Origin of the sequence: Rufibacter glacialis (assembly GCF_008271745.1) — a bacterium.
GTDB classification, from domain to species: domain Bacteria; phylum Bacteroidota; class Bacteroidia; order Cytophagales; family Hymenobacteraceae; genus Nibribacter; species Nibribacter glacialis.
In genome coordinates this window covers 806,620-864,290 of the sequence record NZ_VKKZ01000019.1, presented here as the reverse complement: position 1 = coordinate 864,290, position 57,671 = coordinate 806,620, and the positions used below count along the sequence as shown (strand labels likewise).

The window sequence follows — 57,671 nt, the reverse complement described above, 5'->3', positions numbered from 1 at the left end:
CTGGTCAGCGACAGCAGGCTGGAATCAGCGAAGTTAAGGCTGAACGGGTTGAAACGGCTGCGCAGGTCATCATCTGTGGTGCGTTTGTCCAGGGTGATGAAAGACAAGGCGGAGAATTTAGAGACAATCCGTTTCCAGCGGGCTTCAGAATTCTGCCACTCCCGCGGCAAACTGCTGTTGAGCCGGTACGTGAACTGGTTCGTGTAAGCCAGCACGTACTCATCTGTAGGGATGAACAACCGCACAAAATTGCGACGGTAGGGCGGGTCTGCGGGCTGGGACTCAAAAAACTCGTTCAGATCTTGGCGTCCATCCTGGTTCAGGTCTTCAAAAAAGTGGGTGCCCTGCCCCGGAATGGTTTCCACAAACAGGTATTCCCGCTTCAGTTCCCGGCCATTGCCTATGGCGTATGACAATTCAGAGCGCAGGTGCCGGTCCAGGAAATCGCCGCGCCAGTCAATCTTGGAAAGCACAGTGGTCTCGGTGAGGCTATCGCAGGCCTGCAGGTTGCGCAACGTGATGAGGGCCGTGAGCTGGTGGTTTTTCTTAATGACGGTGCTGGTGCTGAAGTTGAAGGTGTTGCTGGTCTGTTTATTGCCCAGTTCTCCGTTTTCAGGCCTGAAATCTACCCTTCGGCTGTATTCTGCGCGGTATTTGAAGGAGGCCGTGTCGCGGCTTTCCAGGTAGAACAGGTGGTCATCAAAGTAATTCGCTGATCCCAGCAAAGCCTCGCTTTGATTAGAGGTGATCCGGTTCTTGTCAAAGCGGTAGGTGTAGCCGGGCGTGAAGAAACGGGTGGGGTACTGCAAGTTCAGCTCGCCCCGCACCCAGTCTGAGGTGCTTTCTACCTGTTCGTTCTTGAGCAAAAACAGGTTTCCTCGCAGTTCCAACCCTTTCACTTGCTGCGTCATTTCCAGGAAATGTTGGGTGCCGTCTACCTCAGAGGGCCGGTACCGGCGGCTGATGCGGTAATTCACAAAATGCAGCGGGTCTTTCACCCCACCCACGGAGAACGTGAAAATATGGTCTTCCACCCGTGACTGCCGCGCCAGCGTGGTGTTGGTGGGGCTGCTCCAGTCCCGGTCAAACTCCACATCGCGGTAGCGGTCTATGGGCACGAAGTTAGGGTCTGTAAACTCATACGTCAGGGCGCTGCGCAGTTTGTAGTCCCCTAAGAACTTGACGGGGCGGTCGTTCACCTGATAGCCCACCCGTACGGCTTTGCCTTGGTCGTCTCCAGCATCTAAACTGGAGAAGCGGTTCAGGTCATTCTTAGACCCAGCCACCTCCACAAACACATTGCTTTTCTCATCCAGGGACCAAATGCCGCCCAGGGTCATCATCTGCTTCTGGATGGGCGTGGGCAGAATGCGCACTGGCTCATACCTGCCCTGCGGCACCCCGTTCACCGGTTCTACCCATTGGAAAACCCGCCCATTCACGGTATTGTTCTGCAAGACATAATTCCCGCCGGAGGGCAATTCCGTGAAACTCACGGCATAATGGGCTAGGGTAGAATCTGTGGAGTACTGGAAGATGGAAAAGGCGGCGCCGCTGGCCGTGACCGTGTCTTTTTTGAGGTACAGCACCTGGTTCCGGTCAAAGCGCACCGAGTCGCCGCTGGGCGCGGCCGCCAGGTCTAGCCGGTCGCCAATCTGCGAGAGCAGGCGCTTCTCTTCGTTGCTGAGGTTGAGGATAAGGGGGTTACCTGGGTTATCGGCTTCATTGTAGAAATTGCCGTACACGTTGAACTTGCCCATTTTCTGGTAATGGCTGGCGTGCACCACACTGCGGGTGTAATTCAGGTCTGAATACTCAAAATCAACCCTGATGCGGGAGTTTCGCGTAATAATCCATTTGGGGGTGAAGGTGATTTCGGCCTGGTTGTAGTCAATGACGTAATCATAGTCAAAGCCCCGCTGCAACAGTTTGCCATCCAGATACACCCGTTCAGAGTTCGCCAGCACAATAATGAACCGCTCGCCGTTTGGCCCGCGCAACCGGTATGGGCCCTGCACGCTTTCAATGGGCGTCACGTTCTCCGAGGCGAATTTCCCTTTGGCTACCGAGGCTGCCACGGAGGTAGCGCTTTCCCAGCCGGGTTTGCCGCGGTTCACTTCCAGCGCCCCGCCCTGCACGTTCTTGTAAAACCGCAGAAAATGAGAAGTAGGCCGGTTCCGCAGCACCACGTCGCCGCCGGTTAGGGTCCAGAGCCGGTGTTGCAAGGTAATGAATACCCGGTCAAACTCCTGTAGCTGTTGGGTATTTCCTTCGGGCTGAAACGGGATGTTCTGATCGGTGATAGAGGCCGTGATGCTGATTTCATCAGTGAGTTTGCCTTCCAACTGCAGGTTCAGGGCCGAATTCACGAAGACGTTTTGGGTGTTCCCTACGGAAACGCCCCGGGAAACGCTCCCGGTTTTGTTCAGGCCCGGGGTCTTGAAGATCTCCTCGCGTGGGGCCGGCGGATTATAGCCGTACGCCCGTTCAAAAGAAGTAGAGTCCCAGGTACGGATGTCGCGCTTGAAAGAAGGTTGGGCTACGTTGAGCGGCAGTACCCGGTAACACACCAACACCGAATCTATTTGGGGCTTGTTTTCACGGAAACGGGGTAAAAACGCGCCGGAGCTATCGCGGACAATGCTATCAGGGCGCTGGACCGGAATGGTTTCCGGCGCCGTTAAACCAATGAATTGGAAAAGGTTGGTAGTAGGGTCATAGTGAAAACTGAGCGGACGGCGGATCTGCCGGCGGTCCAGGATCTCAATGGTGTTTTCAGCTACAGTAAGGGAATCTAAGACAATAGCCCCCGCCTGCAGTTTCACCCACTGGCACCGGCGGTTTCCTAAGTTTTGTCCCTGGGCTTGCCCCGACCCCAGCAAGACCCCAGCTAGCAGGAATATGATCCCCCAGGCCCTCATGGCGCCACCACAGGCAATTTCAGGAAAAAGGTGGTGCCCTCATTTTCCCGGGTCTCAAACCAGATTGAACCGCCTATCGCCTCCACCCCTTTCTTCACCACGGCCAATCCTATGCCAGAGCCGGTATACTTGGTACTGAAATTCGGAATAAAAATCTTGGGCTGCACTTCTGCCGGAATACCCGTACCGTTGTCCTGCACCGCCACCAACACCCAAGCCGGGCTTTCCAGGCACACCGCCACCTTGATGTGAGGCGTGACCGAAGAAGGTACCGCCTGCAAGGCATTCAAAAGCAGGTTGTTGAAAATCCGGATAAGCTGGTTCTCGTCGGCGCGGATGTAGACAGGCTCCTGGGGCAAGGCCACTTCCACCTGGTGTTGCTGCGGGTCCAGGTGCAGGTCGGTGGCCCTCCTGATCAAGCCGTTCAATTCCAGGGTTTCCAGTTTAAGGTCTGGCATGGCCGTGAAATTGGAGAACGAGGTGGCTATGTCGCTGAGCACGTCAATCTGGGTGATCATGGTGTTGGAGATCTTCTCAATGAGCACCTCCAGATTGCCCCGCCCCTCCTGCATGGCTTTGCGCAGATATTGCAGCGACAGCTTCATGGGCGTGAGTGGGTTCTTGATCTCGTGCGCTACCTGCCGGGCCATTTCTTTCCAGGCCGCCTCTTTCTCCCGGAGGGCCAGTTCCTGCTTGCTTTCCTCTAGTTTCTGCAGCATCTGGTTGTACTCATGCACCAGAAGCCCAATCTCATCCCGTGACTTGTAGACCAGTTTCTCGTTGTTTCCCGTAAGGGAGGTCTTTTTCAGGCGCTCGGTCAGGAGTTGGAGCGGTACCGTGAGGGCGCGGGTGGCCATGTAACTCATGAGCACGAACAACAGGAACAACACTGTGAAGATGTTCAGGATGGTGGTGATCAACTGGATAAGCTTATTGCTCAGGTCTTTCTCGGAATCAAAGAATGGGATGGCCAGATACCCCTGGGGCGCTTGGGTAGGCGAGGTACGCAAGGGCACGTAGATGCTGCTGTAGGGCAAGCTCCCCGCTTTCTCCTCCAACAGAATCCGGTTGAGCCCCTGTTCCTTCAAGGCCTCCACCGCTTTGGGGTTCAACCTGGTTGAGAGCACCCCTGCTTCAAAGAGCGCAGGCTGGCTGGAGATGCGCAGTTCGCCGTTGGCGTTGTAGATGTTAAGTTCCGCCTGCGCGATCAAGGCCAAGCGGTTGATCCGCCGGGAAAGCGAATCGGCGCGGCCTTTAAACAGGTTGGCGCCCCAATTGCTGGTAACTATGCTCTGGCGTACAAAATCGCCTTGATCGGTATAGCCCCTCACCAGATCCTGCCGGTAGGAGTTGGTGACCAGACTGCCAATGGTAAGGCTCACCAAGACCAGCGGCACCAAAACCCCCAGGTTCAGGAAAAGCTGGATCTTGGTACTGAAGGTGGAGGTGAGTGCCTGAATCAACTGCCCTTTCAAAAGCATGAACAGCACCAGCAGCGAGAAAAGCGAAAACGTATGCAGCAGGAACAGGAACGAGAAGTTGGAGAGCCATGACCTGAGGCCATATTCCGGGGTACTCACAATGGCCACGGTCCCGTTGTTGCTCCGGGCCCCCAGGTGGTGGTAATGCGCCAGCGAAACGCCCTGCGAAAATAATTGCGGAATCCCGAAATACCGGGTAGGGAACTGCTGGCTGTACTCAAAGTAGCCTTCGGTCTTTAGCCACCGGTTATCTTTCCATAAGGCATAGCTGCTGGAGGGAATGGTAGCTACCTGGGTTCCTTTACGTTCTACCAGCAACTCCGGCAAGACACTGTTGGGTGCCGTGATCTTAGGGCTTACCTCCAGCACCACCGTGACCCAATGCTCAAACTCCACCGGCACCTTGATTTCCTGCAGATAGGTGAACCGTCCTGGGTCAGACTCTGAGCCCACCAGCAACTGGCCTTTCTGGTTCGTACTTCTGGCTTTGGGCGCCCACTTCTGCGCGTACACCTCCAGGTTACCCAGGCTGTCCAGGTCATTGAAGCTTTCACCGGTGAAATCAAACATGCGCACGGTCACGGCATAGTTCTCCGTGATGCCCCGCAGGTGATGGCGCCGGATTTTCTGTTCTATCACGTTCAGGCTGCCCCAGGGGGCGTTGAACACATGCCTGATGAGCGGGTCCTGGCTGATGTCATTGGCGGCCTGCGCCAACAGGTATTCAGTTAGATCATCGCGGTCTTTGAGCAGTTGGGCGGCAATGCGTTGTTTGTCTGCCCTGAGTTGCACCACGTACAGGTCATACAACGCCGCCGCTCCTAAACTGGCACTCAATATGTTCAGGATGAAGATACTGGAATAGATGCCCGCCCGCAGGCCGGCGTGGCGGTGCAATTGCTCCCACCCCACCAAAGCCGCACTGGCGAACAACACCACCCAATTGCCGCTGGGGGCATCACGCCAGAAGGCCCACCCCAGAGCCAAGAGCAAAACCGTGATCCAAGCGTAGACGAACGGCAGTTTCCCCTTCGGGGAAAGAGGCAGCCACCGCAACAGGACCCGCAGCATCCAGCTCATGGCCAAGGTGTGCAAAACCATGGCCACATACAGCAGGATCTTCTCCACCCCCATCTGGATGTTCTGGGTAAGGTCTAGACTGGGCTGTGAGTTGATGAAAAGGCTTCGGTAGGTTTCATACCAGCTGATGATGAGACACGTGATCAATACCCCCAGGGCCACGCACCACCAAAGCTGCTTTTGGGTTGATTTCTGAAAAACAGCCGTAAAAGGGAATGTTTTCGCCAGCCGGTACATAAGCCAGGCCATAACCAGGAAACATGCTTCATTCAGGAGCAGGTCCCCCAAAGAAGGCGACCACCAGGCGGCTGCGTACACCCGCGGACTGAACAACTCCACCTCATGCACACTGTTCGGGAACTGAGAGAGGAGCATCACGGTGCGCAATCCCAGCAAACCCAGGGTTACCGCCCAAAACGCCCCAAGCGAATTGCCTGCCTGACTCAATGCCCGGTACAAGGTCGCCAGAAAAAGAAGAGCGCAGCCTATGGCCAGCCCGTACAAGGCAAAAGTGAACTTGCCGGCGTGCAGCCATTGCCCCGGCTCCAGCACTTGCAGTGAAAACAAGTAATTACCCTGGGCATCCAGAATGGGAATGGCTCTGCGGGAGCGTTCCGCCTGCACAGAGGCCGCGTGGTCTTCAAAGATGGTGGGGTTGAGGCCGCTCCGCAGAAAGGAATTGCTGATGCCGTACTTCACCTCCAACGGAACCACCGCCAGGGCCGTGTACTCTGCGTTGACTACTTGCCGAAGCACCAGAAACTTCCCAAACCGGTTCTCTATCACCTGTTGCCGACGGCTCAGGTTTCTGGGATCAACCTCGGGGCGCAGGGAATGATCTGACCAGAACAGCAGTTTGTCTTTTCGGTACAGGAAAACCGGGTGCGTGGTTTTAGGCAGATTTGCAGAAAACAGGACTGAATCTGGGGGAATGTTCTGCGAAACGGAGACCAGGTCCTGCTGGGCCTCCTGCAACAAGCTGTACAGGCGCTCCTGCACTTCTGTGGCCATCTGTCTTTCAGGGGCTTCCAGCAAGTCGCGCTGAATGCTCACCTGTAAAAACGCCCCTGCCCCTCCAAACAGAAGAGCCGCCAACAAAAAGAGAAAGGAAAGAGTGAACCGGGACTTCAACGTTGCTTTTTTTCCGAATTTAGCCATAAAACGGGCAACTTGCCCCACCCTCCTCCTAAAAGAAAGACAGAAGCTGATTACGCATGTTTATGGGCTGTTTTTGGATAAACCCTCCTGAAACGGAAGTTTTCTACGGGTACGGGTAGTTGACCCAGGAAGTTGGGGAAGCGCCGCTACCTCCTTCGGAAGCTTGGGTCAAATGAAACGCTGCCGAAGAAATAGAGCATCATGACCCGGGCGTACCGGAACAGCACCGGCGTGAAAACCACAATGACGGAGGCCACTGCCGTCAGGTAAACCCAGGTGGGCGGATCATTGGCCAGGAAATAAAGGGAGATGCCCACCAGAAACACAATCACCACCGAAAGGCCGTAACTCATGTACATGGCGCCCCAGTAAAAGCCCAATTCAATCTCAAACCGGAACCCACACTCTGAGCACTTCTCAGGCATATGGTCAAACTTGTTCAGGTGGAGGGCAGAATACGTGAACATATTGCCCTGGTGGCACCGCGGGCATTTCAACCGGAGACCTGCCTTCAGGTGGTCCAAAGAACCCACTTACTTCCTGCGGCTGTACTTGTACCAGAAGAAGCCCACACACCCTGCTAACACATACGGGATCGCCATCAGGTACAGGATTCCTTTGTTCAGGCCATTGGCAATACTGTCTCCAGATTTGCTGGAAGACTCCACTGAGGCGGTACACATGGCACATTGTGCCTGGCTTGGCTCGGCCTGCAAGGTTAATAACACCACCAGCAGCAAAGCCCCTACCCAAAACATATATTTCTTAGTCATTTTACTAGCCGTTACACTCTTTTAAAGAACACTCTCTACCAGGTAAAGTTTCAACTGTAGTAGGGCGAGATCATCAAATATACCGCTACCCCCGTGATGGCCACATACAGCCACAGCGGAAAGGTCCATCTTGAAACTTTACGGTGCCGCGTAAACTGCCCAGAAATAGCAAAATACACTGAAAGCAACACTAATGGAACGATCACCGCCGCCAGGATAATGTGCGTGATCAGGATAAAATAATAGATAGTTTTGGCAATGCCCTCTCCCCCGAACGAGGTGGGGGCCGCCTGGTAATGGTAGGTGACGTAGGAGATGAGGAAAAAAGAGGATAGCACAAAGGCCGTTACCATGGCAAAGCGGTGCAACCGGGGGTTCTGGCGCTTGATCTGGTAATACCCCACCATGAGAGACAGGGCCGTGAGGGAGTTCAGCACGGCGTGCAGCTTGGGCAGAAAAGAGACATTCAAGTCACCCAGTTTCCCCGTTTGGGGCATGAACATTAAAAAAGCCACCAGAAGTGGCACTATGATAGAGAGAAGGGCAATGATGATAAGGTAACGGGTATCATTGGGGTTACCCAGCTTTTTATTTTCCATGATCCAAATTATACTCTGCTAGGAGCACGTTAATTTCTGTAATCAATCTATCCACCTCTGCCGCATCTGTGCCATCATAAATGCCACGCACCTGCTTTTCCTTGTCTACCAGTACCAGGCGGTTTGATTGCGCCTGGGGTGTTTGCTCGGGCAAGGCACTTTCTGGGAAGGTGAGGCGGTATCCCTGGCTGGCCAATTGGTCAATTTGATCTGATGGCCCGGTCAGGAACACCCATTTCTCAGGTTTGGCGTGGAAACTCTGGGCATACGCCCGAAGGACTTCCGGGGTATCTTCCTGGGGTTTGGTGGTATAGGAGACAATCTTTACATCCGGCTGCAGCCGAAACGCATCCTGGACCCGGCCCAGCTGTGTGCTCATTTGGGTGCAGGGTGCCTGGCAGGCCGTGTAAAAGAAATTGGCCACGTAGATCTTCCCTTCCAAGTTTTTCTGGGAGAATGTGGTGCCGGTGTGGGAGGTGAGCTTGAAATCTGGAACCGTATGATACACGGTATCATATTTCCATTGCCCCGCTACCATGGTAGAATCTACGGTAGCCGGAAAATAAGTTCGGAGTGAAAATCTATTCACTCCGAACATCTTAAGGAATAAAAAGGCCAGTACGGGTAACAATAACAGCGTACCCAGTACCAGCGCCTTTTTTGGACTCATTATTTAAAGTAATTGAAAACCGATTCACCGTAGAAGGTACCTTCTACCAGCAATGCCACCAGTAACCACACCAACAGAACGGTGGGTACCAGAACGGTCCAGATAAGAGACTTCACTTCATGCTTCAAGTGCATGAATTCCCCTACAATGTAGAAGGCTTTGAAAAGAGTCAGGATAATGAAGATGGAGTTCCGAAGGGTGCCTGGGTCCATCATGAAAGCGAAGGCAAATTCCACCGCGGTCAACGCGCAGAGAATGAAGAAAGTTTTCCAGATGCCTTTGGTCTGTGCCTTCGGGATTTCACCGGTGTGGCCAAACTCATCAGTATGGTGTGAATGCGATGCCATGTCTATTCAGTTAAATACTATGGAACAATTAAACAAGGTAGAAGAAGGTAAACACGAATACCCACACTAAGTCTACAAAGTGCCAGTAAAGACCTACTTTCTCCACCATTTCGTAATGCCCTCTTCTGTGGTACACGCCGTTTACGGTGTTAATGAAGATCATGATCAACAGCACTACCCCACTTAATACGTGCGTTCCGTGGAAACCGGTAATGAAGAAGAACAAGTCAGCGAACAAAGGCGGCCCGTATTGGTTTACAATCAAGTTGGCCCCATGCACCACGCTTCCGTCAGGCAGTTTCATGCCTTCCTCGGTTCCGGCAATAAAGTGGCTCCACTCCCATGCCTGGCAACCCAAGAACATAGCCCCAAACAGGATCGTCCACAACAACCACTTCTGAACATCGTTTTTATCCATTCTGTGGCCTGCTTCTACGGCTAATACCATGGTCACAGAAGAAAGGATAAGGATCATGGTCATTAATGCCACAAACGCCAGCGGCCAGTCTACTCCATGAAAACCAGGAAAGGCATTGAACACTTTATCTGGGATAGGCCACCACTCGGTAGAGAAGGTGAACGCATCATGCGTTCCTTCATATGCTTTGTGCCGATGACGAGCTAAACCATAGGTGGTAAGGAAGGCACCAAAGGTGAAGGCATCTGACAAGAGGAAGAACCACATCATCAGTTTACCATAACTAGCCTTCATGGGCTCGTTCCCGCCATCCCAAGTACCAGTATTAGGCTGCTCAAAGGTTGTTGTTTGCGACATATGTGTTAGAGAATTATTAATGATTCAAAACTAGGAATACGTACAAGTAAATCCAAAGGGCTCCTAAGAAGTGCCAGTAAATGTTGCACAATTCTATTCGGGCCAGGTTCTTGGAATGTACCCGGTAGCGGAACGCCGAAATTACTACAATAATTAGAAATATTAGCCCCGTGATTAAGTGAAATGCGTGTACGCCGGTTAAAACGTACAGAAAAGAGCCAGATGGGTTGGCGGTACTGCCCCCAAAGAAGACGTTGTTCTGCACCAGCTCTCCCCAACCTTGCCACTGCCCCGCCAGAAAAGCGAAACCGGCGGCAATGGTCAAGATCAAGGCTATCTTCAGGTTCTTCAGGTTGTCACGCTTGGCAGAAACATACGCCCATTGCATGAACACACTGCTCAGGAACAGCACCACCGTATTGATCAGCAGTACGTTTGGCAGGTCAAACTCCAGCCAGTTCCCTTCTTCCCGGCGCACAATGTAGGCACTGGTGAAGGCCGCAAACATCATCACAATGCTCACGATCATCAGGATAAGCATAAACTTAAGCGGGTTCACCCGCCTTTGCGTAGCTTGTATTTCAGGATTCATCATCATTTCCATCTTCTATTAAAGTCTGTCTACCACAAAAGCAATCTGCACAATAGGTAAGTAAAGAAACGAACCAAACATGATGTTCATGGCTGCCCGCTTAGAGCAGGTATGCATGAGGTAGAAAGTTTGCATTAAAAATAAAACCCCACATACCACGGCTATGAACGCCGAGGTTTTCCCTGCCATCCCGAACTGCATAGGAAGTAACCCTAATGGAATAAGCAGTAACGTATAGATCATGATTTGGATAGCCGTCTTCAAGTTTTTGCCGCCTGCCATGGGCAACATCCTGAACCCGGCTTTCTTGTAATCATCATCCAATACCCAGGCAATGGCCCAGAAATGCGGGAACTGCCAGATAAACTGGATGCCGAATAAAACCCAGGCCTCTACCCCAATGTACCCTGTGCCGGCTACCCAGCCAATGAGCGGTGGTAAACCGCCTGGTATAGCGCCTACAAAAACACAGATAGGCGAGAGTCGCTTTAACGGGGTATAGAAGAACCCATACAACAACAGCGAAAGGAAAGACAAGGCCGCTGCTAACCAGTTAAAATAGAAACCTAATAAGCTTACCCCAGCCAGGCAAAGCAAAACGCAGAAAATGATAGCCTCTTTGACTGAAACAGCACCGGTAGGCAAGGGGCGCTTGGCGGTCCGCTTCATCAATTTATCCAGGTCCTTTTCTAGCACCTGGTTGATAATATTTGCTGAACCAGTCACCAATAAACCGCCTAACATGACAAAAGCGGTATCTAGCCATGAAGCAGAAGGTCTACCCAGAAGGAATCCAATAGCACTGGAAAAAGCTACCGTGGCAGAAAGTCTGAACTTCAAAAGTTGAAAATAAGCAGTCGCTTTACTCATGGCCGATGATGTCTGGGCACTGGATGTTACGTCTTGTACGAACATAAACGTGTTTATGCCACCAATTCGGGTGTAGGTTGATGTGGTCTGTGAGCGTAAGAATAACTAATGAGCAGCAGAAACTGCAGCCCGAACAAAACTGTCCCGAAAAGCAAATGGAGTGGTTGCGCAAATGCCGGCAAGCCGAAATAGGACAACACAATCCCTAAAAGCACTTCTACCGCGATCACCGCCAGAGTAAGCTTTGCCATGATCAGCATCTGCAAATTCCCCAGCTTCTTTACCGCTGCGTAGAGCGCGATATTCAACAATACTAATAAAATAGAGAGCGACCGGTGCAGGTAGAAAGAGGTACCCAATTTCTCAATCCAGGTTTCGCGGTGCAGGTTGCCTAACTCATAGGCCACCAGATCCACATTCTCTCGTACCTGGGTTCCAATAATCACCTGCACAAAGGTAAGGAACAAAGCTCCTCCTACCAGCAGGTAAACCGTACCCGAGCTTTTGGCTATCAATCCATACCAGTTCTGCCGGTCAACCCGCACCACTATGTAAATGAGGAAGGCCACCAACACCAAGGCTAACGCCATGTGCAAGGTCACCATCTCGGGCAACAGGTTGGTAGAGACCACCAAAGATCCCAGCCAACCCTGAAAGCATACCAGAAGGAAAGAAGCGAGGGCACCCCAGAAGATTTTAGGGTCAGATTTGAAAAACGGGAAGGAATACAGAACCGTCAAAAAGATCAACAGTCCAATCACTACGCCCACTAACCTGTTCACGTATTCAATCCAGGTTTTGGTGGCATTGAATTCCGTTTCAATGTATTGAGACGGATGTGCAAAAATCTCCTTGGCCACCTTGGTGAATCCCATCCCTTCCAGGACCTTCCCAACACGCTCGTTTTTCTGAATGCGCTGTTCTTTGTAGACTTCCAGGTAATCTGGTGGCAACTGGCTTAAACTAGTGGGGGGGACCCACGATCCGAAACACTTCGGCCAGTCTGGACACCCCATACCGGAACCCGTGCTACGAACGATCCCCCCTACTAAGATTAAAATGTAAACAGAAGCAATGGTAAGTACTCCTATTCTTTTAAACCTTTTAGAACTAAAAGATTTAGTATTTCTCATTATTTATTCAAAATCTCTCTCGTGCGGCAAGTTAGAAGACTGCGTTTGAGAGAAAGGTACGTTTTGAGGGATAAAGTCTTCAGGGGCACCTGGCTTGCTATAGTCATATGGCCATCTGTACACCACTGGAAGCGGTCCTGGCCAGTTGCCGTGACCTGGGTTCACTGGAGTAGTCCACTCCAGGGTGTTTGACTTCCAAGGGTTCTCGGTGGCTCTTCTGCCTCTGAAAATGCTGTAGAAGAAGTTGAACAGGAAGAAGAACTGCGCCGCAAAAGCGATGATGGCTGCTACGGTGATAAACGTGTTCATGTCCATGAACTTGTTAAAGGTATCAAAGCCAGTCCAGGTGTAGTATCTTCTTGGGAAACCAGCTATACCAATGTAGTGCATCGGCATGAAGATCAGGTACACTCCAATAAAGGTGATCCAGAAGTGCAGGTACCCTAATTTCTCCTCCATCATGCGACCAAACATCTTAGGGAACCAATGGTATACCCCAGCAAACATCCCGAAGAAGGCGGCGCTACCCATTACCAAGTGGAAGTGGGCCACTACGAAGTAGGTATCATGTAATTGGATGTCTAGCGCAGAGTTACCCAGGATAATACCGGTTACCCCACCAGAGATGAACAATGAAACGAAGGCCACAGAGAAAAGCATAGCCGGGGTGAAGTTGATGTTCCCTCTCCACAGGGTGGCGATCCAGTTGAACACCTTTACCGCAGAAGGAACTGCAATGATCAAGGTAAGGAACATGAACACTGATCCAAGGAACGGGTTCATACCAGACACGAACATATGGTGCGCCCAAACCACGAAAGACAATAACGCGATTCCTAACATAGAACCAATCATAGCACGGTAACCAAAAATCGGCTTACGAGCGTTGGTGGCAATGATCTCTGATACAATACCAAAGGTTGGCAGAATCACGATGTATACCTCAGGGTGACCTAAGAACCAGAACAAGTGCTGGAACAAGACAGGGCTACCGCCGGTGTGGGTCAAGGCCTCTCCTGCTACATAGATATCAGAAAGGAAGAAGCTGGTACCAAAAGAACGGTCAAAGATCAACAGTAAAGCGGCAGATAAAAGAACCGGGAAGGCCAACAGACCCAATACGGCAGTCAGGAAGAACGACCAGATGGTCAAAGGCAGTTTGGTCATGGAGAGACCACGGGTTCTCATGTTGATCACGGTGGTGATGTAGTTCACCCCACCCAACAACTGAGACACAATGAACAAGGCCATACTCACCAACCACATGGTCATACCTGCACCGGAACCAGAGATGGCCTGGGGCAAGGCACTAAGCGGTGGATACACCGTCCAACCACCGGCAGCAGGGCCAGTTTCCAGGAAGATGGAATAGAACATGATCACACTGGCAATAAAGAAAAACCAGAAAGACAGCATGTTCATGAACCCAGAGGCCATATCACGGGCCCCAATCTGCAGAGGAATCAGGAAGTTACTGAAGGTACCGCTCAAACCAGCCGTTAACACGAAGAACACCATGATGGTACCGTGCATGGTTACCAAAGCCAGATAGAACTCTGGGTTCAGCTTCCCTCCTTCTACCCATTTGCCCAACAAAGGCTCCAGGAAAGTAAAGGTGGCCTCCGGAAAGCCTAACTGCAACCGGAACAAGCTGGACATGGTACCGCCAATGATTGCCCAGAAAATCCCGGCAAACAGGAACTGCTTCGCAATTATTTTGTGGTCTTGGCTGAAGATGTACTTCTCTATGAAACTCTGATCATGATCATGGTCATCATGATGATCATCGTGCCCTGAATGCACATCTTTATGTAATGAAATATCCGTACTAGACATACAATACTGTTAAGGGATTATTACTATTGTTTTGGAGCAGGTGTGGTAGCACCTGCGGCATCAGTGGTGGAATTCATTGCTACAGCAGCCGTGCTGTCAGCCGGGGCGCCTTGTTGCAACTGAGAAACGAAGGTCTTCTTCTGTTGGGCCTCTACCCACTTCTGATATTCTTCGGGCTCGTCTACAATCATGTTCAACTTCATGGCGAAGTGACCACGTCCGCAAACCTCGGTACAAGCCAACTCATATTGAAAGTTGGCATTGCCTGTCTCAGACTGCATTTCTGCCGTAGTTTTGGTAGGAATAAACCAAAACGTGGTAGGCATACCTGGCACCGCATCCATCTTCACCCGGAAGTGAGGAAGGAACACACTGTGGATCACGTCTCTTGATCTGATCTTCAACAGAACCGGCACTCCTTTTGGCACGTGGAAAGCACTCGGCTCACCAGCAAAGTCGTCCTGGGCGTTCTGGTCAGTCAGGTCCAACCCGAATTCATTGGTGGCGTCAATCAAAGTATGTTTTACCAGACCCAGTTTGTTATCTGCCCCAGGGTAGCGGGTTAGCCAGTTGAACTGCTTGCCCATTACCTCTACCACCACGGCATTGTCTGGCGCAGGGCTGGTGATTTTCGCCCAGGTTTTCCAACCAGAGAATACCAGCAAGGCCATTACCACCGCAGGTATCACGGTCCAGATAATCTCAATCTTGTTGTTGTGCGGGTAGTAGAACGCGCGTTTTCCTTCCTGGTGCTGGTATTTGTAAGAATACAGGAAAAGCAGGATGTGCGTCAATACAAACACAAACCCGATCACCGCCATGGTCAACCAGAACATGCTGTCAATGGCGATCCCGTGCTCAGAAGCAACCGGGAGGATCATGTCATCCTGGGCATCTAGGAAAGACCATACAAACAGGCCTCCCATGATCAGGAAGAAGGCAATAAAAAGAGCGGCATTCACCTTGTTGCTTTTACCAATGTCGGCTCTATAGCTTCCCTTGAAGATAGAAGCCAACACCTGGATTCTGAAGAGAAGGTAAAGGATGACCAGTAAAAGGATGATTGATAGTGCTACAGCAATCGTAATCATTATCCGTGTCTTTAAATGTATGTCTTAAACGTGATGGTGAACACTTTCCTCCACAAACGGATGGTTCACAGGAACCAAAGAGGCTTTGCTCAATTCAGCGGAGAATCTCCACAAGAACAAGCCCAGGAAGGTTAAAGCTGCACCAATTTCAATCAGTCCGAATCCACTCTCACCGCGCATAGTTCCAGGCATGATCATCATGTAGAAGTCAAACCAGTGACCGATCAAGATGGCGATACACACGATCTTCAGCATGATCATTTGTCTTTTCGCGTCTCTTGTCATTAGAACAAGGAAAGGGAAAGCAAAGTTTATTACCAGGTTAAAGAAGAAGATCCAAGTGTAATGGTTGTTGTTTCCTCCCAAACGCTCCTGGAAATAGATAACTTCTTCCGGAATGTTGGCATACCAATAGAGCATGAACTGAGAGAACCAGATATAGGTCCAGAAGATACTGAAACCGAACACGAACTTTCCTAAGTCATGCAAATGGTTTGACGTTACCATCTTCATGTAGCCATTCTGCTTCAGGATGATCACCGTCAAAGTGATGGCCGCTAAGCCAGAAACCCACCAGCTGGCGAACACATACCAACCAAACATGGTACTGAACCAGTGGGTATCAATAGAGAGTACCCAGTCCCAGGCAGACATAGAGGAAGTCACCCCGAAGATCACCAGGAAGGTAGCCCCTAACCTAATGCTTTTGTTGTAGTGGTTTAACCCACCGTTCAAATCCTCTGCCAGGGATTCTCTTCTCATCCACTTGAAGAAAAGGAACCACAGCACAAAGTAGGCAACCATTCTAATCACAAAGAAAGGTGTGTTCAGGTACCCACTTTTCCCTACAATGATAGGGTCATAGTTAGGGTTGCCAAGTTCATGAACAGAATGGTCTGTCCAGTGGAACAAAGTATTGTGGCCAGTAAACAGGATGGGGAGTAAGAACACCAGCAACATGATCACGCCGCCTATTAAGATGTAGCTTCCCATGGCTTCAGGAACGCGTTTGATCAACACAGACCAACCGGCATAGGCTACATATTGAATAGCTACGAACAACACGCCTACTACCGCAATTCCGGTAAAGTACACGTTGTTCATCCATAGGTTTGCCAGCAAACGCTGACTCCAGCCAGCAACGTGGTGGCCAGCGGCTGCCCCGTGCTCTTCTCCATGACCACCGCCGGAAGTCGCAGCAATGATAAGACCAGCTACCAAGAGTACTAACCCAATAGCTATCATGTAGAAGAACCGGGTGGTGGTTCTTTTAGGGATACTAAGTCTTTCTTCAGTTATCATTTCTAATATACCTTTTATAGGTTAGTTACGTGTATCCTTGGTTGGATCTGCCGTAGTACCTGTTACTGGGTTCGTGTTTGTGTCTTTGCTGGCGCCGGCAGGGGCATCAGTGGTCAGGGAGCCAGTATCTGAAGCATCAGCTCCGGTGGCATCTGTGATCCCTTTCTGCAATTGCTGCACATACATGGAGATCTTCCACCGCTCCTCTGGGTTCACCTGAGTTCCGTGCGGCATCATACGTCCACGGCCATTCACAATCACATGGTAAATGTGTCCAACGGGCAATGTAGCGTAACGTCCCTGGGTATAGCTAGGGACCCCTTTGAATTTAGCCGCTACCAGACCATCGCCTAAGCCTGTCTCGCCGTGGCAAGGGGAGCAGAAGCGAAGATAGAGTGTTTTGCCTTCTTCCAGGTTCTGGGTGGTTCTGGCAATCGGGTTCACCAACTCTCTTCCGGCTATTTCAGCACTGTCTTTGGAAATATGGTTGTAAAACCCAAGTTTGCCTCTGGCAATGGTATGCTGCGCAGGAACCCGCATGTTCAACCCACCAGGGTTGATGGCATTCTTGTTGCCAGCCAATTGCTTCAGTGGCTCATAAGACACAGGATAATACATGTCTGGAGCATACTCAGACCCTGGATCCTGATCGTTATTGCCGCAAGAAGCAAGAAGAGCAGATGAGAGAAGAATCAAGGAGGCTTTAGCCCCTGTTCTAAAGAAATTGTTCATTATTTAACTACCTCCTTCTCGTTAACTTCAATGGCCCCGTTTGAACGGAGAAGATCATTCAATATTGATACGTCAGTACCTTCTTTCAACTCAATCGCCATCACGTACTTGTCATCTGTGGAACGGACGTCCATCACCGGAACTTTCATGGTGGGGCGCAAACCGCTGATGATAAAGAAGGTGATCACCATACCGAAGGCCGCAAAAAGAACCGTTAGCTCAAACGTTACGGGTATAAAACTTGGCAGAGCAATGTGGGGCTTACCACCAATGATCATAGGCCAGTCAAAGCCCAGCATGTAGATCTGCATCCACAAGGCGAAAGACGTACCGCACAGTCCGCAGAAGAAAGCCACGATTGGCAATCTGGAACGCTCTATCCCCAAGACATCATCAATGCCGTGAATGGGATAAGGAGAGAATACGTCATAGATTCTGGTTCCTGCCGCGCGCGTCTTTTCAATGGCGTTCAGCAGCACATCCTCGTCGTCAAATACCCCGAGTATATATTTCTTACTAGTCATGTTTGTGGGAGTTTTTAGGTGCTGTGCCGTGCATTGATGCGTCTGGGTTGTGCGTGTGGCTCACGCCGGAAGACGATTTCAGAATGGATTTAACTTCTGCCATGTTCACTACCGGGAAGAATTTGGCAAACAGCAGGAACAGCGTGAAGAACAGACCAATGGTTCCTACATACACGCCCACGTCAATGGAAGTTGGGGAGAACATCACCCAGCTAGACGGAAGGAAGTCACGGTGCAGGGAAGTCACAATGATTACGAAACGCTCAAACCACATCCCAATGTTTACGAAGATGGAGATGATGAACGTAGCGGTCAGGCTACGGCGGATAGAGCGGAACCAGAATAACTGCGGCGTAATCACGTTACAAGTCATCATGGACCAGTAAGCCCACCAGTAAGGACCAGTAGCCCTGTTAATGAAGGCGTACTGCTCATACTCCACTCCTGAATACCAGGCAATGAAGAACTCAGTGATGTAGGCCACACCCACAATAGAACCTGTCAAAGTGATTACTTTGTTCATGGATTCCACGTGCTCCAGGGTGATGTAATCTTCCAACCTGAACACCTTACGGGTAATGATCATCAGGGTCAATACCATGGCAAAGCCAGAGAAGATCGCACCTGCCACAAAGTAAGGCGGGAAGATAGTCGTGTGCCAACCAGGAATCACAGAGGTGGCAAAGTCCATGGATACAATGGTGTGAACCGAAAGTACCAGAGGCGTTGCCAAACCAGCCAGAATCAAGGAAACGGTCTCATAACGTGACCAGTGTTTGGCAGAACCCGTCCAGTTCATGCTCAACAAAGCGTAGGCTCTGCGGGCGATAGGTCCTGTGGCTCTGTCACGGATGGTGGCAAAGTCAGGAATTAAACCAATGTACCAGAACACCAGAGATACGGAGAAGTACGTACTGATCGCAAACACGTCCCAGAGAAGCGGGGAGTTGAAGTTCACCCACAGGGAACCAAACGTGTTAGGAAGCGGCAATACCCAATAGGCCAACCAAGGACGGCCCATGTGCAGTACCGGGAACATGGCCGCACAGATTACCGCGAAGATGGTCATCGCCTCTGCGGCGCGGTTGATAGAAGTTCTCCATTTCTGGCGGAACAACAACAAGATGGCGGAGATCAGGGTACCGGCGTGGCCGATACCTACCCACCATACGAAGTTGGTGATATCCCAAGCCCAACCTACGGTCTTGTTCAAGCCCCACTCCCCTATACCAAACCAAAGGGTACGGTACACAGAGTAAATAAAGATGCCTAGAAAAACCAGAGAAACCCCCAGGGCCATCATCCAGCGCACATTCGGCTTGGCTTCCACCTGCCGACATACGTCTTCCGTGATGTCTGCATAAGTTTTACCCCCAGTTACTAAGGGCTCTCTTATTGGAGATACGTGCTGCATATATCTTTTTGTGTTAAATTAAGCTTGGTTTCTGATTTTAGTTAAGTACGTCACGTTTGGCTGAGTATTCAACTCTTCCAGCACGTGGAACGCACGCTCGCCTTGCTCGCGCTTCAGGATCTGAGAGATCTGGCTGTTTTGGTCCAGCATATCCCCGAAGATGATGGCGTTGGTAGGGCAAGACTGAGCACAGGCAGTGACAATCTCTCCATCTACCGGACGACGGCTTTCTTTCTTAGCTTCCAGTTTACCGTATTGGATACGCTGTACGCAGAAAGAGCATTTCTCCATTACCCCACGTGAACGCACGGTAACATCTGGGTTCAACACCATCTTGCCAAGGTCGTTGTTCATCTGGTAGTCGAACTTCTCGTTGTTGGCATAGTTGAACCAGTTAAAGCGACGCACTTTATACGGGCAGTTGTTGGCGCAATACCGGGTACCTACGCAACGGTTGTACACCATTTGGTTCAGACCCTCTGTACTGTGCATGGTGGCAGCCACCGGACACACTGTCTCACATGGAGCGTGGTTACAGTGCTGGCAAAGCATTGGTTGGAAGATCACGTTCGGGTTCTCAGATGGGTTCTCCATCTTCTCGAAACCACCGTCTTCACGGGTTGCATCAGTACTGTAGTAGCGGTCAATCCGCAACCAGTGCATTTCACGGCGGTTCAACACCTCCTGCTTACCTACTACCGCAACGTTGTTCTCTACCTGGCAGCTGATGGTACAAGTACCGCAACCAATACAAGAGTTCAGGTCAATGACCATACCCCAGTGGTGGTTCTTGTACTCAAAATCCTGCCATAAAGATACTTTCTGCGGTTTCTGAGGACCATCTGGCGTGGCAATCCGGATATACTCCGTCACACTCTTTGGATCTTTCTTGTAGTTGGCCAGGGTATTTTCCTGTACTACAATACGGCCCATTACTGTGTGGTGCGTCTGCGTCTGGGCAATTGGCTTATCACCGCCTGCTTTGGCAACTGTTACTGTATTGGCATACACCAAAGAATCACCTGCTACAGACACCAAAGGATACACGTTGGCTCCTACGTTGTTGGCGGCAAGTCCGGCATGGGTACGGCCGTAACCAATGGCAATGCCTACGGTACCTTTTGCCTGACCTGGCTGAATCAAGGCTGGTAACTCTACTGATTTACCTTTGGCGGTCACGCGTAAGATGTCATTCTGCTCTACTCCCAACTCCTTGGCCATGGCACTGGAGATGGTCACGTAGTTATCCCACGTAGCCTTGGTGGTTGGATCAGACATCTCTTGTAACCAAGGGTTGTTGGCATGGATACCTGACCCAATGGCTACTTTCTCATAGATAGCTAACTCAACATTATTTCCGGCCGTACGGCTGGTATTGTTGATGCTTACTGCCGCGGCAGCTAAGGTTAATGGAGCAGCAGGAGCGGTTGGCTCATTGGCACCGGTTGTACCAGTGGCTACCCCATCGTGTACTACTTTATCCCAGGCAGCCCCACCTCCTACAATACCAGACCAGGTACGCTGGATCACGGTGTAGAAATCTGAAGTTGAGCCTGTCCATTTCAGTAAGGAATCCTGGGCTTGTCTTGTGTTGAAGATAGGCGAGATGGTAGGCTGAGCCAATCCTAAGAAGCCTCTCTTCGGCTCAAAGTCATTCCAAGACTCCAGGAAGTGGCTGTCTGGGCAGATATAGTCTACATGGGCGGCTGTCTCATCTTCTCTGTCTGAGAAAGAGATTTTAACCCCTACTTTCTTCAGGCCGTTCACCACTTGCTGGCTCAACGGATGATCATAAACAGGGTTAGCTCCGTAGAAGATCACGGCACCAACTGCGCCGTTGTTCATGTCATTGATCAGGCGCAGCATGCGGGCATCATCTCCCTGGCGCACAAATGAAGGAGCGGCCGTGTTGATGGTGGTTCCGGCAGCACCTAAAGCAGTGTTGATAGCCGTCACCAACGTCTGTACCGCAGGATCATTTGAATCTGACACTACCAAGGCAGCGCCACGGCTGGCCAACAATTCTTTTGCAGCGGTGTCAATTTGCTTCGCGTAGGCAGTAGTGGGAGCCTGAATGGCAGCACCACCCGTTCCGCCTGCCACTCTGTTATAAAGAGCAGCTACTACTGCACCGTATTCAGATGGTTTCACCGGAACCCGTACGTCAGCGTTAGCACCTGTCAAAGACAGGAAGCTCTCAAACTGGAAGTGACGGGACATGGTTGGCTTGTCTGCCGTCACCTTACGGTTCACTATGTATTGTTTTGAGTATTCTACCGGAGAAATCCAGGAACCCAGGAAGTCTGCCCCAATAGAGACAATGACTCTGGCCTTGCTGAAATCATACCCAGGTACTACACCTCCGTTCGCTCGTAATAAAGCAGAAGAAGAGTTGGCGTCATAGGTTACGTGCTCAAAAGCCGGGAACTGGGCACCGAACTCGCGGATCACGGTTTTAGTGCTAGGGCTGATGATGGTATTAGATACCAACACCACTCTTCCCTGCACGCCGGTCAGGCGGGTACGGATTTCCTGGTCGATTTTCTCCCAGGTAGCGGGTTGTTTTTTGGCAACCGGTCCTTTGAGGCGGTTGTTGTCATACAGGCTCAGCAACGACGCCTGTGAACGGGCGTGCGTGGCTCCTTGGGTGATTGGGGAAAGGTTGTTTCCTTCAATCTTGATAGGACGGCCTTCCCGGGTCTTCACCAACACAGGGTTGTAGAAATCGCCCATGAAATAAGTAGAGGCGTACCAGTTAGGAATACCTGGCTCTACTTCTTCTGGCTTGTTCAGGTAAGGGATTGCTTTTCTTACCGGGGCCTCACAGGAGGCCAGCGTTGCCGCAGCTACCCCAAAACCCAGCAATTTTAAGAAATCTCTTCTTGGAGCAACAGTGGCAGAGGATGCCTCTCCGTTAGCTTCACTTACTGGCAGGAACTCAGGAAACTCGTTATGAGCATGCTTCTGGAATTCCGGAGTATTTTCTAACTCCTCTACCCCTCTCCAGTATTTAATTGTTTCTTGCATATATCTCAAAAACTCAAATTCAGGATATGGAATTGATTAGTAATGGCACTTTGAACATTCTGTACCACCATTTGACGCTACAATGAACGCGCCTTTTGATTGCTTCTCATGCAACTTCACTAAGTTGTCATAATAAGCATTGCCTTCGGTGTTAAGAGGGGTATTCCGGTGGCAATCAATACACCAGCCCATGGTGAGCGGAGAGTACTGGGCCACTACTTCCATGGTCTCAATAGGACCGTGACACGTCTGGCACTCTACCCCGCCCACTTTGGTGTGCTGTGAGTGGTTGAAATAAGCCAGGTCAGGCAAGTTGTGTACCCGCACCCACTCAATTGGCTTGTTGTTTTCAATGGCACGGTAGATCTTCTGAATCTCTGGAGACTCTTTCTTGATCTGGCTGTGGCAGTTCATACAGATGTTAGCCGAAGGAATGTTGGCGCTGGCACTCTTATATACTGAAGTGTGGCAGTAGTTACAGTTGATCTGGTGGTCACCAGCGTGCAGTTTGTGCGAGAAAGCGATAGGCTGTCTTGGAGCATACCCCTGCTGGATACCAATCCCCATCACTTTATCTATGGAGATATCCACCAACACCACTACAAAGATTAACCCTACAATAATGCGTACGGCCTTTGACTTGTAGATATTGGCAAAGTTGGTGCGGCGCTCCAGCAACTCCTGCTCGGCTCCGGTCAAGTCACCTTTACCTTTAAGGTAGTTTTTAAGAACTGAAGCAATAATGATCAGCGTGATCACCAATACTAACAGCACCACCACCAATACTACCAAGAGCAAATCAATGGTGTTACCAATACCGGCTCCTATGGCATCAGTACCCACGTTTTGACCTGGTGCAGTATCAGGGCCTCCAGAAGGGGCAGCAGCGGTCTGAGGCTTGGCACTTTCGCTAGCCATGTAAGCGATGAGCGCTTTCAACTCATCATCTGAGAAGGCGAAAGAGGGCATCTGCTGTTTTGAGTATTCATTGAATACCGCCACCGCATCTTTGTCTCCACTTTGGATCAGGGCGCTGGAGTTTTTGATCCATTTCATCAACCAGGCTTCTGATCTTCTCTTGTGAACATCCTGGAGGCCGGGACCTACCACAACGTCCGTACCCACTGAGTGACACTGAACGCAGTTGTTTTTAAACAGGGTGCTTCCGGCGTCAATAACGCCTGCGTCAGCACCACCTCCGGCGGCTGCCGGAGCAGCAGAGCCTGGAGTTACACCTGCCGTCCCAATCTCAGCCTGCTCTGGCGCCTGTGCAAACGCACTTGAAAAGACGAAGAAGATGAAGAGAAAAGGGAGTAGGAAAGTGTATTTTGCTCTCTTTTTACAGCTAATCATAGCTTAATTGTAGTGTTAAGAAAAGTGAAAGTACATTACGGGCACAAATCTACTACCCCAAGACCATTAATCAAACTTAATATTCCTTATTTTTAGGCTATATAGAAGCCTCTCTTAACTCCTTGTTTAGAGAGGCATAAGGCCTTTAACAGGCTGTTTTAGCCCTATTTAGAACCTTTATAAATTAAACCCTGGTTTTCCTCACCCCCTGCCCAAAGGGCTTCTGCCTATACCCTCTTCGGGAGCAATAAGTTCTGAGAGATGGCATTTTGATATCTACAAAACACAATTAAACACTCGAAAATATCCTAATTAGTATTTATTCTGCCTTAGAACGAGGGTTAATACGGAGTTGCGTTTCAATCGCGGGCTTTTTTAGCTTATGTCACCTTAACAGAAACCAATTTTACCTTTGGTTTCTTGGGTCTGTTAATCTTCACCCCTTTAAATTCTTCTAAAAAAAGGAAAACAGAGTAGTTTCTCCCCTCCGGTTCCCGTTCAACAAGCTCATCTACCTCCTCCATTCTCAGACGTGCGCCTTTCTCCCTAGTCTTTCAGGTGTCGGCTCTTGCCTGAAGCAGTTTGTTGTCCGCTGTTCCTCTTTCTTGATGGACCGACCAATGGCGCTCATCAAAAGGGGTGCCGTCCAATAGGTGCTTGAGCAGAATCTACCAGGAAGCCAATAGCCAATAGAAGGAAGTTGCCTCCTTGTTCTTTAGATGGACTCCTTATATATAAAGGGAACACCTACCTCATTTGGCCCTCTCCATATTATATTTCATATGACCAGCCCAAGCAGGAGGAGTTCTCACAACCCTCAATAGATGATAATCCCTACCTCCACTCCTCCCTTGCAGCAACCTTCTTCCCGGCACTAGGGTGGTTGTACGGGGCAAACCCGTTTCTTCCCTGATTTTACCAAACCAGGCCAGAATCCTTTGTAGGCGAGAATTCAACCACAGACGCAAACCCAAATACTAGAAAGACAAAGGTCGCATACGCCCCAGGCATCATCCCGGAAAGGCATCAGGGGAACATGGCCTCTGTGCCTGCACTTTATCTTTGAAGATGCTTGGTTTCTGTCAGAAATCGCTCTACCTTTGCCCCTTCGAACCAAAATCATTTTTTCAAATGACTTTAAAAAATTACGAAGTACTCTACATCATGACCCCGTTGCTGAACGAGGCTCAGATGACAGAGACGGTCGAGAAGTTCAGACAGGTGCTTAAGGAAAATGGCGCCGACATTATTCATGAGGAGAACTGGGGCCTAAAAAAACTGGCGTACCCAATCCAGAAGAAAAACACTGGTTTCTACCACCTCGTGGAGTTCCAAGGACCTTCTACCATTGTAGATGCCTTAGAACTTGCTTTCCGTCGCGATGAGAAAATCATCCGCTTTTTGACCACTGCCCTGGATAAGCACGCTGTTGCTTACAACGAGCGCCGCAGAAACGGTGAATTCAAATCATCTAAAAAAGAGAAGGAGGCCCAAGCGTCATGAGTTTAGTTAACGAGAAAATCCACAAGCAAGACACGCGCAAGAAATACTGCCGTTTCAAGAAAAACGGAATCCAGTACATTGATTACAAAGATGGTAACTTCTTATTGAAGTTCGTGAACGAGCAAGGCAAGCTGTTGCCCCGTCGTTTAACTGGAACCAGCTTGAAGTTCCAGCGTCGTGTATCTCAGGCGGTTGCCAGAGCACGCCACTTGGCTATTTTGCCTTACGTAACGGATTCTTTAAAATAAGGAGGTAAAACAAGATGGAAGTTATTCTGAAAGATGACGTGAAAGGCGTTGGCTATAAAAACGATATCGTTTCTGTAAAGCCAGGTTTTGGCCGTAACTACTTGATCCCGCAAGGCTTAGCTGAAATGGCTACCCCTTCTGCCCGTAAAGTAGTGGCTGAGAACACCCGCCAGGCAGCCCACAAAGCTGAGAAAATCCAAAAAGATGCCCAGGAATTAGCCAACCGTATTGGTGACACCTTGTTAGAGATCCCTGCCAAAGCAGGTGAGAGCGGCAAGATCTTCGGTGCCGTGACTACCTTGCAGGTATCTGAGGCTCTGAAAGCCCTGGGTTATGAAGTAGACCGCAAGCGCATCGACTTTGACCAAGAGGTGAAGTCTTTGGGTGAGTACACCGCTACGATCAACCTACACAAAGAAGTGAAGCACCAAGTGCGTTTCAACGTGGTGGCTGCTTAAGCAGTACAACACACTCCTTTTTAAATGTCCTGCCGTACCCCGGCAGGACATTTTGTTTTTAGGGTAGAACCAGCATTTCCCTTTCCCTTAGGTTCCTGCCTCCCTTTTCCGCCTCTTTTCAAGAAAGAACCCTTAAAACAAATGCGGCAGCGGCGGAGTATGCGGTAATTCACACCTTGATTCTATTCTATGGTTCCTTTTCCAATTGTCATCTTTGATTTTGACGGTACGTTGTGCGCCACAGAAGAAGCCATTCTCTACACGTTCCAGAAGTTGTTTGAGGAGAAGGCCCTGCCCCCTCCCACTCCAGAAACCATCAAACAGGCGGTAGGCACGGGCGGTAATATCTCAGAACTGTTGCCCCAGCTCCACCCGCCCCTGCAAGGATCACAGAACGAAGGTGAACTAAGGGACTGGGGCCTTCATTACCGCCGCCTCTATGACACCGAGGGCGGCCAACTCACCACCCTGTTCCCAGGCGCGGAAGACCTGCTGGCCCAGCTCAAAGTGCAGCAGGTCACCTGCGTGGTCATCAGCAACAAAGGCCAACGGGCCATAGAAGACGCCTTGGACCGGTTTAACCTGCGTCAGCACTTTGCCCTGGTCTTGGGCGATAATCCGGAGCACCCGCTCCAGAAGAAACCCCACCCCATGGCGTATGAACAGGTCATTCAACCCCGCTATCCTGAGGTACCGGCTTCAAGGGTACTCATGGTGGGCGACACCGACGCCGACCTGCAGTTCGCCAATAATGCCGGCCTTGTTTCTTGTTGGGCCGCCTACGGGTATGGCGCTGAAGCGGCCTGCCTGGCCGCAGAACCCCGGTTTACCATCCATTCCCTGGCAGATTTATACCCTATTTTAACCAAAGAGGCGTAAAAGAGATTTTAGTACCTTCACCCTCCGCTCACCGTTTATCTGCCTATGCCGTTCCGCACTGAAGTCACCGTTCCTATCGCGCCCATCCGGTTTTCCCGCACCAAAGGCATCTTCACCATGGGCTCCTGCTTTGCGGAGGTCATGGGCCGGAGGCTGCAGGAGGCCAAAGCGCAGGTCCTGGTCAACCCGTTCGGCACCATCTTCAACCCCTTGTCGCTGCACAAGCTGCTGCGGGCAGCCATCACCCAAGACACCCACGACCTGGCGGCGGGGCTGGTGGAGCAGAACGGCATCTGGTACCATTATGATTTCCATTCCTCCTTTTCCCACGCAGAGCCAGAGGAATTGGTGCGGCAGCTACAGGTGCAGTTGGAAAAGGCCCGCGTTTTCTTAGGCCAGACCCAGGCTTTGCTGCTCACCTGGGGAACCGCCTATGTCTATGCCCGAAACGACACCGGAAGTTTCGTGGCCAATTGCCACAAAATACCCCAGAAAGCCTTTACCAAGCGCCTGCTCTCGCTGGACGAACTGGTCCAGGATACCCGGCAAACCTTGCACCTCCTGCAGCAGCATTACCCCAGCCTACAGGTCATTCTTACGGTAAGCCCGGTTCGGCACCTGAAAGATACCCTGCCCCTGAATGCTGTGAGCAAAAGCCTGCTGCGGGTGGCGGCTCATCAGGCCATGGAAAGCCATCCGCAGATCACCTACTTCCCCGCCTACGAGATCCTGCTGGATGACCTGCGGGACTACCGGTTCTACGCCAATGATCTGCTGCACCCCTCAGAGATGGCCGAGGATTACATCTGGGAAAAATTCATCCAGGCCTACGCAGACCCCGCCTTCACCCACTTCCTGGGCCGCTGGCAGGAGATCAGGCGGGAACTGGCCCACAAACCGTTCCACCCCCACAGCCAGGGCCACCAACAGTTCCTGCAGAAACTCCTGCAGAAGCTTCAGGCTTTGTCTCTGGAGGCAGACATGCAAACTGAGATTGCCACCGTTCAGCGCCAGTTGCGTATAGACTGATGCTGTTTCAGGCTCTTTTTGCAGAAAGAAGGCGAAAACAGTGTTCTCCACTTGCTCTTGAACCATGGAAAAGAAGCCTAACCGCCTTGCGCAGGAATCCAGCCCGTACCTGTTGCAGCACGCCTATAACCCTGTGCACTGGTTCCCCTGGGGTCCTGAAGCCCTGCAGAAAGCTCAAGACGAGCAGAAACCCATCCTGGTCAGCATCGGCTATGCCGCCTGCCATTGGTGCCACGTGATGGAGCATGAGTCTTTTGAGCAGGAAGAGATTGCCCAGGTCATGAACCAGCACTTTGTCTGCATCAAGGTAGACCGCGAAGAACGGCCCGATGTGGACCAGGTCTACATGGATGCGGTACAGGCCATGGGCGTACAAGGTGGCTGGCCGCTCAATGTCTTCCTGAACCCAGACGCCAAGCCTTTCTACGGCGGCACCTATTACCCGCCCCAGACCTGGCGGCAGCTCTTGCAAAGCATTGCCCAGGCCTATATTAAAAGCCGAAAGGAGCTGGACACCTCTGCAGAGCAGTTCGCGCAGCACTTGAACCAAAGCGAATTGGCCCGGTATGGGCTGCGGGAAAGCAATCCAGCCGTGAACGCAGCAGATCTGGAGCAAATGTTCCAGCGCCTGAAAAGCCGTTTTGACCTGAAAAGAGGCGGTACGGGCGAAGCTCCCAAGTTCCCTATGCCCAGCATCTGGCGCTTCCTGCTTCGTTACTACCACCATAGCCAAGATCCTGCGGCCCTGGAACAAGTGAACCTCACCCTGGAGGAAATAGCCTTGGGGGGCATCTATGACCAGGTGGGCGGCGGGTTTGCCCGGTATTCCACAGACCCTCACTGGCTGGTGCCGCATTTTGAGAAGATGCTGTATGATAACGCGCAGTTGATCAGCCTGTACGCCGAGGCCTACCAGGTCACCCGCAACGATCTGTACCGGCAAGTGGTCCTGGACACCGTGGCCTTCGTGGAGCGGGAACTGACCCACCCAGACGGCGGCTTCTATTCGTCATTGGATGCGGACAGCGAAGGCGAGGAAGGCAAATTCTACGTATTCACGCAAGCCGAACTAAACGGGCTTTTAGGCGAACAAGCCGAACTGGCCAGCCACTACTACAACACCTCCGCCGCCGGTAACTGGGAGCACGGCGTGAATATCCTGCACCGCCGCCAAACCGATGAAGCCTTCGCCGCCGACCAGGGGCTTTCAGTGGAGGAATTGCAGGAACGCGTGCAGCATTGGAAAGACATCCTGCTCCAAGCCAGGGCGCAACGGGTGCGACCAGGTCTGGATGACAAAATCCTCACCTCGTGGAACGCTCTCATGGTCACCGGGCTTACTGATGCTTACAAAGCTTTCCAGGAGCCTAAATTGCTGGAGCTTGCCTGCACCAACGCCCATTTCCTGCTGCAGTACCTGAAACAAGGGAACCAGCTGTTCCACAACTACAAAGCCGGCAAAGCCACCGTGGCCGGTTTCCTGGAAGACTATGCCCTCCTGATCCAGGCTTTGATTGGCCTTTACCAGGTCACGTTTGAGGAAAAATGGCTCAAAGAAGCCCGCCTCCTTACCCAGGAAACCCTCACCCACTTCTTTGACCCACAGGAGGAGCTTTTCTTCTTCACCGGCGCTACCGGCGAGCAGCTGATTGCCCGCAAGAAAGAGCTTTTTGACAACGTCATACCCGCCTCTAACTCAGTCATGGCTATGAACCTGCACTTGCTGGGCCTTTACTTCGACAAAGACCAACATAGCCACCTGTCAGAGAAGATGCTGGCCAGGGTGCGTGACCTGGTGGTGCAGGAGCCGTCTCATCTGGCCAACTGGGCAAGCCTATACTACCTGAAGGTGCAGCCTGCCGCTGAGGTGGCTATCATTGGTCCAGAGGCCCCCTCTTTCCGGAACCTGTTGCACCAGCACTTTTTACCTAATGTCTTACTAGCCGGGACGAAAGAAGCAGGAAACTCGGGCTTGCCTTTATTAGAAGACCGGTATGCGCAGGACGGGAACACCACGCTGTACGTGTGCGTCCAGAAGACCTGCCAACTACCGGTGCAGACCGTGGCTGCCGCCCTGGAGCAGATAGGAACCCTGACCAAAAGGTAAGGCAGTGGCTTTCAATAAAATTCACCAACCCACTGGAAAGGGTAATTAAGGGGTGTTTTTCAGAAAATATCCTGAAAACGTTTTTTTTCTGCTAAGTTTAGAACTGCCCGGGGGCAATTGCTGTTGCTCCTCCAGAACCTAAACCCATTCCTTTTCGTGAAGAAGTTACTCATACTAGGGGCCGTCACCTTGGCCTTTGCCGCCACTGCCTCGGCCCAGAACGGAGACGGTTATTGGAAACGCCTGCAGAAATCCCATCCTGAGACCACCCTGGAAGCCCTGCAAAGCACCACGCCCGCCGTTTCCCAAGTCCCCTCTGGCCAGACCAGTCTTCCGGCCTGCCGGTTGTCGCTGGTTTATGAAGGGAAAACCCGCAACATCACTTTGGAGAACATCCAGCGCATGAAGCAGAAGGGCTTCAAACCCGCAGACATCCGCCAGTACCGCAAAGAGATGCTGTTCACCTCGGCAGACAAAGAAGTGTGGCTGCCGGTGAAATCCATTTTGGTGGAGCAACTGGAGCTGGAGGTGCGCGAAGACGAGCCTGTGTTGCTGTACGCTACCGTGCTCCAGGACAACCAATTGACCTTATTGGTGGAAGACTACCAAGTGAAGTAAGAAAGCCTTCCGTTTCCGGCCTGTTTTTCCGAACTTTGGCCTAAACCGGACGCTTTGACACCAGAATTAGAATTCCATATTCCTGCTGATGACGTCCATGAACGGGTAACCCTGTTTGCGGACGTCATTTTACCTTTACCCTTACCCAAACTCTACACCTACCGGGTACCTTACCAGATGAGCGATGAAGTGCTGGTAGGCGCCCGCGTGCTGGTACAGTTCGGGTCTAAGAAAGTACTCAGCTGTGTGGTGGCACGTATCCATGAGGAGCCGCCCAAAGAATACCAGGCCAAATACCTGCTGGAAGTCATTGACGAGAAGCCCGTGGTCACCGGCCCACAACTCCGTCTTTTCCTCTGGATGGCTGAGTATTACCTCTGCACCCTGGGCGAAGTCATCAACGCGGCCCTTCCCTCGGCTTTGAAACTCAGCAGTGAGTCTCAGATCCAGCTGCACCCCCAGTTCCAGGCAGAAACGAACGAGTGGCCCCTCACGGCCCACGAGGAGAAAATCCTCTTCGCCCTGCGCCAGAAGCCCCACCTCACCTTCACCGAGGTTGGCCAGCTCCTGCAGCTCACCAGCTTCCATAAGATCATCAAATCCCTGCTCCTCAAAGACATCATCATCATCTATGAGGAGATCGCGGAGAAATACGCACCTAAAGTAGTCAAGAAGGTACGGCTGGCTTCTTCCTTCACCACCGACGAGGAAACGCTGGAAGAACTGTTCAACCAGTTGGCGCCCAAGCCCAAGCAACTGGATGTGCTGCTCAAATACGTGCAACTCACGCCCATTCTGCAAAACCTGCGCATGAATGAAGAGGGCCTGGAGAAAAACGTGCTCACCTCTAACCCGCACCTGTCTTTGTCGGCGATCAATTCCCTTCTCAAGAAAGGGGTGCTGGAGCAGTTTGACATGGTAGTGAGCCGCTTCCCCATGGCTGAAGGCCGGGGCCCGTACCTGGCGTCTGACCTCTCGCCCGCCCAGGCCCTGGCCCGCGACCAGGTGCTGGAGATTTTTGAAGAGAAAAGCACGGTGCTGTTGCACGGCATCACGGGCAGCGGCAAGACCGAGATTTACATTGACCTGATCAACAAAGCGGTAGAGGCAGGCGGTCAGGTTTTGTACCTGCTCCCGGAGATCGCGCTCACCGCTCAGATCGTGACGCGCCTCAAGCGCGTTTTCGGGGACCGGTTGGGCGTGTACCATTCCAAGTTCTCTGACAATGAGCGCGTGGAAGTCTGGAACGGCATCTTGTCAGGTCGGTTCCAGGTGGTAGTGGGCGTGCGGTCATCGGTGTTTCTCCCGTTCCACTCGCTTTCGCTTATCATTGTGGACGAGGAGCATGAACCGTCTTACAAACAGCACGAACCGGCGCCGCGCTACAACGCCCGCGAGGTGGCCTTCATGATGGCCCAGTTCCAGGGCGCCAAGACCCTGCTGGGGTCGGCTACGCCGTCAGTGGAGACGTATTACCATTGCCAGAGCGGCCGCTGGGGGCTGGTGAACCTGCTGGAACGCTACGGCGAGGCTACCCTGCCCCAGGTGGAACTGGTAGACACCCGGCAGGAAAGCCTGCGCAAGAACATGCTCAGCCATTTCTCTAACCGCCTGGTGCATGACATAGAAGACACCCTGCACCGCCATGAGCAGGTGATCCTGTTCCAGAACCGGCGGGGCTACGCCCCCTTCATTGACTGCAATGACTGCGCCTGGATTCCCAAGTGCCGCAATTGCGCCGTGAGTTTGTCATACCACAAGTTCTCCAATGAGCTTAGGTGCCATTACTGCGGCTACACCGAACGGAAGCCCACCGACTGCCCCGCCTGCGGCTCTACCATGCTCAAGACAGTAGGCTTCGGTACGGAGAAGATAGAGGATGAACTGAAGCTGATCATGCCCCAGGCTCGTATCCAGCGCATGGACCTGGACACCACCAAAAAGAAGAACAGCCACCAGCAAATTATTGAGGATTTTGAGCAGCAGCGCACCGATATTCTGGTAGGCACCCAAATGGTGACCAAGGGCCTGGACTTTGAGCACGTGAGCCTGGTAGGCATCCTCAGCGCCGACAGCATCATCCACTTTCCTGATTTCAGGGCCCATGAACGAGCCTACCAGCTCTTTGTGCAGGTAAGTGGAAGGGCCGGCCGGAAAGGAAACAAAGGCAAAGTCCTTATCCAGACCGCCAACCCCAACCAACCTATTTTTCAGCGGGTCATTGAAAATGATTACGCCGGGCTTTTTGAGCAGGAAATCAAAGACCGCCAAAAATTCCGATACCCCCCTTTCGTACGCATGATCAGGCTTACCGTAAAACACCCAGAGGCAAGACCATGTGAAGGCGCCGCTATCTTACTGGCTAAGGAACTGACCGACCGCTTAGGCAAAACCAGCGTATTAGGCCCCGAGGCCCCGCATATCTTCAAGATCAGGAACCAGTTCCTGCAGGAAATCCATGTGAAACTAGACCGCGAAAGCGGCCACTTGCGCGAGTCAAAGGCGCAGGTGCTTGATGCGGTGCAGACGCTGCTTAAAACGAAAGAATTTAAACAGGTGCGGGTGGTCATTGACGTAGACCCTTCTTAACCCTGTCCTATCCCATAGTATTTTATAACCGTTTAGGGGCTGCTTTTAGTAAAACAGACCCTAAACGGTTTTCTTTTCATGTTCTTGTCAGCCTCATCATATGTTTGCCAGACTCAGCCTGCTCCTTTGCCTAGCATTAGCCTATACAGGGGAACAGGCTGAGTCTTGGGGTGTCCTGGCATTCCATTTCAGAGTCCTCTTACAAGAAAACCTCCTGAAGCTATCCCTTGAATTCGGATGACACTAGTAGGGGAAACCCAGACTTTGGAATCCTTTTCCAGCAGACGCCAAAGCCTCTTATAAGATTCTATGAGCCTTGTTACCGTCTCTTGTTCCGCTTTTAGGTCTTGAAGTAGGGTACGTCATATGTCCCCCCCTTTGAAGGGGCAGGGCTGCAAAGTTCTAAATATATAGCTAGTTCAAGTTTCTAACTTGGACTTAAAATGAACTGAAGTTTGAAACTTCAGTGAGGCGAAAGCCTCAAACTATGTAAGAATGAGAATGGACTTCACCCCACCTTACCCCTTCAAAGTAGAACATAACGGCCTTATCCCTTTAAAAGGGGGATAGAGGGATGACCAAAGCGCAAGAAGAACCATTAGTACCTTTAATGGCAAGCGTGATACAAGATCTAGGGAATGGCTGATCGGCAAGAGTCATTATCTCCCTACCCCTCCAAAGGGGGACGGAATGTGGGCGTATACCCGCCTGTTATCACCGCAGTATCTAAGCTCCTCCTTTAGGTCAGAAGCCCGCTCTGAACCGCATCTAGGATTCTGGTTTACAGACCGGAACTCTTTATGGAGCCTTTTCAAAAAAACAGGCGCAAAATACCATCTTTTTTACCCTTCAAAAGCGCTACTTCAGGGGCTACTTCTCAAGCTTCATCCTCATTTTCTGCGTTTTAACAAAAATTTAACGGATTCCCAAGCAACGTATTCCCCAATTGTGCATCTATATAATCAAAAGGGCTCTCCTTTTAACAGGCAAGTTCTTCTATGAATGTTTAAACTTTTTAATTTATAAAAATCATGAAAACACGTTTCATTTCCGCCTTTTTTACCATTTGCTTCCTGGTTAGCCTGGCACCTGCCTTTGGGGGCACTACGCCCAGCAGTCCCGCTTCCCGCACTTCTAAAGTCTTCAAGCAAGTACTGAAAACCGACCACCTCCGCATTCTGTCCTTGGAGTTGAAACCGGGTGAGTTCCTGGATTTCCATGCCTCGCCGGAACAGGAAGCCTATGCCGCCTCAGATGGAACCCTCAAGTTGGTGACTCCAGATGGGCAAGAGAAAACCATTGCCGTGAAAACAGGTGACCGCTTATGGACCGACCTGACCCATTTCAAAAACTGGAACGCCGGAGAGAAAACCTTGAAAATAATGGTCCTGGAGCAACCCAGACAGGTGGAAGAAAAAAAATCTTATTTTTCTTTCCTCTCCTCTAAACCTTAAGGGGTTACCTCCGTTTAAATACTTACATTCACACTCTATTTCAGCTTAAAAGTAGTCTTATTCTATCCGCTTGCGCTCTGGTAATAGACTACTTTTAAGCACTTTTTTTTTACCTCCTTTTTTAGCCATTCTCTCCAGAATGGCTTTTCTTTTGCCCTCTACACCAAACCTGCTCTCCGATGAATTTATTCAGGACGATCCGTATAAACCCGGTTCACTCCTTCTTTTGCGGGGTTCAGCCAGAGAATGGCCTGCTTCCTCTGGTATAGGTTGCCAAAGGCCCTGGCAAAGGCCAACTTTGTACCATCAACCAGGCAGAAAGGCCTCTCTCAAGGGAGAGGACACAGGTTTAAGACCGGCTGCCCCGTTGACCGCTGATGAAGGTCAGCCTCTTCAAAAGAATTTAGGTTTTGTTTGTTAGTTTGGTGTAAGGGGCCCGGTTTTTCCGGGCTTTTTCATTTGCTTCCCATCCGGTGGAAGGAAGTTGATGAACGGCGTTAGCTGCTGACTGGGTTTTCAAGATTGTCTGGCTCCTCGTTTACCACTTGCCACCCCAACAAGGCTGGCTAATAGAAATTCCCAGAAGAGCTTTCCTTTTCATACGCCTTCATCCTGCTTGAAAAATTGCTAAATGCCCTTCAGATAACGGAAACTGAAATAATTACACTTTTCAGGATTCCGCTCCATTTTCGTCAGACAAGCAATTATTTTTGCCCTATTCCACAATATAAAACTCTCTTTTTCGTAAGAATGGGCACTTTTTTTACACCTTTTGAAGAAGAACCTTTCTTTTTGGAATTGGTTTCAGCGGCTTGGTGAATGGGTTCATTCCTGCTACTTCCACTTCACTCCGTGTTTATCTGAGTTCAGGCAGGAAAAGGCCTGTTTCCTCTCATTGAGGTTGCCGATGGGGCAAAGTCCCTGCATCTTTGTATCACTAAACAAGACCACAGCTCCTGATTCCCTCTCAGCCAGCTGCTTTCCCCGGATCTTGTTTAGCATTTAGGTTTGTTTAAAAGTTTTGTTTGTTAGTTTGGTGTAAGGGGCCCGGTTTTTCCGGGCTTTTTCATTTTACAGCCTTTCTAACTTTTCCCCATTGTTTCTCCCCACTTTTTAGGAAATTACCGCCAAAACAGGTTTCTCCTTTCCGCGTACGCACTTCTATGCAATGGATCAAACTCTTTGACAGTGAAGCCGAGGCTAAAAGCCAGGTGCCGCTCACCCGTTCCAAAGCCGTGATGGCGGCCGGACGGGAAATCTGCGTGGCCCACACCCCAGCCGGGCTTTTTGCGGTGGAGAACCTGTGCCCGCACCTGGGCGATGCCCTTAGCCGGGGTACCACCAATTACCTGAACGAAATCATCTGCCCCTGGCACAGCTATCGGTTTCACCTGATCACCGGTGAAGAATGCAAAGGCCGCACCCGCCCCCTCACCCGCTTCCCGTTAGAAACCCGCGAAGACGGCGTCTACGTGCAGGTGCCTAGCACCGCGCCTGAAAGTTGACGCTGCGGCCTGCGTTCTACTGGCCCTTATAAAAAGGCCCTTGCGCTTTGGGTGCGTTTTCTAAAAAACACCGCCAAAGCGCAAGGGCCTCTTCTTGTTAGAACTTCTACTTCTTTATTGGGAAACAGGCACCAACCGGTAGATCGCACCGGGTTTTTCCACTGCCACGTAGACATAGCCATCGGGACTCACGCGTACGTCCCTGATCCGGCCAATGTCCTGTAAGAGCCGTTCTTCTCTCACTATTTTGTTTCCGTCTACTTCCAGCCGGCTCAGGAATTTGAAACTGAGCGACCCTACCAACAGACTTCCTTCCCAGCCTTTGTAGCGGCCTCCGGTGACAAAGGCCATACCAGACGGGGCAATGGACGGCACCCAGATCTTAATAGGGTCGGTGATGCCTTCTTTTTGTTTTAGGTCAGAGATGATGGAACCGTTGTAGTCAATGCCGTGGGTCACCTCGGCCCAGCCGTAATTAGCGCCTTTTTTCACAATGTTCACCTCATCGCCGCCTTTGGGGCCGTGCTCATGGAGCCAAAGGTCACCTGTGGCGGGGTTCACGGCCATTCCCTGGGCATTCCGGTTCCCGAAGGTATAGATGGAGGGCAAGGCATCTGCCTGCTTCACAAAGGGGTTATCTGCGGGAATAGAGCCGTCTTCTTTGATTCGGTGGGTTTTGCCGGCGTGCACCCCCAGGTTCTGCGGGTTGATTTTGGTGCCGCCTCTATCGCCCATGGTGAAATACAGGTACCCGTCGCGCCCGAATTCTATGCGGCTGCCGTAGTGGTGGCGGGTTCTGGCCCAAGGCTGCGCCTCAAAGATAACTTTCTGGTCTGCCAGGGTGTTCCCGTCCAGGCGCGCGCGCATAAGGGCCGTGGTAGAGAGCGTTTGCCCGCCGTCTTTCTTCACCGCCGAGTACGACAGGAAAACCAGGTTGTTCTTAGCGAAGTTGGGGTGCAGCTTCACGTCCAGCAAGCCGCCCTGGCCCTGCGCCAGCACTTCGGGCGTACCCGCTACCTTCTGTAGTTGGCGGTCTTTGGTAAACCGGTACAGGGTTCCGCCGCGCTCGGTGACAAGCATGTCGCCGTTGGGCAAAAAGGCCATGGCCCAGGGCACGTCCAGTCCGGTGAGCACGGTGTCCAGCTGAAAGCTGAGTTTCTCTGACCGCGAGGTGTTGACGTTCGCCTTGGCTTCCGGTTTTCCGCGCTGCGCCACAATGCCCTCTCTGATGTAGCTCACTAAGTGCTGAATTTCCTGGTCGGTGAAAGTAGTCGCGTAAGCGGGCATGCCTTGGTTGGGGTAGCCGTGCTTGATGCCTTTGAACAAGGCTTCCGGCGAATCACCGTGTTGCCACTTCCGGTTCACAAAGGTTTCCAGGTCACGGCCGTGGCAGCCCCCGCAGTAGTTGGTGTAGTTGGTGCGCGCTTTGGTAAGGTCAGCGCCGGCCAGCAGTTGCTCCCCTACTATTTCCTCACCTGGTTTAGCACCCGAGGAAGTGGTTTTCTTTGTGCAATTGGTAAACACGGCAAGACCTAGCAGAAAGGCCGAGGCGAGGAAACGGGATGATCGCATAAGTTTCGGGTTATCTTTTAACAAGCTTACTCTATAAATCTAATTTTGATTCACAGTACTACCAAACTAGCTTCTTCTTTTGGAGCCATTTTCTCAAAAAAGGCCTCAAAAACAAGAGCGCCCACCAAAGGCGGGCGCTCTATAAAAAGCTAAAAGGTAGCTTCTACTGGCCAACCAGAAATACGGCGTTGCCGAACAGCAGTTTACCGCCTTGCCAGAAACCTCTGAACAGCGGGTTGTCTACCAGGTAGACCACCTGGCCACGGCCCAGGTCCTGCACGCCCAACACCAGACCGTTCTGCAGGTTGTTCTGGACTTTTGACCCAACAAACCCGGTGACCGGGGGCTCCTCTTTCACTACGCCCACGTTCCAGGCATCTTTCATGAAGTGCGGCAAGGTGCTGGTTCTCACCAGGGCAGAATAGGTTTTACCGTACCCAAAGGCCAAGGGATGGGTATTATCCAGGTTGATTCGGAACACGCTGCCCTGCACTTCCTCAGAGATGGATTCGCGCTCGCGGTTCCCGTACTTTTTGAGGTCTTCGGCCGTAGGGGCTTTTTTAGAGGTAGTGGTATCAGTCGTTTTCTTTTTGACGGCGAAATCTGGCTTATCGGCTAAAAACGTCACGGCATTTTCCATAGCAATAAGTTTCCCGCCGGCCCTTACCCAGTCTTTCACTTTATTGAGGGTCTTCTCTTCCAGAATGCGGGTGTAAGAACCGGTAGGCAGAATAAGCACGTCAAATTCATGCAGCGGCACATTGGCGAAATAATCACCGCCCAGCACGGTCACCGGGTAGCCTACCTGCTGCTCAAAGTAATGCCAGATCTCCCCAAACCCGTAAGGCGATACGCCTTCGCCTGTCAACAAGGCCACCCGTGGGGCTTTCACGTACCGGATGCTCCGTGACCCGAAATCAGACCCGGTGGTCACGAAACCCGTGGCGGTGGAGGCCAGCTTGATACCCAAAGAATCCGCAGCACGGGTCACCAGTTGGTCAAACTTGGGGCCCAGGCCTTCGTTCCCGGTACGGGTGATGATGAGGGTACCGGGGGCGTATTTCACGTTGTTCTGCTCAAAAGGCACCTCAGAATACCGCACCCGCACTTTAGCCTGCAAGAGAGCCGCCATGAATTTGAGGTCCTGGATACCATTCCAGGGCGCAATGTAGGCATAGGTGGCGGGCGCTGGGGTATTGGTCACCGGGGCGGCTGGCTTAGCCTCCGTGAAGGAAATGCGGTTCGTGAAGGCGGCTCCTTTCAGGCCGTACGCATAAGGCAAGGACCAGGCCGTGATGTCATAGGTCACGGAGTCTTCCAGGCGGGCCGCAGGCTCAAACAGCACGTTCAAGAGCGTGGACTTCGGCTGGAAGGCGCTGATCACCAGATCACCGCTCTCGTATTTAACCGACTCGGTTTTGCCGGTCTGGTAGTTGAAGCCTTTGCTGCTGCCCGAGGACTTGGCGTATCCGTACCTGATCTGCTGGCGGTCCAGGTACTGGGTCAGGTCTTTGAGGCGGCCTTCCTCGCCCTTCGCCTTGAACACGTAGCTCCGGTACTGCCCGAAGGGCTTGCTCTGGGCATCTGCGTAAAATTTCCGGAACTCCTTCACCACCTGGTCTGCCTTGTCGGACATGGCCTCCACCGTGGCCAGGCTGGCGGCGTGGTGGTGGGCAATGCGCTGGCTCAGGGTAAGGCTGTCTCCGTCGGCTTTCTGGATCACCACGCCCGCGCGGCCTGAGCCGCCCTGCTCATAGGTCATGGCAATGGCGCCCTGGTACGTGGGCCAAGTGTCGCCGTAGCTGGGGTAGAACAGGTCAAAGCTCTCCCGCGTGAAGTACAGCCAGTTGTTCTTGTCAAAGTACTTGCGGTTGTAGTCGCCAATAAAATTCTGGGCCTCGCGCTGCCAGGGCGTGATGGCGTCATGGTAGGGCTTCGCCGATGGCGCGAAGTAATACGGGTTGTCTACCGCCTGCTCATGGAAATCAGCGTGCAACTGGGGCATCCATTGGTTGTAAACCACGGCCCGCTGCTTTGATTCTATCTGCGTTTGCCAGGCCCAGTCGCGGTTCAGGTCAAAGAAATAGTGGTTGGGGCGTCCGCCGGGCCAGGGTTCCTGGTGTTCCCAGGCGTAGGGCGAGGCGTTGGGTTTCTGGTTGCGCACCCGGTTGTACCATTGGGTGTAGCGCTCGCGGCCATCGGGGTTCACGCAGGGGTCTAGAAGCACCACCGTGTTCTCCAGCCACTTCTGGGTCTGCGCGTTGTTGGGGTCTAACAAGTCAAAGAGCACCTGCAGCACGGCCTCAGAAGAGACCGACTCGTTTCCATGGATGTTGTAGCTGAGCCACACAATGGCCGGTTGCTTGCCGCCCGAAGGCTGTCCGTTCACCAGGCCGGTGTTCTTCAGGTTGTTCGCCTTGATTTCCTCCAGGCGCTGCATGTTGGCCGGCGAGGAGATAGTAGCCAGCAGCAAGGGTCTATTCTCATAAGTGTGGCCGTAGGTCTGCACCTGCATTTTGTTCTGATTCTGACTGGCCAGGTAGCGCACGTAGTCCACCATGCGAGCGTGGTAGGTGAACTGCTCCCCCAACGGGTAGCCCAGGAATTGCGCAGGCGTCTGCAGCGCCCCTTGGGCGAAAGCAGAAGACATCCCGAACAACAGCAGGCCCAGACACAGGGCTTGCTTGAAGAGTGGTTTCAACATAAGGTTTGGCTTGAATGGACTTCACCCTAGGGCGGAGCGTTTTCCAAAGTTCAAAAAAATAGCTGAAAGTATAAGGTGTCTTCCGCACGTTTTGCGGCCCTTCCCTGAAAAACGGGCCCAGAACCAGAAACTCCGGCTAAGGCCTAAGAAAGGGGCTCTTTCTGTCCTCCCCTTTCATAGTGTTCACAGAGAAAGAGGCCAGGTGAGCTAAATCTACTGGTATGAAAATATTTCGCCTTTGCAGGGTATTTTCAGAAAGCTACCGCAGGTAAGAACCCAGAAAACTTCCTTTCTTTGGGCTTTTATTGCAAAAACGCCATGCGCCGCAACTTCCGTTATCAAATCCGCCGGTGGCACCGGTACCTGGGCCTGTTGGCCGGCCTCCAATTCCTGGGCTGGACGGTGGGCGGCCTGTATTTCAGCTGGAGCAACATAGACGAAATCCACGGCGATTTCCAACGGCGCGAGGTACCGGCCATGACCTGGAGCCCCGGCTGGGTAAGCCCGGACAGTGTCCTGGCCAAACTTCCGGCGCAAAGCCATCTCCTGGACGTGAAAGTGGTGAACGTGCTGGGGAACCCCACCTACCAGGTCAAGTACCAGCCCCCCGCCGCCAAAGAAGTGCAGTACCAGTTAGCTGATGCCCGCACGGGCCAGCTGCGCCCCATGCTCTCGCGCCCCGAGGCCGTTCAGGTAGCCCAGGCGGCTTTTTTAGCCAACGTACCCGTCAAGCGCGTGGCCTACCTCACTGCCGCCAACCTCACCGGCCAGCATGAATACCGCGAGAGCCCCTTGCCTGCTTGGGCCGTGACCATGGATCATCCCTCGGGCACCACCGTGTACGTGGCCGCCGCCCTGGGCACCGTCACCAAATTCAGGAACGACAAATGGCGGGTCTTCGATTTCCTCTGGATGCTGCACACCATGGACTATCAGACCCGCGACCACATCGGTAATTGGCTCCTACGGGCCTTCTCCATTGCGGGCGTGCTCACGGTTCTCTCGGGCTTGGCGCTGTATGTTTCCAGTAGCCGGCTGCCGCGCCGGCGGGCCAGATAGGTTTCAGGGGCTTTTTGGAAAAATCGCCCTGAAACGGCGTTGCCTGCTGCGGGTGAATTCTCTAATTTGGCTTCGCCGATCTTCACCAACCTAACATACTTCCAACCTATGAAACTAAACCTCTGGCACTGGCTTTTGCTGGCCCTGTGGTGGCCTGCCCTTACGGCCTCTGCCCAAACCCTCTCAGATTCCGCCTACATTCGGGAAAACTACCAGAAAACGGAACACCAGGTGCCCATGCGTGACGGTACCAAGCTATTCACGGTGGTGTACGCGCCTAAAGACAAAAGCCAGAAATACCCCATCATGCTTAATCGTACGCCCTATTCCGTGGCCCCGTACGGCGAGGACAAGTACAAAACCAGCATGGGGCCTTCTACAGACATGCTGCGCGAAGGCTACATTTTCGCCTACCAGGATGTGCGGGGCAAGTACATGAGCGAGGGCGAGTTTGTGAACATGGCACCGCTCAAAGCCAAGAAAGGAAAGAAAGATATAGACGAAAGCACTGACACCTATGACGCCATTGCCTGGCTCGTGAAAAATGTACCCAACAACAACGGCCGCGTGGGCCAGTGGGGTATTTCGTATCCGGGGTACTACACCAGCGTGGGGTTGGTGGGCAGTCACCCGGCCTTGAAAGCCTCTTCGCCGCAGGCCCCGGTCACCGATTGGTTCTGGGACGATTTTCACCACCACGGGGCGTTCTTCCTGCCGCACGCGTTCAACTTCCTGGCCTCGTTTGGGCAGCCGCGCCCGCAGCCTTCGCCTACGGGTGGCCCCCGGTTCAACCACGGCACGCCAGACGGCTATGACTTCTTCCTGCGCCTGGGGCCCTTGTCTAACGCCAATGACCTGTACCTGAAAAATAACGTCTCCTTCTGGAACGACATCGTGCAGCACCCCAACTATGATTTCTTCTGGCAAGCCATGGACATCAGGCCGCACCTGAAGAACATCAAGCCCGCCGTGATGACGGTAGGCGGTTGGTTTGACGCCGAAAACCTATTTGGGGCGCTGGAAACGTACAAAACCATTGAGAAAAACAACCCCAACACGTACAACACCATTGTCATGGGCCCCTGGTTCCACGGCGGCTGGTCGCGGTCAGCAGGTGAGAACCTGGGCAAGGTCTCATTCCGGCAGAACACCTCAGAATTCTACCGGCCTAACATTGAGGCCAAGTTCTTCCGGCATTACCTCAAAGGTACTGGCAAAGGCACGCCGGGTCTGCCCGAAGCCTATATGTTCAACACCGGCGCGAACCAGTGGCGCGAATTTGCTGCCTGGCCGCCTAAAAACACACAGGAACGGATGTTGTACTTCGGGGCGAACGGGAAACTCAACTTTGAGCAGCCTGCCGCGGGCGGCACCGGTTTTGACGAATTCATCAGCGACCCTGCCAAACCAGTACCCTTCTCTGAGGAAACCACCACCGGCATGACCCGCGAGTACATGACCGATGACCAGCGCTTCGCCAGCCGCCGGCCCGATGTGCTGGTCTACCAAACCGACGTGCTCACCGATGACATCACCCTGGCGGGCGAGATCCTTTCGGCCCTGAACATCTCCACCACCGGCTCAGACGCGGATTGGGTGGTGAAACTGATTGACGTCTATCCAGACACCGCCCGGCAGAATGCGCACAACCCGGCCAACGTGAAAATGGGCGGCTACCAGCAGATGGTGCGCAGCGAGGTGATGCGCGGCCGCTTCCGGAACAGCTATGAGAAACCAGAGCCGTTCACGCCCAACCAGGTAACGCCGGTGAACGTGCCGCTGCAAGATGTGCTGCACACCTTCAAGAAAGGCCACCGCATCATGGTGCAGGTGCAGAGCACGTGGTTCCCGCTTGTAGACCGCAATCCGCAGAAATACGTGCCCAACATCTATGAGGCCAAAGCTGAGGACTATCAGAAAGCCACCCACCGAGTGTACCATACGCCGCAGCAGCCGTCTTATTTAAAGGTGAAGGTGCTGTAGTTCCTCATCCCCAGGTGATCAAACAGAAAAGCCGCTCTTTTAAAGAAGAGCGGCTTTTCTGTTTTGGGCTTGTTTTTTTTATAAGAGGGCCAAAACACCTGATCTACTTAGGCCTCAAAAAAAAAAATTTGGAAAATTTTTACCTGAAGGCCTTTCTTCATCTTCTCTTCATCTTGACAAGATAGTTTTGACGCAGTAATCCTTAAAAACGACCTCAAAACACTTAACCTTCCTCAGAGATGAAAAAGTTAACCTTCTTCGCCGCCGCCTTCTTAGCTGCTGTTTCTTCTTTTGCCCAAACTACGCCTACCACCACCAAAACCACCCATGGCACTACGGTGAGCACCACCGCCAAAGTGACCGTAGCCGGAGATGCTTCCGCCGATGGAGCCGGCAAGGGCGAGGCCGTAAGGGAAGTAGCCAAGGCCAAGGCAGATAAAACCAAAGCCCGTCAAGAAGAGGCCAGCACCCACCTGAAAGAAGAGGCCGCTGCCCAGAAAGAGGCTTCTAAAGCCCGTAAAGAAGAAGCCAAGGCCCAGAAAGCTGAAACCAAAGCTCAAACCAGAGAAACCCTGGAGGCCGCTGCCCAAACCCAGGCAGAACTAAAGGCAAAGGCCAAAGCCCGCCAGGAAGAAAACGAGCAGGCGGCCGAGCAAACCAAAGCCAACGTGAAGGTAAAAGCCAAGGCAGACGTGGAGGCGCGGAAGCATGAACAGGAAAACCACGGCCAAAACGTGAGCACGGTAGCCAAGGGAACCACTGAAACCGGGAAAGCGAAAGGCCAATTGGTGAAAGAAGCCGCCTCTGAGAAGCGTCAGAGAGCCGGGAGAGTGGGAGTAGAAACCGGTACTGCCACTAAGGTGAACTCCTCCGGCGCCCGCCGCGCAAAAGTTTCCACCGGTCTTTCTACCAAAGGCGTGAAACCAGTCAAAGTGAACGCCGGCGGACACGTAAAAGTAGGCCATTAATACCCCTTACCCAAGTCGCCTTTGCCAACGCAAAGGCGACTACATCTCCCCTTTCCTATTCTAACCTAACACATCTCCCCTATGAAACTTATCATCAGCGTTTGTTTTGTCATGAACTGGGTCTTGGCCACCTCGCAACCGGCGTATGGGCATCAGAGTGATCAGGTACCACCTCTTACCCTCAACCAACTGACCCCGCAGGTTTTCCTTTTCGTTTGATAATGTAATCTTTCAAAGCGGTTTAAGCCTTCTTTTAAAGAAAATAAACCAAAAGCAGGAACAGAAATTACCCCATCGTCAATTAAAATTTTCCCTAACTTGATTTCTTCATTATCTCTTCCTCTTTCAGTTGTAGCTTTGAAAGATAATTCATTAGCAATGTCTTCCCTGTTTATGAAAATCTGCCTCTCATTGGCACTTCTTGCTTTTTCTGCCGCTACAGCAGGAGCCCAGCCTGTGTTAGCCGCTGGCCCTGCCGCCAGGGAAACGCCTGGTTCCTTCCAGGGAACTAGCCTTTCCTCTATGGAAGCTGACTTAAAAGAGGCGGCAGCAGTACCAGCCACCTCACCCGCCGGAGCTGACCTGCCGTTTGGGCAGGAGAAACCCAGAAAGACCGGTAAAACGAAAGAGAGGGACACCCAAAAAAACCAGGAAGTAAAAGAGGTAGCCACCGCCAGACGCCAAGGAAAACCAGAGAAAGTAGCTTCTGAGGGCGCGAAAGAACTAGGCAGCAGAGGGTCGGCGGGCCGACCCCAAAGTGCGGCGCGCCCAGGCCGGGGTGCCGCGGCAGGAGCTATAAAAGCCGCCGGAAACGCCACTAAAGCGGTAAAGGCCGGAAAACCAGTCAAAGTTGGGGGCGTAGGGGTAGGCCGTATTAAAGTAGGGAAAAACTAAGCCAAGCCTGGGCCACCTGTTTCCCCGCCTCCTCCACCTAAATGACAGGACCATCACCCTCCCCTTTCCCAAGTTAAAAATACTACTCAGATGAAACCTTCCCTTGCAATCTGTTTCCTGCTTTCTTTTCTCCTAACCTTGCCCGCATTTGCCACGGAGAGCCCCACGGCTCCAGCCACTTCCTCCGTTGCCGCCCAAGACACGGCCTCCAAGAAAGGCTGGTGGACGGTGGGACTGGAAACAGCCAATAACGCTTCCTTCTTCGGGCGCAATACCGGCACGCAATACCCTTACGTGGCGGCTTCGCTCACCTATACCCACACCTCGGGGCTTTTTATCTCCGCTATGTCTTACCAATTGTTCAACACCGAGGATTTCATTGATGAGACCGATGTCTCAGCGGGCTATAGCTTCAAGGTAGGCGAACGGTTTGAAGGGGTGGTCAGCTACTCCCGCTTCTTCTTCGGGCCTAACACGCCCTTGGTGAAATCTGTGACGTCAAATGCGGCCACCGTGGGGGGCAGCTTGGACTGGAAATACCTTTTGACGGGCTTATCCGCCAGCTACATCTTCGGCGGCAGCAGCGACCTTTTCACCGTGCTGGACAATTCGCGCTACCTCCCCCTGCAAAACCTCTGGAAAGGCAAGAACCCGGTAGGCCTGGACCCTAAATTCACCATTATTGCCGGTACCCAGGAATTCTCGCAGACCCACACCACCGTCACAGAAAACAAGAAGAAAGGCCTGGGCAACGTACTGGACCCGCTGAACCCGCTGGGAAACGGCAAAGGCAATGGAAAAGGCAACGGAAACGGACAGACCACGACCACCACGACTACCAGCACCAGCAAACGGTTCAGGGTGCTGAACTACGCCATTACGGTGCCAGTGGTGTTCAGTCTGTACAACGTGGATATTGAACCCGCCTATCGGTTTTCGCTGCCGGTGAATAAACTGGAGGGCGATGAGTCCAAAGCCCAGTCCTTTGTTTCCCTAAACCTGAGCTATACGTTTTAACCACTACCCTTCCCTATGCACACCCTGATTGTAGAGGACGAGACCAGCCTGGCCACGGAGTTGATGCACTTTTTGGCGCAGGAACACTACATCTGTGACTGGGCCTCCAACGGGCGCGAAGCCTCTGAGAAAATAGCCGTGAACCGCTATGACTTCATCTTATTGGACTTGGGCCTTCCCGACTATGACGGTCTGGACCTGCTCCAGGAAACCAAGGCCATGGACCACGACCCGGCCATCATCATCCTCACCGCCCGCGGCGCCCTGGAAGACAGGATCAGGGGCCTGGGCCTGGGGGCCGATGACTACTTGCCCAAGCCTTTCTCTCTGCTGGAGTTGCAGGCCCGCATGCAGGCGGTCTTGCGCCGTAAGTTCAAGCTGAAATCCTCCTCGGTGGCGTTCCATGGGTTTGAGATAGACAGCAGCACCCGCCGCGTCACCTTTGGCGCCCAGGAGATTGTGCTCACCAAAAAGGAGTTCGACATCCTGCATTACCTGCTGTTGCACAAGAACCGCATTCTCACCCGCCTGCAACTCACCGAGCACATCTGGGGCAACCTGCTGGAAGACGACTATGACTCCAACTACATTGACGTGCACATCAAGAACCTCCGCAAGAAACTGTCTGCCCATGCCACCACCGATTGGCTGGAGACCGTACGCGGCGTAGGGTACCGGTTGACTGTATGATTTGTAGATGTGGAAATTTGGAGATTTGAAAATGTGAAAATTAATTCATCTCCAAATCTTCAAATCTCCTAATCTACCCATCTTCAAATCTTCAAATCTTCTCATCTACAAATCAATAAATGCGCTTACAGTCAAAACTTGCTCTTTTCAGCGCGGCCTCTAAGGTGATTATCCTGCTTTTGCTGGTGGTGGGGTTGCCGTTGTTGGTGAACAAGGTGGCCTTGCTCAACGCAGATGAGCGCCTGCTGCAGAAAGAGGCCAAGATGTACAAGATCATTGAGGAGCAGGGCATTGGTACCTTCATCACCGGCGAGACCGGCGATGCCTACGGTAGTTACAACCTGTTCCGGGAGGAGTTTATCTCGTTGGAGGAAATCTCTTCGGGAAAGGTGGTCAACAGCATTGAGAATAGCCTGCGCAAGGTAGACAATGAGATTGTGAAGTACCGGGTGCTTTCTTCCACCTTTGATCTGGGCGGTAAGCGGTACCTGCTGGAGATTGGCCGTTCCCTGGCTACCATTGAGAACAACAGCAAAACCCTGCAAGGCTATGCGCTTTACTTTCTGGCGGCCGTGGTCTTGCTGACCGTTTTCACTGATCTGGCCTTTAGCAAGATTCTGTTGCGCCCGCTCACGCTCATTGTGAAGCGTCTGCAGCGCGTGGAACACCCGAGCGCCTTCACCCCCAAAGACCTCAAAACCACCACCACCGACTTCCTGTACCTCAACAACACCATCAATGCCATGATGGGCCAGATCCAGGAAGCGTTCCAGAAGGAGAAAGAGTTTATAGGGAACGTGTCGCATGAGTTGCTGACCCCGGTTTCTATCCTGCAGTCGCGGCTGGAGAACCTGCTCTCTGACCCAGACACGCCAGATGCTATGCTGGAGAAACTGGTAGACAACCTGCGTACCCTGCACCGGCTCAAGAACATCATCCAGGCCCTGCTTTTGATCTCGCGCATTGAGAACGAGCAATACCTGCGCAATGAGAACGTAGACATTCCGCAACTGGCCCAGGAAGTAGCCGAAGAAATCAAGGAACGCGCGGAGGCCCGCGAGGTAAGCCTGCAGGTGGAGATGGAAGCCGACTACACCTTGGAAAAGGCGAACCAGTCTTTGCTGTTCACCATGCTCTTCAACGTGGTCAACAACGCCATCAAGTACAACAAGCCAGAAGGTACCATCCTGGTGAAAGGGCAGCCCTCAGCCCAGGGCTTTGAACTGTTGGTGAAAGACAGCGGCGTAGGCATTACCCAAGAGCAACTGCCCCACATCTTCAGCCGGTTTAAGCGGATGCACGCGCCAGACGGCGAAAGCCATGGCCTGGGTCTTACCATTGTGAACACCATTGCGCATTTCCACGGTATAGAGGTAGACGTGCAATCCCGCCATGGGGAGGAAACCACCTTCCGTTTCCGGTTCCCGAAAGCCAATCTTCCTGAATCGGTGGCCTTTTCAGGAAATTGGGCTCAAAACAGGGTCTGACCTGTACCCCTTGGTTCGGCCATCCGTACCTCCTACTTTCGGGTAAACTTTAAAAAAGAAACAGATGAACGTAGGATTTATAGGTTTGGGCATCATGGGCAGCCGTATGGCCGCCAACCTCCAGAAGGCCGGACATGAACTGGTGGTTTACAACCGTACCCCAGAAAAAGCCGAGGCCTTGGTGGCCCAGGGTGCTACCCTGGCTTCGTCGCCCCAGGAAGTAGGAAAGGCCTGCCGCGTGGTCTTCACCATGCTGGCCACCCCCGAAGCCGTGGAAGAAGCCGCGTTGGGTCAGCATGGTTTCCTGAAAGAACTGCCGGGCAATTCCCTTTGGATTGATGCCAGCACCGTGAATCCTTCCTTCAGCCAACGCATGGCCACCATCGCCCATAAGATGGGCCACCGCTTTCTGGACGCGCCCGTGTCTGGCTCTCTGGTGCCCGCCGAAACAGGGCAACTGGTGTTTCTGGTGGGCGGCGAGGCCAAAGATGTAGAGGAAGTGCGCCCCCTGCTAGACACCATGGGCAAGGCCGTGCTCCACATTGGCCCCCACGGACAAGGGGCCAGCATGAAAATGGTGAACAACATGCTCTTCGGGCAGATCATGGCGGCGTTCGCCGAAGCCTTGCGTTTGGGCACTTCCCTGGGAATATCTGAGGAGATGCTGTGCCAGACCCTGCTGAATGGCCCCGGCGGCGCTCCTTTCCTCAAGCTGAAAGAAAATAAGCTCCTCACCCGTGACTTCTCCCCGGAGTTCCCGCTGGAATGGATGCACAAAGACCTGCACCTGGCCGGGGTCACCGCCTATGAGCAAGGGGTGGCGCTGCCTACCCTGCACACCGTAAAGGAGATCTTCGCGCAAGCCAAACAGGCAGGGTTGGCCCAGGAAGACTTCTCAGCGGTTTACCAATTCGTGAACCCTAAATAGCAGTCGGTCGGCGTTTGGGGCCTTTTTCTCAAAAAACGGCCCCAAACGCCGGCGGCTTTAGATCAGGTCTTGCAGGTGCAGCACGGTTTCAAAGGGTTTGTAGTTGCGGCTCACCCGCAGGTACAGCCTTCGGCCCGGGCCGGTCTGGAAAAAGTGCAGCACTTCGCCCAGGCTTTTGTCCAGGCAACTCACCCCATTGATGCTCATGATGGCGTCACCGGCTTCCAGCCCAGCTTTATGGGCCGGCGAATTAGGCAGCACATGAGACACCGTGTAAAAGTTGAACCCGGGTATGGGCGTGACCAATTCCAGGCCGCTCAGGTTGTAGTAGAAAGGTTTCTTGTACTTGTTGTTGGGCTTCAGGAGCATGCGGGAGTTGGGGTAGTCAAAGACCACCTTGAACCGTTGCAGCACATCGGCGCCCAGGTTTCCGTGGCGGTTGTTCATGCCCAGGGCGTACCTAATAGACATGGTATCTGGAAAGGAAGCCGGCGGGCCCTTTAACACAAACTCGCCCATCTCCAGAGACGCTACCCGGGCAATATCGCCGTGGATGTCGCCGTTCAGACCCCGCCCTAGGTAGGCTTCCAGGCGCTTCTCAGGGAGTTTCACATCCGGGAAGGTGGGCGCGTACAACAGCATGGAGGCGCTCATGCCACTGTCCACGATCAGCCGCATGGCACATTTATCCCCGTCCGGGAAGGTCACCTGCACCTGCACATAAGGCTTGGAATTCTCTATGGTGAGCGGCACTACGGTGTATTTATCGGCTTTCTTCTGCGGGAACCGCCCTGGCTTGTACAGGGTCATGACCTGGGCCTCATAGTCTATCTCCACCACAAAGTCTTTGAACAGCGGGTAACCTATAATGCCGTTGATCTCCATGCCCAGCCGGGTAGAGAGGTTGAAGATGTTCTCTTCCAGGAGCAGCACCCGTTGGTTCCGGGCTTCTATGCCCGAGAAGTTGAGCCGGTTTCCCCAGGAGAGGATGGCCTCAATGCCCGCGCCCTTGCCTAACCCGCGCAGGTACAAGCGTTCAATGTTGTTGAGGGTGATGGTGTCAAAGGCGCCTATCTCCATGAGCAGGGTTCGGTCTACCCCGGTGTCCACCACAAAATTAAGGGGCTGGGAGTTGTTGATCTGGATGGGAATGATCACCAGGTTGTGCACCAGTTTGAAGGGGATCCGTACACGGTTACGGCCATACTGGAACTTCAGCCCATCTTCCTCCGTGGCCCTGGTCTGCCCCCAGGCCAGGCCCGAAGACATAAACAGACCACAGAAGAAAAAAAGGCATATAACCCTCAGGAGTGACCGGTTCACGACATAGTTGCCCATACTTGGCTGGTTCAGCCTTAGTAAGTTAGTTAATTTTAACTTGAAAAGGAACAATTTCTGTTACTCCTGGCACCGGCTTTTTCAGGGTTGGGCAAAGGTCTGTTTCAGGCCTGTTTTTGAAAATAACCGTAAAAACGCATTGGTTCTTTTCCTAACTTGCCAGCGGGTCTGCGGCAGCCAATGCCTGGCCAGACCCAGCCTTGACCCTTTTTTAGTTTCTCCTCATGAGCGATTCACTCTACCAAGAATTACTGGACCAGGTCTTCGGTCCTGAACCTACCCCCCTCCTCACCCAGATCACGCCCCTGTATTCTGACCTGGAGAAAGCGTTGCAGGAGGCGCGCCCCGGCCGGAAAAGCCAGGAAGAGGTAAGTTTCCGGTTTGAGCGGCTCCGGTTAAGCCTGGGCATCACGCTGCTGCAGCTGCTCACCGACCTGGGCGGCGATGAGGAAAGCCTTCAGATCAGAGACCTGCTGCAAGAGGCGCTCACGGCCGCCTCAGTGAAGGAGATTGACGCCATCATCCAGAAACAGAGCCACCTCTTTGAGGAACTCTACACCGACCTGTACGTGAACGCGGACGCGGAGCACATCCTGGCCTTGTTTGAGGAAACCCTGAACGCGTCTTCCAAAGAGGAGACAGATGACCTGATTGACCGGGCGCTTTCCATTGCCGAGGACCTGGAGTTCCAAGACGATGAGGAAGAAGACGAGCCGGAAGCGTAATACCAGAGGCTTTTCCCGCGCTGCATAAGTTTTCCCATGGAAATCACCCTCACCACCCCTGCCCTGCTGTTCCCGGCGCTTTCCTTGTTGCTGTTGGCGTTTACCAACCGGTTCCTTTCTTTGGCCAACCTCATCAGGAACCTAAAGGGGGTTTACCAGACCAACCGCAGCCACTTGGTTTACGGCCAGATCCAGAACCTCAGGATCCGGCTGATCCTGATCCGAAACATGCAGGCGTTTGGCACTGCCAGCATGTTTTCATGCGTGCTGTGCATGTTCATGGTCTATGCCGGGCTACAGACCGCTGGGAAAATCGTCTTCGGGGTAAGCCTGGTGCTGCTCATGATCTCCATGGCCCTTTCCCTCTGGGAAATCCAGATCTCCGTCAAAGCCTTGGAATTGGAACTCAGTGACCTGGAACATGAAGAGGAAAAAGCACCGGTGCCAGCGCCGCGGTAGGTACCTGCTTTTGTCTAGCCATTTCTGCCTTGTTTCCCAAAAAACAGCCCCCAAACCGGATCCTAGAACTATACCTCCCTGTTCCTCCCCATTTGGGGTAATTTCCCTTCTCCCCTGGCCAGATACATCCTTACTACTAGATTGTAAGCCCCTCCATAAAAACCCTGGCGCAGCTTACCCTTCCGGAAATCGTCAACTAGCTGATGAATGGGGTCTAGTAAGAAGAATCAACCCTTGGGGATGGGCAAAGGAGTCTGCGCTACAAAATCTGTCTGAGCCTAGGCACGGCTGATAAGCGGATTTTCCTGGCCTGCCGCTACCCAAGGAAGCAGTTGGGTCATTTTTGAAATGTCTGCCTAAATGTTATTGATGCTGGTGTAGGTGTTATACCTTTGTTTTTCTTTTGTGATTGACCTACATGCCTACTTCTCACCCGCGCCATATTTCCATTGCCGATTATAATTACCCGTTACCGGAAGACAGGATCGCCCAATTCCCTTTAGAGAACCGGGACCAATCCAAGCTGCTGCTGTATAAGCACGGTCGCCTTTCAGATGGCAAATTCCAGGACCTTCCGGCGGCGCTGCCAGATCATTCGCTTTTGGTCTTCAATGACACCAAAGTGGTGCAGGCCCGCTTACGGTTCCAGAAAGCGACCGGGGGCATGATTGAATTGTTCTGCCTGGAGCCCCTGGAACCCATCAGGGAGGTACAACAAGCCATGCAGCAAACGTATTCGGTGATTTGGAAATGCCTGGTGGGCAACAACAAACGCTGGCGCGAAGGCCGGTTGGAGATGCCCTTAGGGCCTTATCCGTCAGACGGTTCTTTGTGGGCCGAGCGTCTGGCACCCGCGGAGGAAGGCTTTGCCATCCATTTCACCTGGTCACCGGGCGACAAGACCTTTGCCGAGATTCTGGAGTTGGCGGGCACGCTTCCGCTGCCCCCGTACATGAACCGTGATGCACAGGAAGCTGATCAAGAGCGCTACCAGACCGTGTATGCCTCTGAGGCCGGCGCGGTAGCCGCCCCTACTGCCGGTTTGCACTTCACCCCGGCTGTTTTAGAGCAGATTTCCCAAAAAGGGCACCAAAAGGCGTTTGTGACCCTGCATGTGGGGGCGGGCACCTTCAAGCCGGTGAAGGCCGAAGTGATGGAGCACCACTACATGCATGGGGAGCAACTGTCGGTGAGCCGGGCGTTTCTGGAGCAGTTGCTGCACCATGCCCCCCGCCCCGTGATACCAGTAGGCACCACGTCAATGCGCACGCTGGAGAGCCTTTACTGGCTAGGAGCGGGTATTGCCCTTGGGTTACTGCCGTTGGAAGGGGAAGACCTGTACGTGCCGCAATGGTTCCCATATGAGGTACGCACCACCCTCTCGGTACAGGAAGCCCTGGAAGCCCTGCTTTACCACCTGGACAGCCACAAACTGATGCACCTGCAGGCCTCTACCCGTATTCTCATTGCGCCCGGCTACCCGTTCAAGATCTGCACCGGCCTGGTGACTAATTTCCACCAGCCCCAGAGCACCTTGTTGCTGTTGGTTTCGGCCCTCATTGGCCCGGCGTGGCAGAAAGTATACAAGCACGCCCTGGCCAACGGCTACCGCTTCCTGAGCTACGGAGACAGTTCCCTGCTATTGCCGTAAGTCGGCATTTAATGAGTAATTGAGCCAGGATGATCCGGCAGTAGGAAAAGATCTCGATTCTCGTTTCCAGCTGGGTTTTCCTCAACTAGCCAAGCGTTGAGATTCCTCCTTGGCAGTGAGCAAAGGAATGACCACTGCCAACAATCAGTTTCTCTGGTATTGAGTTAAAATACCCTTCCGCCTATGACATAAAAAAAGGAGCAGACTAACGCCTACTCCTTTTTTTTTATTGAACCTACTCTTAGTAGCCTGGGTTTTGCGGCGCCAGGTTGGGATTGGTTTCAATCTGTTGCAGTGGTATAGGCCATAGGTTGCGGTAACTGTTGTCTGCGCTGGTACCAGAAGCCGGACAGAAATTCAGGACTTGACAGGTAAGGTTGTACCTTTTCAAATCCATGAACCGCATGCCTTCAAAGGCGAACTCAATGCGCCGTTGGGCCAGAATCTCTGTTAAGGCAGCGGCGTTCGTAGCTAAACTAACCGCTGGCAGCCCGGCTCTTCGCCGAATCCGGTTGATATCATCTACCACCGCCTGGGTTGGGGCCGCAGTGGCCGCCGCCAACCGGGCATTGGCCTCGGCTCGTATCAGGTACATTTCCGCCAACCGGAGAATAGGCACATTGTCTCCGTTGTTGATGACATCATTGTATTTCCTGATTTTCCTGCGGTTAGTTTCGGCGTCAAAGAAAGCCGTCGCCTCTACCCGGGAATCCCCGGCGTTCTGAGAGGCAGTAAGCACATTGAAGAACCCGGAGGTCACATTGAACCTTTGGCCCAGCGTTCCTGGCGCGGCTGAAGAGGAGGCCAGTGCATTTTGGTCATCCCGGCTAAAGGCCAGTTCAAAGATCACTTCACTGGTACCGGCATTCTGTGTATTGCCGGTACTGGAGAAAATATCCCTGAAATTGGTGGCTAAGCTATATTTGCCGGAGGAAATCACCTGGGTGGCCTTTTGGGCAGCAAGCGCCCACTTGCCTTGTTGCAGGTATACCCGGGCTAACAAGGCAGAAGCGGCCAGGTCAGAGGCAAAGTAAGGCATAGACGGATTACTAGTGCCTTCCAATCCTATTTCTGCCTCCATCAGGTCCTGCTCAATGAAGGCGTACACCTGCTCCTGCGTACTTCTGGGCTGGTTCTGAATATCACCTGGGTTGGTCAACGCCACGGTCACAATAGGCACCCCGCCAAACACCTTGACCAGGTCAAAGTAGGCCAACGCCCGCAGAAACTTCGCCTCGGCAATGAAAGCACTTTTCTCGTCAGTAGTAAGCCCGCCCAGGGCCTGCACCGATTGAATCACCCAGTTGGCTCTGCCAATGGCCGCATAAATACTAGTCCAAGTATCGGCAATCTGTAGGTTACTTGGGTTAATGACCCGGTTGGCTACTTCGCGGTGGGTAGTGAAGGTTCCGTTGAAGCCCAGGTTATCGGCATACAGGTCCTGGTAGAACAGGTAAGAGAGCCCGTAGTAATCATCAGATTGGAACGCGCTATAGATCCCTTGGATGGCCCGCTGAGCCGACCTGGCATCTGTGATAGCTTCATTCATCTCAATCCCGTTGGTGGGCTCCACATCCAGGAAATCGTCACAGGCAGACGAGAAGATACTTAATCCGGCTGCCAAGCATATTATATAGATTCTCCTTTTCATAACTCTACTTATAAACCAATGTTAACGCCAAATGTGAAGGTCCTTGCCTGCGGGAAGGTGTAGAAATCCACCCCAAGGGTGGTGTTGGAGGTACCGGCAAAGTTGACCTCTGGGTCAAACCCGGGGTAATCTGTCCAGGTGACCAGGTTTTGCGCCTGCACATACAACCTCACCGAGCGGAGTTTAATGGGAGTCAGCAAGGTGGAGGGCAGGGTGTAGCCCAGGGTAAGGTTTTTGAGCCGTAGGTAAGAACCATCATAGACAAAGCGGTCTTGGTTGCTTCGGTTGTTGTTGTTCTCATCATCTACCGTAGCCACCGGGATATCCGTCACATCTCCCTCTTGCTGCCAACGCCCTTTTACCATGGCCAACATGTTGTCATCTAAAAAGTTGGCTCCCAGGTGTTGCTGGTACTGCATGGCTGGGTTGGCTATCTCATTGCCTACTGAGAACTGGAAAAAAGCAGTCAAGTCAATTCCTCTGAAAGAGAAGTTGTTGGTTAAACCTCCTACATAGTCAGGCTGGGCATTTCCTATGATGGTAAGGTCTGCATCTGTGATGCGGCCATCATTGTTGATGTCGCGGAAATTCACGTCACCGGCCTGGGTATCGGGGAATCCGTCCCGGTTATTATCAACCGCTCTGGAGGCAGGCACATCTTCCGTCCGGGAGAAAATGCCATCGGTCTTAAACCCGTAGAACGTGCCGATAGGCTCTCCTTCCCGCAGCACCAGCGAATTACCGCCAAAGCCATAGAAGATATCCTGCCCCTGGTACAGTTCTTTCACCTCGTTTCTATTGAAGGAGATGTTGAAATCTGTGGTCCAGGTGAAGCCTCTGGTTTCAGAGGTGAAGTTCACGGTGTTCAAGGCTAACTCAAAGCCCTTGTTCTGCACTTTCCCTATGTTAGAGAAGTAGGCACTGAACCCGTTTTGCGTGGCAATGGGCCGGGCATATAAAAGGTCATCGGTATTTTTGATGTAGTAATCAGCTGCCAGGTTAACCCGGTTGTTGAAGAGCCCCAGGTCAACCCCTATGTTGAGCTGTTTGGTTTCTTCCCATTTCAGTTCTTCATTCCCCAATTGCGTGAAGGCCAGACCAGGGCTGTCTGCATACGGCGAGGCCGTCACGAAATTAAGGTAAGAGAAGTCCCCAATTTCCTGGTTACCGGTTATGCCGTAGCTACCGCGCAATTTCAGCTGACTCAATACGCCTAACTCTGGCATGAAAGGCTCTTCCAGAAGGTGCCATCCGGCAGAAACAGAAGGGAAGAAACCATACTTATGGTTTTCCCCAAACCGGCTGGAACCATCGGTCCGGAAATTCAACCCTACCAGATAGCGGTCAAACAAATTGAGGTTAGCCCTACCGAAGACAGAAACCAGAGACGCCGGCACCAACAGGTTGGTACCGTTGTTAATGCGGGAAGCGCTGGTGGCAAAACGGAACCGTTCTCCAGCAAAACCTTCGCCAGTTACAGAGGTGACATCACGGCTGTTCTTTTCAGTAGAACCACCCACCAGCACATTCAGATTACTGTTGGTCCCGAAGTCAAATCTATAGTCCATCGTGGCTTCCAGCAGCCTTTTGGTAACAGTGGTGGACGTTCTGGTAGCAGAGCCCTCAGATGACTGCGCGGCACTGCCGGGGTAATTGGTGGCGGTATAGGTGCGCTCAGCCAGGTTAAGCACGTCTGCCCCGGCTCTCAGGTTCAGGTTCAACTTGGGCAGAATCTTGTACATGGCGGTGATGTTCCCCAGCGCCCTTAGGTTGGTGCTTAACCCATCGTTCTCAATGCCTTCAGCCACCGGGTTGGTATAGTAGTAGTTAGGCTGGGTATAGGATCCGTCTTCATAATATACGGGCCAAATGGGAGAGGCCGCCAACGAGTTGGCGAACGGGCCCACTACGGTGTTGTCACTGACAATCCGGTTGTTGTCTGCCCGGCTTAGTTGGATACCGGCACTGAAAGAAAGCTTCTCGTTGAAGTTATGGTCCAGGTTCAAGCGGCCGGAGTAACGCTGGTAGTCACTGCCATTGATGATGCCCTGCTGGTTAAAATAATTCCCAGAGAGGTAATACCTGGTTTTAAGGTCTCCCCCACTCACGGAAAGCTCATAACTGCTTACCGGGGCATTTTCCCGTCTCACCTCATTGATCCAGTCGGTGTCTGCCAGGTCAAAGTCCACTCCGCCGTAATAAAAGTCTAACCAATCTTCAAAGGTGGCGTCTGGCGCCAGGTATTCGTCATTTTTATAGGCATCCAGCATGATCTCCTGGTACTCCGCGGCATTCAGGAACCCGGGTTTCTTCCACATGTTCTGCACCCCGTAATAAGCATTCAGGTTAATGCTGGTCTTGTTGGCCTTTCCTCTCTTAGTGGTGATCAGAATTACCCCGTTGGCCGCGCGGGATCCGTAGATGGCGGCGGCAGAGGCATCTTTCAGGATGTCAATAGATTCAATGTCGGCTGGGTT

General features: G+C 52.5%; 46 protein-coding genes (2 of these 46 only partly in view). 21 read left to right on the top strand and 25 right to left on the bottom strand.

The features are described from left to right. From FOE74_RS08145 to FOE74_RS08055, 19 genes are all read right to left on the bottom strand, one after another. Nucleotides 1-2,921 carry the 5' portion of a hypothetical protein gene (locus tag FOE74_RS08145; RefSeq protein WP_149098081.1) on the bottom strand. Its footprint begins 637 nt before the window's first position, so 2,921 of the gene's 3,558 nt are visible here — the first part of the coding sequence; it begins with the start codon at nt 2,919-2,921; its stop codon lies off the left edge, out of view. Continuing rightward, nucleotides 2,918-6,640 (bottom strand): sensor histidine kinase, encoded by a 3,723-nt coding sequence (locus tag FOE74_RS08140; protein ID WP_149098080.1) that lies wholly within the window; start codon nt 6,638-6,640, stop codon nt 2,918-2,920. Before FOE74_RS08140 ends, FOE74_RS08145 begins: the two co-directional genes overlap by 4 nt. 146 nt (nt 6,641-6,786) lie before the next feature. Beyond that, nucleotides 6,787-7,107 (bottom strand): DUF983 domain-containing protein, encoded by a 321-nt coding sequence (locus tag FOE74_RS08135; RefSeq protein ID WP_225840733.1) that lies wholly within the window; start codon nt 7,105-7,107, stop codon nt 6,787-6,789. Nucleotides 7,108-7,173: 66 nt separating this feature from the next. Next, the gene (locus tag FOE74_RS08130; protein WP_149098079.1) at nt 7,174-7,413 is read right to left on the bottom strand and encodes a hypothetical protein; all 240 of its coding nucleotides are present in this window, start codon (nt 7,411-7,413) and stop codon (nt 7,174-7,176) included. Between the two features lie 50 nt (nt 7,414-7,463). Then, nucleotides 7,464-8,012 (bottom strand): DUF420 domain-containing protein, encoded by a 549-nt coding sequence (locus FOE74_RS08125; protein WP_149098078.1) that lies wholly within the window; start codon nt 8,010-8,012, stop codon nt 7,464-7,466. Continuing rightward, nucleotides 8,002-8,601, bottom strand: coding sequence for an SCO family protein (locus FOE74_RS08120; protein ID WP_225840732.1), 600 nt, complete (start codon nt 8,599-8,601; stop codon nt 8,002-8,004). Before FOE74_RS08120 ends, FOE74_RS08125 begins: the two co-directional genes overlap by 11 nt. A gap of 80 nt (nt 8,602-8,681) precedes the next feature. Then, nucleotides 8,682-9,029: a cytochrome C oxidase subunit IV family protein gene (locus FOE74_RS08115; protein ID WP_149098076.1), complete on the bottom strand. Its 348-nt coding sequence runs from the start codon at nt 9,027-9,029 to the stop codon at nt 8,682-8,684. 28 nt (nt 9,030-9,057) lie between these two features. Further along, nucleotides 9,058-9,804 (bottom strand): cytochrome c oxidase subunit 3, encoded by a 747-nt coding sequence (locus tag FOE74_RS08110; protein ID WP_149098075.1) that lies wholly within the window; start codon nt 9,802-9,804, stop codon nt 9,058-9,060. A 16-nt stretch (nt 9,805-9,820) separates the two neighbouring features. Next, nucleotides 9,821-10,408 carry a cytochrome c oxidase subunit 3 gene (locus FOE74_RS08105; RefSeq protein WP_149098074.1) on the bottom strand — a complete coding sequence of 196 codons (588 nt, stop codon included), beginning with the start codon at nt 10,406-10,408 and terminating at the stop codon, nt 9,821-9,823. A 6-nt stretch (nt 10,409-10,414) separates the two neighbouring features. Further along, nucleotides 10,415-11,311: a heme o synthase gene (gene cyoE / locus FOE74_RS08100; RefSeq protein ID WP_225840731.1), complete on the bottom strand. Its 897-nt coding sequence runs from the start codon at nt 11,309-11,311 to the stop codon at nt 10,415-10,417. Between the two features lie 8 nt (nt 11,312-11,319). Beyond that, nucleotides 11,320-12,399 carry a COX15/CtaA family protein gene (locus FOE74_RS08095; protein ID WP_149098073.1) on the bottom strand — a complete coding sequence of 360 codons (1,080 nt, stop codon included), beginning with the start codon at nt 12,397-12,399 and terminating at the stop codon, nt 11,320-11,322. 3 nt (nt 12,400-12,402) lie between these two features. Then, nucleotides 12,403-14,235 carry a cytochrome c oxidase subunit I gene (locus tag FOE74_RS08090; RefSeq protein WP_149098072.1) on the bottom strand — a complete coding sequence of 611 codons (1,833 nt, stop codon included), beginning with the start codon at nt 14,233-14,235 and terminating at the stop codon, nt 12,403-12,405. Nucleotides 14,236-14,258: 23 nt separating this feature from the next. Beyond that, entirely contained in the window at nt 14,259-15,326 is a 1,068-nt protein-coding gene (locus tag FOE74_RS08085) for a cytochrome c oxidase subunit II (protein ID WP_188686512.1), read from the bottom strand. A gap of 24 nt (nt 15,327-15,350) precedes the next feature. Beyond that, nucleotides 15,351-16,628, bottom strand: a complete 1,278-nt coding sequence (locus tag FOE74_RS08080) for a quinol:cytochrome C oxidoreductase (protein WP_225840730.1) — start codon at nt 16,626-16,628, stop codon at nt 15,351-15,353. Nucleotides 16,629-16,649: 21 nt separating this feature from the next. Then, nucleotides 16,650-17,234, bottom strand: coding sequence for a c-type cytochrome (locus FOE74_RS08075; RefSeq protein ID WP_225840729.1), 585 nt, complete (start codon nt 17,232-17,234; stop codon nt 16,650-16,652). A gap of 125 nt (nt 17,235-17,359) precedes the next feature. Beyond that, nucleotides 17,360-17,884: a DUF3341 domain-containing protein gene (locus FOE74_RS08070; RefSeq protein ID WP_149098070.1), complete on the bottom strand. Its 525-nt coding sequence runs from the start codon at nt 17,882-17,884 to the stop codon at nt 17,360-17,362. Continuing rightward, nucleotides 17,877-19,298, bottom strand: a complete 1,422-nt coding sequence (gene nrfD, locus FOE74_RS08065) for an NrfD/PsrC family molybdoenzyme membrane anchor subunit (protein ID WP_149098069.1) — start codon at nt 19,296-19,298, stop codon at nt 17,877-17,879. Before nrfD ends, FOE74_RS08070 begins: the two co-directional genes overlap by 8 nt. A gap of 18 nt (nt 19,299-19,316) precedes the next feature. Continuing rightward, entirely contained in the window at nt 19,317-22,325 is a 3,009-nt protein-coding gene (locus FOE74_RS08060) for a TAT-variant-translocated molybdopterin oxidoreductase (RefSeq protein ID WP_149098068.1), read from the bottom strand. A gap of 36 nt (nt 22,326-22,361) precedes the next feature. After that, entirely contained in the window at nt 22,362-23,573 is a 1,212-nt protein-coding gene (locus tag FOE74_RS08055) for a c-type cytochrome (protein WP_225840740.1), read from the bottom strand. 1,236 nt (nt 23,574-24,809) lie between these two features. Between FOE74_RS08055 and rpsF the strand changes: the two genes are divergently transcribed. The 10 genes from rpsF to FOE74_RS08005 all read left to right on the top strand — a co-directional run bounded on the left by rpsF (nt 24,810) and on the right by FOE74_RS08005 (nt 36,068). Next, nucleotides 24,810-25,181 carry a 30S ribosomal protein S6 gene (gene rpsF / locus FOE74_RS08050; protein ID WP_149098066.1) on the top strand — a complete coding sequence of 124 codons (372 nt, stop codon included), beginning with the start codon at nt 24,810-24,812 and terminating at the stop codon, nt 25,179-25,181. Beyond that, entirely contained in the window at nt 25,178-25,429 is a 252-nt protein-coding gene (rpsR, locus tag FOE74_RS08045) for a 30S ribosomal protein S18 (RefSeq protein ID WP_048921044.1), read from the top strand. The genes rpsF and rpsR overlap by 4 nt, the downstream gene beginning before the upstream one ends. Before the next feature lie 14 nt (nt 25,430-25,443). Beyond that, nucleotides 25,444-25,887: a 50S ribosomal protein L9 gene (gene rplI / locus FOE74_RS08040; RefSeq protein ID WP_149098065.1), complete on the top strand. Its 444-nt coding sequence runs from the start codon at nt 25,444-25,446 to the stop codon at nt 25,885-25,887. A gap of 189 nt (nt 25,888-26,076) precedes the next feature. Beyond that, nucleotides 26,077-26,766, top strand: a complete 690-nt coding sequence (locus tag FOE74_RS08035; RefSeq protein ID WP_149098064.1) for an HAD family hydrolase — start codon at nt 26,077-26,079, stop codon at nt 26,764-26,766. Nucleotides 26,767-26,811: 45 nt separating this feature from the next. Beyond that, nucleotides 26,812-27,795 (top strand): GSCFA domain-containing protein, encoded by a 984-nt coding sequence (locus tag FOE74_RS08030; RefSeq protein ID WP_149098063.1) that lies wholly within the window; start codon nt 26,812-26,814, stop codon nt 27,793-27,795. Nucleotides 27,796-27,859: 64 nt separating this feature from the next. Beyond that, nucleotides 27,860-29,902 (top strand): thioredoxin domain-containing protein, encoded by a 2,043-nt coding sequence (locus FOE74_RS08025; protein ID WP_149098062.1) that lies wholly within the window; start codon nt 27,860-27,862, stop codon nt 29,900-29,902. Between the two features lie 156 nt (nt 29,903-30,058). Next, the gene (locus FOE74_RS08020) at nt 30,059-30,520 is read left to right on the top strand and encodes a hypothetical protein (protein ID WP_149098061.1); all 462 of its coding nucleotides are present in this window, start codon (nt 30,059-30,061) and stop codon (nt 30,518-30,520) included. 54 nt (nt 30,521-30,574) lie between these two features. Then, the gene (gene priA, locus FOE74_RS08015) at nt 30,575-33,109 is read left to right on the top strand and encodes a replication restart helicase PriA (RefSeq protein ID WP_188686508.1); all 2,535 of its coding nucleotides are present in this window, start codon (nt 30,575-30,577) and stop codon (nt 33,107-33,109) included. Nucleotides 33,110-34,140: 1,031 nt separating this feature from the next. Next, nucleotides 34,141-34,563, top strand: a complete 423-nt coding sequence (locus tag FOE74_RS08010) for a hypothetical protein (protein WP_149098060.1) — start codon at nt 34,141-34,143, stop codon at nt 34,561-34,563. 1,163 nt (nt 34,564-35,726) lie between these two features. Then, on the top strand, nt 35,727-36,068 hold the full coding sequence (locus FOE74_RS08005; RefSeq protein WP_149098059.1) for a Rieske (2Fe-2S) protein: 342 nt from the start codon (nt 35,727-35,729) through the stop codon (nt 36,066-36,068). Between the two features lie 114 nt (nt 36,069-36,182). On the opposite strand, the gene FOE74_RS08000 is transcribed toward FOE74_RS08005, so the two are convergent. Both FOE74_RS08000 and FOE74_RS07995 read right to left on the bottom strand, forming a co-directional pair. Continuing rightward, nucleotides 36,183-37,640: a PQQ-dependent sugar dehydrogenase gene (locus tag FOE74_RS08000; protein ID WP_149098058.1), complete on the bottom strand. Its 1,458-nt coding sequence runs from the start codon at nt 37,638-37,640 to the stop codon at nt 36,183-36,185. A gap of 163 nt (nt 37,641-37,803) precedes the next feature. Further along, nucleotides 37,804-40,344 (bottom strand): M14 family metallopeptidase, encoded by a 2,541-nt coding sequence (locus FOE74_RS07995; RefSeq protein WP_149098057.1) that lies wholly within the window; start codon nt 40,342-40,344, stop codon nt 37,804-37,806. Between the two features lie 318 nt (nt 40,345-40,662). On the opposite strand from FOE74_RS07995, the gene FOE74_RS07990 reads away from it, so the two are divergent. From FOE74_RS07990 to FOE74_RS07980, 3 genes are all read left to right on the top strand, one after another. Continuing rightward, entirely contained in the window at nt 40,663-41,403 is a 741-nt protein-coding gene (locus FOE74_RS07990) for a hypothetical protein (RefSeq protein ID WP_149098056.1), read from the top strand. A gap of 108 nt (nt 41,404-41,511) precedes the next feature. Continuing rightward, the gene (locus FOE74_RS07985; protein WP_149098055.1) at nt 41,512-43,386 is read left to right on the top strand and encodes a CocE/NonD family hydrolase; all 1,875 of its coding nucleotides are present in this window, start codon (nt 41,512-41,514) and stop codon (nt 43,384-43,386) included. 239 nt (nt 43,387-43,625) lie between these two features. Further along, on the top strand, nt 43,626-44,354 hold the full coding sequence (locus FOE74_RS07980) for a hypothetical protein (protein ID WP_149098054.1): 729 nt from the start codon (nt 43,626-43,628) through the stop codon (nt 44,352-44,354). Between the two features lie 161 nt (nt 44,355-44,515). Here FOE74_RS07980 and FOE74_RS21190 read toward each other — a convergent pair whose 3' ends face one another. Continuing rightward, a complete protein-coding gene (locus FOE74_RS21190; protein WP_192576598.1) occupies nt 44,516-44,917 on the bottom strand; it encodes a hypothetical protein in 402 nt (133 codons plus the stop codon). Between FOE74_RS21190 and FOE74_RS07975 the strand changes: the two genes are divergently transcribed. The 5 genes from FOE74_RS07975 (at nt 44,877) to FOE74_RS07955 (ending at nt 49,370) form a co-directional block, all read left to right on the top strand. Beyond that, a complete protein-coding gene (locus tag FOE74_RS07975; RefSeq protein ID WP_149098053.1) occupies nt 44,877-45,248 on the top strand; it encodes a hypothetical protein in 372 nt (123 codons plus the stop codon). The genes FOE74_RS21190 and FOE74_RS07975 overlap by 41 nt on opposite strands. A gap of 90 nt (nt 45,249-45,338) precedes the next feature. After that, nucleotides 45,339-46,265, top strand: a complete 927-nt coding sequence (locus FOE74_RS07970; RefSeq protein WP_149098052.1) for a hypothetical protein — start codon at nt 45,339-45,341, stop codon at nt 46,263-46,265. Nucleotides 46,266-46,280: 15 nt separating this feature from the next. After that, nucleotides 46,281-46,955, top strand: a complete 675-nt coding sequence (locus FOE74_RS07965) for a response regulator transcription factor (RefSeq protein WP_149098051.1) — start codon at nt 46,281-46,283, stop codon at nt 46,953-46,955. Nucleotides 46,956-47,074: 119 nt separating this feature from the next. Beyond that, entirely contained in the window at nt 47,075-48,442 is a 1,368-nt protein-coding gene (locus tag FOE74_RS07960) for a sensor histidine kinase (RefSeq protein ID WP_149098050.1), read from the top strand. 64 nt (nt 48,443-48,506) lie between these two features. Then, nucleotides 48,507-49,370 (top strand): NAD(P)-dependent oxidoreductase, encoded by an 864-nt coding sequence (locus tag FOE74_RS07955; protein ID WP_149098049.1) that lies wholly within the window; start codon nt 48,507-48,509, stop codon nt 49,368-49,370. A 57-nt stretch (nt 49,371-49,427) separates the two neighbouring features. Here the strand turns inward: FOE74_RS07955 and FOE74_RS07950 are convergent, their stop codons facing one another. Continuing rightward, nucleotides 49,428-50,708, bottom strand: a complete 1,281-nt coding sequence (locus FOE74_RS07950; protein WP_149098048.1) for an aspartyl protease family protein — start codon at nt 50,706-50,708, stop codon at nt 49,428-49,430. A gap of 224 nt (nt 50,709-50,932) precedes the next feature. Between FOE74_RS07950 and FOE74_RS07945 the strand changes: the two genes are divergently transcribed. The 3 genes from FOE74_RS07945 to FOE74_RS07935 all read left to right on the top strand — a co-directional run bounded on the left by FOE74_RS07945 (nt 50,933) and on the right by FOE74_RS07935 (nt 53,543). Continuing rightward, entirely contained in the window at nt 50,933-51,433 is a 501-nt protein-coding gene (locus FOE74_RS07945) for a hypothetical protein (RefSeq protein WP_149098047.1), read from the top strand. Between the two features lie 36 nt (nt 51,434-51,469). After that, on the top strand, nt 51,470-51,892 hold the full coding sequence (locus tag FOE74_RS07940; protein ID WP_149098046.1) for a DUF2721 domain-containing protein: 423 nt from the start codon (nt 51,470-51,472) through the stop codon (nt 51,890-51,892). Between the two features lie 418 nt (nt 51,893-52,310). Next, nucleotides 52,311-53,543 carry an S-adenosylmethionine:tRNA ribosyltransferase-isomerase gene (locus tag FOE74_RS07935; RefSeq protein WP_149098045.1) on the top strand — a complete coding sequence of 411 codons (1,233 nt, stop codon included), beginning with the start codon at nt 52,311-52,313 and terminating at the stop codon, nt 53,541-53,543. Between the two features lie 241 nt (nt 53,544-53,784). Here FOE74_RS07935 and FOE74_RS07930 read toward each other — a convergent pair whose 3' ends face one another. Together FOE74_RS07930 and FOE74_RS07925 are read right to left on the bottom strand one after the other, a co-directional pair. After that, the gene (locus tag FOE74_RS07930) at nt 53,785-55,167 is read right to left on the bottom strand and encodes a RagB/SusD family nutrient uptake outer membrane protein (RefSeq protein WP_188686502.1); all 1,383 of its coding nucleotides are present in this window, start codon (nt 55,165-55,167) and stop codon (nt 53,785-53,787) included. A 35-nt stretch (nt 55,168-55,202) separates the two neighbouring features. Next, on the bottom strand, nt 55,203-57,671 hold the 3' portion of the coding sequence (locus FOE74_RS07925) for a SusC/RagA family TonB-linked outer membrane protein (protein ID WP_188686500.1). It continues 567 nt past the right edge of the window; 2,469 of the gene's 3,036 nt are visible here — the last part of the coding sequence; the start codon falls outside the window, past its right edge; its stop codon occupies nt 55,203-55,205.

Coding starts and splice junctions, on each gene's coding strand:
- FOE74_RS08005 (WP_149098059.1), top strand. CDS start 35,727: ATGCAATGGATCAAACTCTTTGACAGTGAAGCCGAGGCTAAAAGCCAG.
- FOE74_RS07980 (WP_149098054.1), top strand. CDS start 43,626: ATGAAAAAGTTAACCTTCTTCGCCGCCGCCTTCTTAGCTGCTGTTTCT.
- FOE74_RS08085 (WP_188686512.1), bottom strand. CDS start 15,326: ATGATTACGATTGCTGTAGCACTATCAATCATCCTTTTACTGGTCATC.
- FOE74_RS07950 (WP_149098048.1), bottom strand. CDS start 50,708: ATGGGCAACTATGTCGTGAACCGGTCACTCCTGAGGGTTATATGCCTT.
- FOE74_RS07975 (WP_149098053.1), top strand. CDS start 44,877: ATGGAAGCTGACTTAAAAGAGGCGGCAGCAGTACCAGCCACCTCACCC.
- FOE74_RS07955 (WP_149098049.1), top strand. CDS start 48,507: ATGAACGTAGGATTTATAGGTTTGGGCATCATGGGCAGCCGTATGGCC.
- FOE74_RS08095 (WP_149098073.1), bottom strand. CDS start 12,399: ATGAGAAATACTAAATCTTTTAGTTCTAAAAGGTTTAAAAGAATAGGA.
- FOE74_RS08105 (WP_149098074.1), bottom strand. CDS start 10,408: ATGGAAATGATGATGAATCCTGAAATACAAGCTACGCAAAGGCGGGTG.
- FOE74_RS08025 (WP_149098062.1), top strand. CDS start 27,860: ATGGAAAAGAAGCCTAACCGCCTTGCGCAGGAATCCAGCCCGTACCTG.
- cyoE (WP_225840731.1), bottom strand. CDS start 11,311: ATGTTCGTACAAGACGTAACATCCAGTGCCCAGACATCATCGGCCATG.
- FOE74_RS07945 (WP_149098047.1), top strand. CDS start 50,933: ATGAGCGATTCACTCTACCAAGAATTACTGGACCAGGTCTTCGGTCCT.
- FOE74_RS08035 (WP_149098064.1), top strand. CDS start 26,077: ATGGTTCCTTTTCCAATTGTCATCTTTGATTTTGACGGTACGTTGTGC.
- FOE74_RS08030 (WP_149098063.1), top strand. CDS start 26,812: ATGCCGTTCCGCACTGAAGTCACCGTTCCTATCGCGCCCATCCGGTTT.
- FOE74_RS07935 (WP_149098045.1), top strand. CDS start 52,311: ATGCCTACTTCTCACCCGCGCCATATTTCCATTGCCGATTATAATTAC.
- rplI (WP_149098065.1), top strand. CDS start 25,444: ATGGAAGTTATTCTGAAAGATGACGTGAAAGGCGTTGGCTATAAAAAC.
- FOE74_RS08060 (WP_149098068.1), bottom strand. CDS start 22,325: ATGCAAGAAACAATTAAATACTGGAGAGGGGTAGAGGAGTTAGAAAAT.
- FOE74_RS08000 (WP_149098058.1), bottom strand. CDS start 37,640: ATGCGATCATCCCGTTTCCTCGCCTCGGCCTTTCTGCTAGGTCTTGCC.
- FOE74_RS07960 (WP_149098050.1), top strand. CDS start 47,075: ATGCGCTTACAGTCAAAACTTGCTCTTTTCAGCGCGGCCTCTAAGGTG.
- FOE74_RS07990 (WP_149098056.1), top strand. CDS start 40,663: ATGCGCCGCAACTTCCGTTATCAAATCCGCCGGTGGCACCGGTACCTG.
- FOE74_RS07985 (WP_149098055.1), top strand. CDS start 41,512: ATGAAACTAAACCTCTGGCACTGGCTTTTGCTGGCCCTGTGGTGGCCT.
- rpsR (WP_048921044.1), top strand. CDS start 25,178: ATGAGTTTAGTTAACGAGAAAATCCACAAGCAAGACACGCGCAAGAAA.
- FOE74_RS07965 (WP_149098051.1), top strand. CDS start 46,281: ATGCACACCCTGATTGTAGAGGACGAGACCAGCCTGGCCACGGAGTTG.
- FOE74_RS08135 (WP_225840733.1), bottom strand. CDS start 7,107: ATGTTCACGTATTCTGCCCTCCACCTGAACAAGTTTGACCATATGCCT.
- FOE74_RS08090 (WP_149098072.1), bottom strand. CDS start 14,235: ATGTCTAGTACGGATATTTCATTACATAAAGATGTGCATTCAGGGCAC.
- FOE74_RS07970 (WP_149098052.1), top strand. CDS start 45,339: ATGAAACCTTCCCTTGCAATCTGTTTCCTGCTTTCTTTTCTCCTAACC.
- FOE74_RS07940 (WP_149098046.1), top strand. CDS start 51,470: ATGGAAATCACCCTCACCACCCCTGCCCTGCTGTTCCCGGCGCTTTCC.
- FOE74_RS08010 (WP_149098060.1), top strand. CDS start 34,141: ATGAAAACACGTTTCATTTCCGCCTTTTTTACCATTTGCTTCCTGGTT.
- FOE74_RS08080 (WP_225840730.1), bottom strand. CDS start 16,628: ATGATAACTGAAGAAAGACTTAGTATCCCTAAAAGAACCACCACCCGG.
- rpsF (WP_149098066.1), top strand. CDS start 24,810: ATGACTTTAAAAAATTACGAAGTACTCTACATCATGACCCCGTTGCTG.
- FOE74_RS08070 (WP_149098070.1), bottom strand. CDS start 17,884: ATGACTAGTAAGAAATATATACTCGGGGTATTTGACGACGAGGATGTG.
- FOE74_RS08140 (WP_149098080.1), bottom strand. CDS start 6,640: ATGGCTAAATTCGGAAAAAAAGCAACGTTGAAGTCCCGGTTCACTCTT.
- FOE74_RS08110 (WP_149098075.1), bottom strand. CDS start 9,804: ATGTCGCAAACAACAACCTTTGAGCAGCCTAATACTGGTACTTGGGAT.
- FOE74_RS08115 (WP_149098076.1), bottom strand. CDS start 9,029: ATGGCATCGCATTCACACCATACTGATGAGTTTGGCCACACCGGTGAA.
- FOE74_RS08130 (WP_149098079.1), bottom strand. CDS start 7,413: ATGACTAAGAAATATATGTTTTGGGTAGGGGCTTTGCTGCTGGTGGTG.
- FOE74_RS07995 (WP_149098057.1), bottom strand. CDS start 40,344: ATGTTGAAACCACTCTTCAAGCAAGCCCTGTGTCTGGGCCTGCTGTTG.
- FOE74_RS08125 (WP_149098078.1), bottom strand. CDS start 8,012: ATGGAAAATAAAAAGCTGGGTAACCCCAATGATACCCGTTACCTTATC.
- nrfD (WP_149098069.1), bottom strand. CDS start 19,298: ATGCAGCACGTATCTCCAATAAGAGAGCCCTTAGTAACTGGGGGTAAA.